This is a genomic window from Ferrimonas sediminum (assembly GCF_900100175.1).
Lineage (GTDB): Bacteria > Pseudomonadota > Gammaproteobacteria > Enterobacterales > Shewanellaceae > Ferrimonas > Ferrimonas sediminum.
In genome coordinates this window covers 1-57,671 of sequence record NZ_FNEM01000010.1, presented here as the reverse complement: position 1 = coordinate 57,671, position 57,671 = coordinate 1, and the positions used below count along the sequence as shown (strand labels likewise).

Annotated in this window: 43 protein-coding genes and 1 pseudogene (1 of these 44 running past the window's edge); 15 read left to right on the top strand and 29 right to left on the bottom strand. The window is 55.0% G+C overall.

Annotated features, from left to right (window positions below; all coding sequences use genetic code 11):
* Nucleotides 1-1,365: the 3' portion of an exoribonuclease II gene (locus BLT77_RS12295; RefSeq protein ID WP_090365584.1), read on the top strand. It extends 585 nt beyond the left edge of the window; 1,365 of the gene's 1,950 nt are visible here — the last part of the coding sequence; its start codon lies off the left edge, out of view; it ends in the stop codon at nt 1,363-1,365.
* Nucleotides 1,366-1,726: 361 nt separating this feature from the next.
* Complete coding sequence (locus BLT77_RS12290; protein ID WP_090365581.1) at nt 1,727-1,861, top strand: DUF3149 domain-containing protein; 135 nt, start codon at nt 1,727-1,729, stop codon at nt 1,859-1,861.
* An 87-nt stretch (nt 1,862-1,948) separates the two neighbouring features.
* On the opposite strand, the gene BLT77_RS12285 is transcribed toward BLT77_RS12290, so the two are convergent.
* The 3 genes from BLT77_RS12285 to BLT77_RS12275 all read right to left on the bottom strand — a co-directional run bounded on the left by BLT77_RS12285 (nt 1,949) and on the right by BLT77_RS12275 (nt 7,547).
* Nucleotides 1,949-2,368: a YbaN family protein gene (locus BLT77_RS12285; protein WP_090365578.1), complete on the bottom strand. Its 420-nt coding sequence runs from the start codon at nt 2,366-2,368 to the stop codon at nt 1,949-1,951.
* On the bottom strand, nt 2,365-6,036 hold the full coding sequence (locus BLT77_RS12280; protein ID WP_245709936.1) for a response regulator: 3,672 nt from the start codon (nt 6,034-6,036) through the stop codon (nt 2,365-2,367). The genes BLT77_RS12285 and BLT77_RS12280 overlap by 4 nt, the downstream gene beginning before the upstream one ends.
* 119 nt (nt 6,037-6,155) lie before the next feature.
* On the bottom strand, nt 6,156-7,547 hold the full coding sequence (locus BLT77_RS12275; protein ID WP_090365576.1) for a PhoH family protein: 1,392 nt from the start codon (nt 7,545-7,547) through the stop codon (nt 6,156-6,158).
* 191 nt (nt 7,548-7,738) lie between these two features.
* Between BLT77_RS12275 and rapA the strand changes: the two genes are divergently transcribed.
* On the top strand, nt 7,739-10,648 hold the full coding sequence (gene rapA, locus BLT77_RS12270; RefSeq protein ID WP_090365573.1) for an RNA polymerase-associated protein RapA: 2,910 nt from the start codon (nt 7,739-7,741) through the stop codon (nt 10,646-10,648).
* A gap of 58 nt (nt 10,649-10,706) precedes the next feature.
* Here rapA and BLT77_RS12265 read toward each other — a convergent pair whose 3' ends face one another.
* Nucleotides 10,707-10,979 carry a hypothetical protein gene (locus BLT77_RS12265; RefSeq protein WP_090365570.1) on the bottom strand — a complete coding sequence of 91 codons (273 nt, stop codon included), beginning with the start codon at nt 10,977-10,979 and terminating at the stop codon, nt 10,707-10,709.
* A gap of 253 nt (nt 10,980-11,232) precedes the next feature.
* On the opposite strand from BLT77_RS12265, the gene BLT77_RS12260 reads away from it, so the two are divergent.
* Nucleotides 11,233-11,829, top strand: a complete 597-nt coding sequence (locus BLT77_RS12260) for a DUF3530 family protein (protein WP_090365568.1) — start codon at nt 11,233-11,235, stop codon at nt 11,827-11,829.
* A 216-nt stretch (nt 11,830-12,045) separates the two neighbouring features.
* Nucleotides 12,046-13,389 carry a magnesium transporter gene (gene mgtE, locus BLT77_RS12255; RefSeq protein WP_090365565.1) on the top strand — a complete coding sequence of 448 codons (1,344 nt, stop codon included), beginning with the start codon at nt 12,046-12,048 and terminating at the stop codon, nt 13,387-13,389.
* Nucleotides 13,390-13,437: 48 nt separating this feature from the next.
* Here mgtE and BLT77_RS12250 read toward each other — a convergent pair whose 3' ends face one another.
* Nucleotides 13,438-15,270 (bottom strand): serine/threonine protein kinase, encoded by a 1,833-nt coding sequence (locus tag BLT77_RS12250; RefSeq protein WP_090365563.1) that lies wholly within the window; start codon nt 15,268-15,270, stop codon nt 13,438-13,440.
* Nucleotides 15,271-15,445: 175 nt separating this feature from the next.
* Between BLT77_RS12250 and BLT77_RS12245 the strand changes: the two genes are divergently transcribed.
* The gene (locus BLT77_RS12245) at nt 15,446-15,805 is read left to right on the top strand and encodes a hypothetical protein (RefSeq protein WP_090365560.1); all 360 of its coding nucleotides are present in this window, start codon (nt 15,446-15,448) and stop codon (nt 15,803-15,805) included.
* Between the two features lie 61 nt (nt 15,806-15,866).
* Nucleotides 15,867-16,520 carry a thiopurine S-methyltransferase gene (locus tag BLT77_RS12240; protein WP_090365558.1) on the top strand — a complete coding sequence of 218 codons (654 nt, stop codon included), beginning with the start codon at nt 15,867-15,869 and terminating at the stop codon, nt 16,518-16,520.
* A gap of 56 nt (nt 16,521-16,576) precedes the next feature.
* Here BLT77_RS12240 and BLT77_RS12235 read toward each other — a convergent pair whose 3' ends face one another.
* Nucleotides 16,577-17,479, bottom strand: coding sequence for a LysO family transporter (locus BLT77_RS12235; protein WP_090365555.1), 903 nt, complete (start codon nt 17,477-17,479; stop codon nt 16,577-16,579).
* 218 nt (nt 17,480-17,697) lie between these two features.
* Here BLT77_RS12235 and BLT77_RS12230 point away from each other — a divergent pair, with 218 nt between their 5' ends.
* Nucleotides 17,698-19,020: a DEAD/DEAH box helicase gene (locus BLT77_RS12230; protein ID WP_090365553.1), complete on the top strand. Its 1,323-nt coding sequence runs from the start codon at nt 17,698-17,700 to the stop codon at nt 19,018-19,020.
* Nucleotides 19,021-19,077: 57 nt separating this feature from the next.
* Here BLT77_RS12230 and BLT77_RS12225 read toward each other — a convergent pair whose 3' ends face one another.
* Both BLT77_RS12225 and BLT77_RS12220 read right to left on the bottom strand, forming a co-directional pair.
* Nucleotides 19,078-19,434 (bottom strand): ribonuclease E inhibitor RraB, encoded by a 357-nt coding sequence (locus BLT77_RS12225; RefSeq protein WP_090365551.1) that lies wholly within the window; start codon nt 19,432-19,434, stop codon nt 19,078-19,080.
* 104 nt (nt 19,435-19,538) lie between these two features.
* A pseudogene (locus BLT77_RS12220) lies at nt 19,539-19,748 on the bottom strand (RNA-binding S4 domain-containing protein); the annotation flags it as partial.
* 423 nt (nt 19,749-20,171) lie between these two features.
* On the opposite strand from BLT77_RS12220, the gene BLT77_RS12215 reads away from it, so the two are divergent.
* Nucleotides 20,172-21,425: a tyrosine-type recombinase/integrase gene (locus BLT77_RS12215; RefSeq protein ID WP_090365549.1), complete on the top strand. Its 1,254-nt coding sequence runs from the start codon at nt 20,172-20,174 to the stop codon at nt 21,423-21,425.
* 127 nt (nt 21,426-21,552) lie between these two features.
* Here BLT77_RS12215 and BLT77_RS12210 read toward each other — a convergent pair whose 3' ends face one another.
* From BLT77_RS12210 to prmA, 19 genes are all read right to left on the bottom strand, one after another.
* On the bottom strand, nt 21,553-23,313 hold the full coding sequence (locus BLT77_RS12210) for a DNA recombination protein RmuC (protein WP_245709935.1): 1,761 nt from the start codon (nt 23,311-23,313) through the stop codon (nt 21,553-21,555).
* 166 nt (nt 23,314-23,479) lie between these two features.
* Nucleotides 23,480-25,369, bottom strand: a complete 1,890-nt coding sequence (locus BLT77_RS12205) for an AAA family ATPase (RefSeq protein ID WP_090365548.1) — start codon at nt 25,367-25,369, stop codon at nt 23,480-23,482.
* Nucleotides 25,370-25,387: 18 nt separating this feature from the next.
* Nucleotides 25,388-26,263 (bottom strand): hypothetical protein, encoded by an 876-nt coding sequence (locus BLT77_RS12200; protein ID WP_090365547.1) that lies wholly within the window; start codon nt 26,261-26,263, stop codon nt 25,388-25,390.
* Nucleotides 26,263-28,023, bottom strand: a complete 1,761-nt coding sequence (locus BLT77_RS12195; RefSeq protein ID WP_090365546.1) for an AAA family ATPase — start codon at nt 28,021-28,023, stop codon at nt 26,263-26,265. Before BLT77_RS12195 ends, BLT77_RS12200 begins: the two co-directional genes overlap by 1 nt.
* Before the next feature lie 658 nt (nt 28,024-28,681).
* Entirely contained in the window at nt 28,682-32,152 is a 3,471-nt protein-coding gene (locus BLT77_RS12190) for an SNF2-related protein (RefSeq protein WP_090365545.1), read from the bottom strand.
* Nucleotides 32,153-32,159: 7 nt separating this feature from the next.
* A complete protein-coding gene (locus BLT77_RS12185; RefSeq protein WP_090365544.1) occupies nt 32,160-33,575 on the bottom strand; it encodes an EH signature domain-containing protein in 1,416 nt (471 codons plus the stop codon).
* Nucleotides 33,572-34,369, bottom strand: coding sequence for an OmpA/MotB family protein (locus tag BLT77_RS12180; RefSeq protein WP_090365543.1), 798 nt, complete (start codon nt 34,367-34,369; stop codon nt 33,572-33,574). The genes BLT77_RS12185 and BLT77_RS12180 overlap by 4 nt, the downstream gene beginning before the upstream one ends.
* Entirely contained in the window at nt 34,366-36,774 is a 2,409-nt protein-coding gene (zorA, locus tag BLT77_RS12175) for an anti-phage ZorAB system protein ZorA (protein WP_090365542.1), read from the bottom strand. The genes BLT77_RS12180 and zorA overlap by 4 nt, the downstream gene beginning before the upstream one ends.
* A 231-nt stretch (nt 36,775-37,005) precedes the next feature.
* Nucleotides 37,006-38,190 (bottom strand): restriction endonuclease subunit S, encoded by a 1,185-nt coding sequence (locus tag BLT77_RS12170; RefSeq protein WP_090365541.1) that lies wholly within the window; start codon nt 38,188-38,190, stop codon nt 37,006-37,008.
* The gene (locus BLT77_RS12165; protein WP_090365540.1) at nt 38,187-39,758 is read right to left on the bottom strand and encodes a type I restriction-modification system subunit M; all 1,572 of its coding nucleotides are present in this window, start codon (nt 39,756-39,758) and stop codon (nt 38,187-38,189) included. Before BLT77_RS12165 ends, BLT77_RS12170 begins: the two co-directional genes overlap by 4 nt.
* A 109-nt stretch (nt 39,759-39,867) precedes the next feature.
* Nucleotides 39,868-43,320 carry a DEAD/DEAH box helicase family protein gene (locus tag BLT77_RS12160; protein ID WP_245709934.1) on the bottom strand — a complete coding sequence of 1,151 codons (3,453 nt, stop codon included), beginning with the start codon at nt 43,318-43,320 and terminating at the stop codon, nt 39,868-39,870.
* 54 nt (nt 43,321-43,374) lie between these two features.
* Complete coding sequence (locus BLT77_RS12155; RefSeq protein WP_090365539.1) at nt 43,375-44,886, bottom strand: sigma-54 interaction domain-containing protein; 1,512 nt, start codon at nt 44,884-44,886, stop codon at nt 43,375-43,377.
* Between the two features lie 564 nt (nt 44,887-45,450).
* Nucleotides 45,451-45,735, bottom strand: a complete 285-nt coding sequence (locus BLT77_RS12150) for a hypothetical protein (protein ID WP_143026629.1) — start codon at nt 45,733-45,735, stop codon at nt 45,451-45,453.
* 177 nt (nt 45,736-45,912) lie between these two features.
* On the bottom strand, nt 45,913-46,668 hold the full coding sequence (locus BLT77_RS12145; protein WP_090365537.1) for a hypothetical protein: 756 nt from the start codon (nt 46,666-46,668) through the stop codon (nt 45,913-45,915).
* Between the two features lie 50 nt (nt 46,669-46,718).
* On the bottom strand, nt 46,719-46,940 hold the full coding sequence (locus BLT77_RS12140; protein WP_090365536.1) for a helix-turn-helix transcriptional regulator: 222 nt from the start codon (nt 46,938-46,940) through the stop codon (nt 46,719-46,721).
* A gap of 100 nt (nt 46,941-47,040) precedes the next feature.
* On the bottom strand, nt 47,041-47,706 hold the full coding sequence (locus BLT77_RS12135; protein WP_090365535.1) for a hypothetical protein: 666 nt from the start codon (nt 47,704-47,706) through the stop codon (nt 47,041-47,043).
* Nucleotides 47,707-47,885: 179 nt separating this feature from the next.
* On the bottom strand, nt 47,886-48,191 hold the full coding sequence (fis, locus tag BLT77_RS12130; protein WP_028109733.1) for a DNA-binding transcriptional regulator Fis: 306 nt from the start codon (nt 48,189-48,191) through the stop codon (nt 47,886-47,888).
* Between the two features lie 26 nt (nt 48,192-48,217).
* Nucleotides 48,218-49,177 carry a tRNA dihydrouridine synthase DusB gene (gene dusB, locus BLT77_RS12125; RefSeq protein ID WP_028112881.1) on the bottom strand — a complete coding sequence of 320 codons (960 nt, stop codon included), beginning with the start codon at nt 49,175-49,177 and terminating at the stop codon, nt 48,218-48,220.
* Nucleotides 49,178-49,373: 196 nt separating this feature from the next.
* Entirely contained in the window at nt 49,374-50,255 is an 882-nt protein-coding gene (gene prmA, locus BLT77_RS12120) for a 50S ribosomal protein L11 methyltransferase (protein ID WP_090365534.1), read from the bottom strand.
* A gap of 270 nt (nt 50,256-50,525) precedes the next feature.
* On the opposite strand from prmA, the gene BLT77_RS12115 reads away from it, so the two are divergent.
* Genes BLT77_RS12115 through BLT77_RS12105 form a run of 3 tightly spaced genes read left to right on the top strand, consistent with a single transcriptional unit; the run spans nt 50,526 to nt 53,920 of the window.
* Nucleotides 50,526-51,227 carry a fumarate reductase cytochrome b subunit gene (locus BLT77_RS12115; RefSeq protein ID WP_090365533.1) on the top strand — a complete coding sequence of 234 codons (702 nt, stop codon included), beginning with the start codon at nt 50,526-50,528 and terminating at the stop codon, nt 51,225-51,227.
* 12 nt (nt 51,228-51,239) lie between these two features.
* Nucleotides 51,240-53,192: a fumarate reductase flavoprotein subunit gene (locus BLT77_RS12110; RefSeq protein ID WP_090365532.1), complete on the top strand. Its 1,953-nt coding sequence runs from the start codon at nt 51,240-51,242 to the stop codon at nt 53,190-53,192.
* Nucleotides 53,189-53,920: a fumarate reductase iron-sulfur subunit gene (locus BLT77_RS12105; protein WP_090365531.1), complete on the top strand. Its 732-nt coding sequence runs from the start codon at nt 53,189-53,191 to the stop codon at nt 53,918-53,920. Before BLT77_RS12110 ends, BLT77_RS12105 begins: the two co-directional genes overlap by 4 nt.
* A gap of 48 nt (nt 53,921-53,968) precedes the next feature.
* On the opposite strand, the gene BLT77_RS12100 is transcribed toward BLT77_RS12105, so the two are convergent.
* A complete protein-coding gene (locus BLT77_RS12100) occupies nt 53,969-54,337 on the bottom strand; it encodes a MaoP family protein (RefSeq protein ID WP_090365530.1) in 369 nt (122 codons plus the stop codon).
* Between the two features lie 207 nt (nt 54,338-54,544).
* On the opposite strand from BLT77_RS12100, the gene BLT77_RS12095 reads away from it, so the two are divergent.
* The 3 genes from BLT77_RS12095 (at nt 54,545) to BLT77_RS12085 (ending at nt 56,277) form a co-directional block, all read left to right on the top strand.
* Nucleotides 54,545-54,886 carry a DUF3302 domain-containing protein gene (locus tag BLT77_RS12095; protein WP_035415772.1) on the top strand — a complete coding sequence of 114 codons (342 nt, stop codon included), beginning with the start codon at nt 54,545-54,547 and terminating at the stop codon, nt 54,884-54,886.
* Between the two features lies 1 nt (nt 54,887).
* A complete protein-coding gene (locus tag BLT77_RS12090; RefSeq protein ID WP_090365529.1) occupies nt 54,888-55,883 on the top strand; it encodes an HlyD family secretion protein in 996 nt (331 codons plus the stop codon).
* A 115-nt stretch (nt 55,884-55,998) separates the two neighbouring features.
* Nucleotides 55,999-56,277 carry a helix-turn-helix domain-containing protein gene (locus tag BLT77_RS12085; protein ID WP_090365528.1) on the top strand — a complete coding sequence of 93 codons (279 nt, stop codon included), beginning with the start codon at nt 55,999-56,001 and terminating at the stop codon, nt 56,275-56,277.
* Nucleotides 56,278-56,350: 73 nt separating this feature from the next.
* Here the strand turns inward: BLT77_RS12085 and udp are convergent, their stop codons facing one another.
* Entirely contained in the window at nt 56,351-57,115 is a 765-nt protein-coding gene (gene udp, locus BLT77_RS12080; RefSeq protein ID WP_090365527.1) for a uridine phosphorylase, read from the bottom strand.
* Nucleotides 57,116-57,671 lie beyond the last annotated feature (556 nt).

Genomic DNA, 57,671 nt, shown 5'->3' with positions numbered 1-57,671 from the left:
TTACCGTTTGTGACCATCGATGCCGAGTCCACCAAAGACATGGACGACGCCCTGTATGTGGAATCCCGTGAGCAGGGGGGCTGGTGGCTGCATGTGGCCATTGCCGATCCGACCGCGTACGTGGAGGCCGGTGATGAGGTGGATCTGGAAGCGCGCAAGCGAGGATTTACCCAATATCTGCCGGGCTTCAACGTACCGATGTTGCCACGCCAGCTGGCCGATGAGCTGTGCTCTCTGGTGGAGGGCCAGCAGCGCTATGCGGTAGTGGCGCGGATTCCGGTGGCCACCGACGGCAGTGCTGGTGAGGCCGATTTTTCACTGGCGACCATCGCCTCTCACGCCAAGCTGGCCTACGATAAGGTATCGGATCGTCTCGAGGGACTGGCGGATGCCTGGCAGCCACAGGATCCGGTGATTGCCGATCAAATCGACCTGCTGCACCAGTTGGCCCTGGCGCGCATCGCCTGGCGCGAGCAGCATGCCCTGGTGTTCCCGGATCGCCCCGACTACCGTTTCGAGGTGGATGAGCAGGGCAATGTGGTCACCATTCATGTGGAGCCAAGGCGAATCGCCAACCGCATTGTCGAAGAGACCATGATTCTGGCTAACTCGGCGGCGGCGGTATTGCTGGCGGAGCGGGTCGGTGGCGGGGTGTTTAACGTCCACGCCGGTCTGGACAGCGAGCGGGTGGACGCGGCCAGGCAGATGCTGGCGGACAACGGCCTGGAGTTCGACGGCGATCGGCTGCAGACTCTGGCCGGTTATTGCGAGCTGCGCCGAGCCCTGGACGCTCAGCCTGACGGTTATCTGGATGCTCGCCTGCGGCGCATGCAGGCGTTCTCCGAAATGGCGGCCACGCCGGGTGCCCACTTTGGCATGGGCCTGCAGGGCTATGCCACCTGGACCTCACCGATTCGTAAATACGGTGACATGGTCAACCACCGCTTGCTTAAGGCGGTGATCGAGGGACGTCAGGCTGAGTCTCTGCCGGATGCGGCGCTGATTGAACACCTGACGGCGATGCGTAAGCTGCATCGCCTGTGTGAGCGGGACGTTGGTGACTGGCTGTTTGCCCGCTACCTGGCGTCGAAGGCGGGCACCGATGAGGTGTTTGTTGGCGAGATCATCGACATCAACCGTGGTGGCGTGCGGTTGAGACTGCAGGAAAACGGTGCGGTGGTGTTCCTGCCGGCGCCGCTGCTGACCGACGATAAGTCCAGGCTGACCCTGGCCGGGGATCAGGGTCTGGCCCAGTTCGACGGTGAGCAGGTGTTCCGTTTGTCGCAGATCCTGGAGGTGGTGATTCACGAAGTGCGGGTGGCCAACCGCAACATCGTGGTGGCACCGCGACACAAGCTGGCGTAAGTCGAAAACCATTAAAAAAACGGGTCGCTGCGGCGATCCGTTTTTGTTGGTGACGATTAGAACGGTGCGCTTTGCGTTTCAGGTTGTCGAGCAACAGAAACGGCACCGTCGGCAACAGAGGCAGGACCATGCCAATGACAGCGGCCAGTACCGACAGGGCCCGGGGATCAACCACCAGCCGTTGAGGTGACGGGCTCAAGCGTCTGGCAGGCGCAGGGGTTTATCGCCTCACCAAGTCTGGTAACTTGATCGTTACCTTCGCTTATCACTCACGCAACACCTCTTGATCCGGATCATGGGGAGGTGGCTAGGCATGGAGTAGGGTAGAAGCCGTATTCATAAGTATTACAAGGAGTTCCCCATGTCTCATTGGTTTAACCTGATCATGGACAGCCCCATCGGCTGGATGTCGATGCTGGTGATACTGGCGACCTGCGGCATCGTCGGCTACATCGGCTGGATGTTTTGGAAGAAGTCGGGCCTACCCGATCAATAACCCATCATTGAGAACAATTCTCATCTTTATCTTGGCTTCAAGCGGGTCGATGACGACGTGGTGCGGAATGCGAGCAGGATCACGCCGTCAGTCGTGCAGGCGCGGCAACCTGGCCAGGTGAATGGACACCGCTAAGCCGACGCTGGCCAGCAAGAGTTTCACCGTGAGTACCGGTGCCAGATAGATGGCAATCCCCATGCCCAGCCAGATGCTGGCGATGCTGCCCCACAGTTGGCGCCGGGTCATCCCTTTCCGTTCCAGATAGTTGCGAATCACCGGCCCCAGTAGGCGGTGGTTGAACAGCCACGCCTGCATCCGCGCCGAAGAGCGGCTGAAGCAGGCCGCGGCCAGCAATAGGAAAGGCACCGTCGGCAGCAGCGGCAGAAACATGCCCGCCAATCCCAGGGCGGCACAGAGGCTACCGAGGCCGATCAGCAGGTAGCGGATCAACGGACGGCGTCGGTAGGTTTTGATTTTGGCTTGCGGCACTCGGGTCTCTCTGGTCATCGGGCGTCACCCTCATCAAGCCAGTGCTTCACGGTGGCGAACAGTTCCGGCAGGATGATGGGTTTGGTAATGTGGTCGTTCATGCCGGCGGCCAGGCTTTTTTCACGGTCGCCGCTCATGGCATGGGCGGTCATGGCGATGATCGGCAGCTGCTGTTCATCGGCAAACTCGCGAATGGTGCGACAGGCGGTCAGGCCGTCCATCACCGGCATCTGAATGTCCATCAGTACCAGGTCGAACTCCTGCTCCTTCACCAGCTCCACCGCAATCTGGCCGTTTTCCGCCACACTGACCTGGTAGCCGGCGCTCTTGAGCAGTTCGGTGGCCACTTGCTGGTTGATCAAGTTGTCCTCTACCAGCAGGATGTGGGCCTGCTGATCCGGGGTGTCCTGTTCCGGAGTGATGTCTGGCGCCGCCTCGATGTTGTCGTCAGAGAAGTTGCTGATCAGTACATCAAACAGCTTAGAGGCGTTGAAGGGTTTTTGCATCACCGCATGAATTTTACCCTGCTGCACCTGATCCGACAGTGAGCTGCCGGTAAAGGCGGTCATGATCAGGATGACCGGCCGCCGTTCCAGGGTGCCATCGGCCACCAGTCGGTCGATCTGGTTGACCACCTCGATACCGTCCATGTCCGGCATCATCCAGTCCAGCAGTACCAGCTCCGGTTTGGATTGCTTGATGGCGGTGATCGCTTCCTGACCGTTCTGGGCCAGATCGACGTGGAACTGGAAGTCTCGCAGATAGGTCGAGTAGATCTGCAGTGCGGTGCTGTTGTCGTCCACCACCAGCGCGGTGAGCTGATTGCCGTGGGGGGAGATCAGCTGGGTCTTTTGCGGCGGCTGCTCCACCCGTTTGGCGTCGATGGTAAAGCTGAAGGTGGAGCCTTCGCCGGGAACACTGTGCACGGTCAGGTCGCCGCCCATCAGGTTGACCAGGTGCTTACTGATCGACAGCCCCAGACCGGTGCCGCCGAAGCGGCGGGTGGTGGAGCCATCGGCCTGGTTGAAGGCATCAAACAGGAACTTCTGCTTGGCCTCATCGATGCCGATGCCAGTGTCGCGAACCCAGAACTTGAGGCGAATGCGGCCGTTATGCTCCTTGAGATCCTCACAGCCCAGCTCCACTTCGCCGTGGTCGGTAAACTTGACGGCGTTGGACAGCAGGTTGATCAGCACCTGCCCCAGACGCAGGGGATCGCCGATCAGGTGCAGGTTGGCGCTGACCGAGGAGTACAGCTGCAGATCGACCTCTTTCTCCTGGGCCTTAAGGGAGTTCAGGCTGACGGCGTGCTCCAGTACCTTGTCGAGGCTGAAGCGGGTCTGCTCCAGCTCCAGCTTGCCGGCTTCAATCTTGGAGAAATCGAGGATGTCGTTGATGATCCGCAGCAGCGATTCGGCACTGTAGCGGGCCTTCTCCAGATAGTCTTTCTGTTTGGCGGTCAGTTCGGTGCGCAGGGCCAGGTGCATCATGCCGATGATGGCGTTCATCGGTGTGCGAATCTCATGGCTCATGTTGGCCAGGAACTCACTCTTGGTGACGTTGGCCAGTTCGGCATCCTGCTTGGCCTCCAACAGGATCACCTCGTTGTCTTTCTGCTGGGTGATGTCCTTGTGGGTGCCGAGCAAGCGAATCGGTTCGCCTTCGTCGTCGCGCTCCACCAGACGACCCCGGGAAAGAATCCAGCGGTAGTGGCCATCTTTGCCCTTCATGCGGAACTCGATGTTGAACGGGGTGCTGGAGTCATCCAGATAGGCGTCGATGTAGCTCTCCACCCGCTGGCGGTCGTCCGGGTGCATCAACCGGTAGTAGGTTTCTATCAGCAGTGGGAACTCACCGGACTCGTAGCCCAGCATGGTGTAGTAGGCCGGATTGCAGATCAGCTGGTTGGCATCCAGGTACCAGTCCCAGACACCGTCCTCCACCGAGTCCATGGCCAGGTGGTAGCGCTCCTCCGACTGCTTCAGCTTCTCCTGCTGTTCCGACTCGCGGGTGATGTCACGCCACACCCCGATCAGCCCCAGTAGTTCGCCGCGGCCGTTGTAGAACGGCAGTTTCAGGGTGTCGTACAACACCGCCCGGCCGTTGTATTCGTTCTTTTCCCGGTAGCGAAGCGGTACCCGGTCGCGCAGTACCTGGGCGTCTTCCTCTGCCAGTTGACGACCCTTTTCGCCGTCGAGGATGTCGGTGACCGACAGTCCGAGCAGTTCGCTCTCCTGGTGACCGAACAGGGTCTCGGCGGAGCGGTTGCAGCCGAGGAAGCGACCCTCCACGTCTTTGAACATGATCGCTTCCGGCATGGCATCGATGAGGGAGCGCATCAACGAGAAGTCGCGCTCGCGCCGTTCATTGGCTTCGCGCAGGCGGGCGGTGCGCTTGGCCACCAGTTTATCCAGGCGCCGGTTCTGGGCCGCCAGGTGCTGGGTGTATTGCTGATTCTCTTCAAAGGTGCGGGAGATCAGCTGGAACCAAGGCTCCCAGCCTTCGAGGATCCGTTTCGGCGGCGGCGTCGGCTGGTTGGCGCAGTCCTCCAGGTGGTTGAGCAGCTTGGAAGCCGGGCTGACGAAGGCGCGACGGGTCAGCCAGTGGACCACGGTTACCAGCAGTGACAGGGCGATGATCACCATCAGGAAGGTGGATTCCAGTTTCTCCCAGGCGTCGGCCACCACCTCTTGTTCCGGTTGCAGGTACAGCAGCGACCAAGGGGCGTTGGTGAGTTTGATGGCGCGCACGTAGTAGCCGTTGATCAGCTTGGCGTCGGTGTCGTCCAGCAGCCGATCCAGTGGCACATTGTGCAGCTGTGCCGGAATGCGCTGGCTCAGGTGGTAGGTGCGCGGCAGTTCATCCAGGTGCATGTCCGGGTAGGACAGCACGTTGTTGGCCCGATCCAGCAGCAGCACCGTCCCCGGCAGATCGAAGTAGCGTTCAATCTGTTCGGTCAGAGTCGACAGCCTCAGCTCCATGTAGATGGCGGCCAGGAAGGTGTCACCCACGTACACCGGGATACCGACGGTGGTGGCCAGCTTGTCCTCGGCGTTGCGATGGGCGTCGGACCAGAACACCTTACGCTCCGGGTTGTTCTCCGGTTTGGCCATATCAAACAGCGGGCTTTGCAGCATCTGCGGTTCAAACTGGTGCTCAGGCCCTGGCCAGGGGTAGATGGACATCATCTGCTGAGTCGACAGGTAGTAGATGCTGGCGCTCTTGGGGGCCATCTGTTTGGTGACCGGCAGGCTAAGGGACATCTGGTACAGGGTATCAAGCTCGCGGTAGAACAGTTCCGAGCGGCCCTCGAGTTGCCCTTTACCGGAGATGAAACCCTTTTCGGCGAAGGTGTTGCGGGCGTTGCGGTAGTCCGGGCGTAGCGAGAAACGGTCGCCTTCGCTGACAAACTGGTGCTGTACCTGCAGCTGTGGCATGGAGGCGGCGTCACTGTTGCGCATGTGGATGGCCGTGAACTCCTGCAGCGCCTGTACCGCTCGAATGCTGGCGTCCAGCAGCAACTCCACCTGATGGGAGTGCTGGGTGACCTGTTCCACTTTTTCTATCAACAGTTGCTGTTTCTGCTTGGTGAACACCATGGCGGCCACCACCAGAGACAGAATCACCACTCCGAGGTAGGTATAGAAAACCGCTTTGTTGTAGTTGTTGAGAATGGGTGTCTTCACAGTGTGCAACTCATGCCCGGCGCCAGAATCGAGCGGTCAGTGTACCAAAGCTTTGGTCCAGTTGGGATTCTGTGGTGAGATTTGCGCCTGTCCCGTTCAGGGACAGACGCGAGTCGGGGTCAGAGTTCGTTTTCGGCGAACTTGGCCAGACGGGAGCGAACCACGCCGTTGAGGTAGACGTTGGCGCTGCCCTCGAAGTTTTTAAAGCGTTCCACCACGTAGGTCAGGCCGGAGGTGACGGCGGTCAGGTAGTTGGAATCGATCTGCGCCAGGTTACCGGAGCAGACCAGCTTGGTGCCTTCGCCCATGCGGGTAATGATGGTTTTCAGTTGCGAAGGCGTCAGGTTCTGGCACTCGTCCAGCAACACAAAGGCGTTCTGAATCGAGCGGCCGCGCATAAAGTTCATGGACTTAAACTGGATGTTGGCCTTGTCCATGATGTATTGCAGGCTGCCGGCGGGACTTTCATCCTGCTTGTGCAGTACCTCCAGGGTGTCTGTGACGGCAGCCAGCCAGGGGGTCATCTTCTCCTCTTCGGTGCCGGGCAGGAAACCGATGGATTCGGCGATCTCCGGCGTGTTGCGCGTGACGATGACTTTGTCGTAACGCCGCTGCTCCACCACCTGTTCCAGGGCAGCAGCCAGAGACAGCAGGGTTTTGCCGGATCCCGCCGGGCCGGTGAGGATCACCATATCGATGTTGGGGTCCAGCAGCGCCTGCATTGCCATGCCCTGATAGACATTCTTGGGGTTGATGCCCCAGGCGTGGTAGCCCATCAGCCGTTCCTGTCCCAGATCCCGCAGCAGCACCTGCTGGTCATTGACCTCCTTGACCTGACCGCAGAACAGTTTGCTGTCGTCGATAAGGTACTGGTTGATGTACAGCGACTCCTCCGGTAATTCGTTGCGGGCCAGGGTGTGGTAGACCTCGCGGCCTCGCTGTTCGCTGCTGACCTCCTTGATGTAATCCCATAAGTTGCCTTCCAGCTCGGCAAAGCCCTTGGCCAGAAACTGGATGTCGTCCACCAGTTGGTCGGTGCGGTAATCCTCCACCTTTTTCAGTCCCGCGCCCTTGGCCTTGAGGCGCATGTTGATGTCTTTGGTGACCAGCACAATCTCATCGTCACTCTGCTGCTGCAGGTACAGCGCCGAGTTGATGATCAGGTTGTCGTTGTTGTCACCGGGCAGGGCCACCGGATTGGCAAACTGAATCTGGTGATCCGGGAAAATCGACAGGGTGCCCAACTCGTCGTCGGGGGCATTGGGGTGGTTGAGTAATACCCCCTGCAGAATCTCCTCCGGTGAGGCGTCCACCAGGCAGTCTTCGAGGGTACGGATGGCAACGCGAGCGTCGCGGCTGATGTCTTTTCGGCGGTCTTTTATCTGGTCGAGTTCTTCAAGGACGGTCATGGGGATGACCACATCGTGCTCCTGAAAGGAGTAGATGGCGAGAGGTTCGTGCAGTAACACGTTGGTATCCAGCACAAAGCGTTTTTTCTTATCCCTAACCATGGCACCTCCACTATGCTTTATGGATTTAAGGCAAGGTTCTATAGCGATTAAGCGTTGCGCGTGCTTCAGTTCTACCATGGCAGAAGGCGACGCCTTTGGCTAGCACAAATTGAGGGTGAATCACCGCCGCAGTTCCGGTAACATACGCCACCTTTTCAGCCTTCTAACCCATATTAGGAGTCGTTTAGTCGATGTCATTTTCTCTCGGACAACGTTGGATCAGCGATGCTGAATCCGACTTGGGACTGGGTACCGTAGTCGCCGTCGAAGGGCGGATGGTATCCGTTCTGTTTCCCGCCACCGGAGACAACCGGATGTTTGCGCGGGAAGATGCCCCGCTGACTCGAGTGATTTTCAACCAGGGAGACACCATCACCAGCCACGAGGGCTGGACCCTGGAAGTGGACGCGATACACGAACAGGATGGATTGGTCAGTTACGAAGGCGTCCGCAGCGACACCAATGAGGTGGGTCTGCTACGGGAAACCATGCTCGACCACCAGATTCGTTTCAACAAGCCGCAGGATCGCCTGTTTGCCGGTCAGATCGACCGCATGGAGTACTTTGTTACCCGCTACCTGTGTCAGCGTCAGCGCTTCGGCATGCTGAAAAATCCGCTGCGCGCCCTGCAGGGCCCTCGGGCCGGCCTGATACCCCACCAGCTGTTTATCGCCAACGAGGTGGGCAACCGCCACGCGCCGCGGGTGTTGCTGGCGGACGAAGTGGGTCTGGGTAAGACCATTGAAGCCGGCCACATCATTCATCAGCAACTGCTGTCCGGCAAGGCGGAGCGGATTCTGATTCTGGTGCCGGAAACCCTGCAGCACCAGTGGCTGGTAGAGATGCTGCGCCGCTTCAACCTGCGCTTCTCGTTGTTCGATGAGGAGCGCTGCATCGAAGCGCTGGCCGACTGCGATAACCCGTTTGAAACCGAACAGCTGGTGATCTGCTCCCTGGATCTGCTGCGTAAGAAGAAGCGGCTGGATCAGGCCAAGGATGCCCCTTGGGATCTGCTGGTGGTGGATGAAGCCCATCATCTGGAGTGGAGTGAATCGGCCCCGAGCCGCGCCTATCAGGTGGTGGAGACACTGGCGCAGGAGATTGCCGGAGTGCTGTTGCTGACGGCAACCCCGGATCAGCTGGGCCACCAGAGCCACTTCGCCCGTCTGCGTCTGCTGGATCCGGATCGTTTCTACGATTACGACGCCTTCCTCGAGGAGGAGACCAGTTACCAGCAGGTGGCCACCGCTGCCGATGCCCTGCTGGCACAGCGGCCGCTGACCGACGCCGAACAGCAGGCGCTGGTGGCGCTGCTGTCGGAAAGCGACATCAGCGATGCCCTGGGTCGGATTCAGTCCGGCGACGAGGCCCAGCGGCAGCTGGCCTGTCAGGAGCTGGTGAGGGAACTGCTGGATCGTCACGGCACCAGCCGGGTGCTGTTCCGTAACACCCGCAGCGGCGTCAGCGGTTTCTGTGGCCGTGAGCTGCACACCTACCCGATGCCTCTGCCCAAACAGTACGCTACTGCCATGCGGGTCAACAGCATGCTTGGCGGTACTCAGAGCACCGACATCAAGCTGATGAACCAGCTGTATCCGGAAAAACTGTACCAGGAGTTTGAAGGCGAGAGCGGCAACGCCAGCTGGTGGCAGTTCGACCCCCGGGTCGACTGGATGATGGAGTTCCTGAAAGCTAACCGCAGTAAAAAAGTACTGGTGATCGCCTCCAAGGCGCACACCGCTTTGCAGCTGGAAGAGGCGCTGCGCACCCGTGAGGGGATTCTGGCGTCGGTGTTCCACGAAGGGATGTCGATCCTGGAGCGGGACAAGGCGGCGGCGTTTTTCGCCCAACAGGAGGGCGGTGCCCAGGTGCTGATCTGTTCCGAGATCGGTTCCGAAGGCCGTAACTTCCAGTTTGCCCACCACCTGGTGATGTTTGACCTGCCGCTGAACCCGGATCTGCTGGAGCAGCGCATCGGTCGTCTGGATCGCATCGGCCAGACCCAGACTGTGCAGATTCACGTGCCGCTGCTGGAGGGCACGGCGCAGCAGCCGCTGTTGCGTTGGTATCACGAAGGGATGAACGCCTTTACCCACACCTGTCCGTCCGGCCACCTGATCCACAGCGAGTTTGCCGATCAGGTTCGCAGTGAGCTGGCGGGCGAAACCGAAGCCGGTGCCCTGGAGCAGTTGATCGAGGCCACCGCGGCCCGCAATGCCGAACACCAGGCCAAGGCGGAAGCCGGCCGGGACAAGCTGCTGGAGCTTAACTCCAACGGTGGCCAGCAAGCGGCGCAGTTGGTGACGGCCCTGGAGCAGGCCGACGACGACACCGACTTCATCAGCTTTATGCTGAAGCTGTGGGACGTGATCGGGGTGTCTCAGGAGGACAAGGGTGAAAACGCGGTGGTGCTCAAGCCTACCGAACACATGTTGTTCCCCAGCTACCCGGGCCTGTCGGAAGAGGGCGCCTCGGTGACCTTTGATCGTGACACCGCCCTGTCGCGGGAAGACTTCCAGTTCCTGACGTCGGCCCACCCGCTGGTGGCCTCCGGCATCGACCTGGTGACCAGTGGCGACACCGGCAGTACCTCGGTGGCGCTGTTGAAGAACAAGGCGTTGCCGGCCGGTACCCTGTTCCTGGAGATGATCTTCAAGGTCGAAGCCATCGCCCCGTCAGAGGTGCAGATCGGTCGCTTCCTGCCGCCGACTCCGGTGCGGGTGTTGATGGACAAGAGCGGCAAGGATCTGGCGCCGAACGTTACCTTCGACAGCTTCAACCGTCAGCTGATGCCGGTGAACCGCCATACTGCCAGCAAGCTGGTGAACGCTAGCCAGCCGGTGCTGCACCCGTTGCTCAAGCAGGGGGATGACTACGCCCAGGCGCAGATGAGTGAACTGGTGGCCCAGGCCCAGAGTGACATGGAACAGCAACTGGGGGCCGAACTGACCCGTCTGGAAGCGCTGAAAGCGGTGAACCCCAACATTCGCTCCTCGGAGCTTGATGCGGTGCGCGAGCAGATCAGTATGGTGACCGCCCACCTGCAGCGGGCGCAGTTGGATCTGGATGCGGTGAGGATGATCGTGGTGACGCCGGAATAGGCGTTTCAGTCCAGCAAAAAGGCGACCTTCGGGTCGCCTTTTTTATTCAGAATTCGGCTCAGTCCTGACGGGGTTTGACCACTTCCCCTTCGATGATCACGCCGGAAGCGTGGTCGACGTCGGTGTCCCGGGCACTCTGGGTGCGCCCCGGGCGACGGTAGCGCCAGGCGGTGTTCATGGCCCAGAACGCCAGGCTGCTCAGCAGCACCAGCGGCAGCATCAACAGCAGCAGCGGCACCATCAACAGCAGCAGAATCAGACCGGCACCTGAGGGTTTAATGATCCGGAATCGATGCTGCCATCCTGCTATGCCACTGGAAAACTGATTCATAATTGGCCCTTAAGTTACCTTGTCGGTGTGAATGTGGTGCCGCTAATGTCACGGGCGTCAATATTCATTCTATCTCTACTTAGGGCTTTGACAAGGGCAGAGCGATTAAGTTTGCAACACTTTACCCTGAGGTGGCGATTCGGTCAGCCCGGGTTCAGCGACGCCGTGATGGTGGAAAATTGGCGTCGGTGACTTGGGTCAACGCCCGGGGCAGTGATACATTGTCGCCACCGATGATGCCGATGCCCTGGATATGATTGCCCGTTTACTGTTGCCCCTGTTGTTGTTTTGTGGCCTGGCTCAGGCCAGTGAGCCCAATCTTTATCCCAGCAATCTGGCGGGGGTAAGAGCCGAAGTGCTGTTGGTGGAGCCCCAGCGGGGCAGCCCCTATTCCGGTCTGTCCCAGGCGCTGATCGCCCGGTTGCCGGATCTCGGATGGCAGGTTCGGGTGGTACCGTCGTTGCCGGAAGAGCCCGGTGAGGTGCTGGGTGGCGACACCGTCTGGCTGGCTCAGGGTGAGGTGGTGGGCATCCTGGCGGCGAAACTGGCGGACGGCAAGCTGGAGCCACCGCTGGCGTTGGTCAGCGTCGGCGGCTTTCAGTGGCCAGAGCAGGATACCCCCGCTCTGGCGGCACGGCTGGTGATGCAGCCGTCACCGGTGCTGGATGTCATCTCTGACTGGGATCATCCGTTGTCCAAAGCCGGGCAGAAGCAGCGAGCCGTCGAAGCCAGCCGCAGCAACAAAAGAAACTACCGCCAGTGGCGCAACTACCTGGATTACCAGCAGGTGAATGACCATCAGGAGCTGATTACCCGCATCCATGGCTGGCTGAGTCGACAATTGCGGTAACCGGACCTCTATTGTCTTGATGTGGCAGATGAATGCGCCTACAATCGGCGCGCCTAATTATTTGAGTAAATCAAAAATGGACCCAAGCCCGAGTAGTCCCAGTTGGGACGAAACGAAAACCATAACTTACAATCTGTTTGACGGCCGCGAAGTCCACTTCTCATAGGGATACTCTCCCTCCCTGCCTGCTTCGTAGCCAGCCTTTGGAGACGAAGCATGCAAAAAGACACCCTTTTTGCCACCTTAGAGCACGCCATGGTTGCCGGCGACAAGCAGTCCGCCCGGGCGACGCTGGAGCTGGCCCACGCCGCGGATATTGCGGCGGCGATCTGCGAATTTACCGCCGAGCAGGCGGCCCAGTTCCTGTCGATGCTGTCGCTGCCGGATCACGCCAACCTGTTTGGCTATCTGGAGCCGCTGGCACAGGCGGAGATCGCCCGCACCATGAGCCGCAACGATCTGGCGGCCCTGTTTTCCCAGATGGAAGCGGACGAACGGGCGGATCTGTTTAACCGCCTGTCCGAAGAAGATCAACACACCCTGTTGCCCGGGCTGGCCCAGGCGGAGCGGGAAGACGTTCGTCGTCTGGCCAGTTACCCGGAAGAGACCGCCGGCGCCCTGATGACCTCGGACTACGCCACCCTTAAGGGTCACTGGCCGGTGCGTAAGGCGCTGAAGCGGCTGCGGCTGGAAGCGCCGGACAAAGAAACCATCTACCAGACTTACGTCATCGATGCCGACCGCAAATTGTTGGGCACGGTGTCGCTGCGGGAGCTGATTCTGGCCAACCCGGATCGCCTCATTGACGATCTGATGCGGACTGGTGTGGTGCACGCCCGGGTCGATGAAGATCAGGAAGAGGTGACCCAGAAGATTCGCCACTACGATCTGCTGGCCCTGCCGGTACTGGACGGTGATGATCGGCTGGTGGGCATTGTGACTTACGATGACGCCATGGATGCGGCGGTGGAAGAAGCCACCGAGGATGCGCAGAAGAGTGCATCGGTGGCCAAGCTGGACGCCCCCATGAACCAGGTCACCGGCTGGGAGCTGTATCGTAAGCGGGTGTTCTGGCTGGTGCTGTTGGTGTTCGGCAGCCTGCTGTCCGGGGCCGGCATCGCCTATTTCGAAGACACCATCGCCAAGTACGTGGCGCTGGTGTTCTTTATGCCGCTGCTGGTGGGGAGTGGCGGTAACGCCGGCTCTCAGTCGGCGGCCCTGATGGTGAGGGCTCTGGCCACCGGTGAGGTGGACATGAAGGACTGGGCCAAGGTGCTGGGGCGGGAGTTCCTGGTGGCCGGCGCTCTGGGCCTGACCATGGCGGTGGCGGTATTTGCCCTCGGCTGGTTCCGCGGCGGCGCCGAGATCGCGCTGGTGGTGGCCTTTGCCATGGTGTCGGTGGTGATGGCCGGCTCCATCATCGGTCTGTGTCTGCCGTTCATTCTCAGCCGGGTGAAGCTGGATCCGGCCACCGCCTCCGGACCGCTGGTAACGACCATTGTCGATGCCACCGGGGTGCTGATCTATTTCAGCTTTGCCACCATGATTCTCGATCTCTGAGGCGCACAGTTACCGCGACAGAAAAAACGCGCCCTCGGGCGCGTTTTTTTATGGCTTGGGCTGTCGCAGGCGCGCCAGGCTGGTGCGCGGCGGGGTCAGGTAGCGCGCCGGATGGCGCGGCCGGGGCACGAAGTGGCGGGTGTTCTTGTAGGGCAGCTTCATAAAGCCGGAGATCCCCTGTTCCTGAATCTGGTTGACCTGAGACAGAATCCGCTGCAGGCACTGACTGAACTCCTGGTGGCGCTGAGTATCCAGCAGCTTCAGGTAGCTGTGCAGCTTCAGGTGGGTGGGCAGCACCTCGAAGATGATGCAGCCGGTATGGTGAATGTCATTGAGGCGCCCCAGTTCGGCCATGATGCCGGCGGGCAGGGACAGGTTTTCGTCTGGGTCGCGACCATCTTCGAAGTAGCTGTGCAGTCGGGTTTTGTCCTCCAATTCCGGCACCTCGGCCACCTCAAAGGGGATCGCCTGCTCCGGCGCCGGCTGAAACGGCAGTGCCTCGTTGTCGCGCTCGATGTGCAGGGTATCACGGGCGTTAAAGAAGCAGGCTTTGAACACCCCGTGGTGGGGAATCGACTGTGCCAGCCGCACCAGGTTGTTGACCGCATGGGCAAAGGGCGCCCTCAGGGTAGGGTCAAACAGGTTGAGGCTGGAATCGATGGCCACGCCGCCGCCGTGCCAATGCAGCGCCAGCCCGCCCAGGATCGGGAACTCGCCGAGGCGTCCCACCGCCGTCACAAACGCCTTTTCGCAGTCGCCCATCCCCACCAGGTAATCGCGGTAGTAGCGATCGATCTGCAGATCGCCGCTGGGGGCGCGACTGTCCGGGCTTTGATGTTGCTGTAGAAACGATTTGCGCGAGCTGTAGGCGACGGTATCGATGGCGTGGCCGAACTGGTGCACCCACACCGGCAGTTGCGGGTTAATGGCGGACTCGGTCTGCGACGGCGGCTGCCAGGCCGGCCCTTTGGTCAGGCGGTCGATGAAATGGTCGCCGCCCTGACGCTGGCGAATCGGATCGTCGCTGAGCATGGCATCCAGGGTGTCGGCCAGTGCCTTGGGCAGCCCCAGGCTTGCGGCGGGCAGCACACTGCTGCCAAAACGTGCCGGCAGTCCAGAAGCCAGTGAATAGAGGGTGCCCGCCACCCCCTGTTCGTCGAATCGGGGCGAGCTGCTGCTGCCTGCCAGCTGCTCGGCGCCGATGAAGTAGAGATCGCCCATGCGGGCGTTGCTGCGCAGCGGCTCGCCGCCCACCCCCAGGCCGGTCTGAGCGATGGGCTCGCCGCTGGCGTCCTGCTGGGCGAATACCGCCGAGCCCCAGTCGATCAGCGACAAGTGATGGTTGCTGGGATCAAACACCAGGTTGGAGGGCTTGATGTCGCCGTGGACGATGGGGCGGGGCAGATCCTGCCTGAGGTAGCGCAGCAGTTGCGCCAGCTGCTGGGCGATGGGGGCCAGCCAGCTCAGTGGCAGCGGCCCGCAGCGCAGGGCCAGTTGGGCCAGGTCCCGCCCCGGGGCCAGGGTCATCACCATGATCCCCTGCAGCTTCAGCTGCTGATAGCGAATCAGCTTGGGAATGTTGGGGTGGTCAACCTGCTCCAGCATCCAGGCCTCCTCTTCCAACCGCGCCTGCAGATGGGCGGGCAGGGTGATGCGGGAGAACTTAAACACTTGCTCCTGGCCATTGGGGTGACGTCCGGCAAATACGAAGCCGTACACCCCCTTGCCGACGAAGCGGATGTGGCGGTAGCCGAGTCGGGCCAGCTGCTTTTCACACAGGCGTAACCACTGCTTCAGTTTTTGGGCATCGTGGTGGCCAAGAAGATAAATCGACTGTTCTTCGGCGATGTAGAATTGCTGTAATGGCGCCGTGTCTACCATGGAACTCCTTGTTTTACCGACCATCGTGACGACCCGTCCGATTAAGTTGCACTTTTTGTCCCTGTACAGCTTTGTAACCGCCACATAGAAGCGTTCACTTCTTTGATCGAAATCAATGGATTCGAATTCGATTGTGTGATGATTGGATCCGTATTGTAACACGGGAGGGCTAGAGATGGCCGACGTTGCAGCCGGGCCCAAAGTCGCCGAGCTGATTGAATTGTTAAAATATCCGCGCAACAAAATGCGGGATAATATGGACGTGCGTTTTTGTCCTCACGCGGTGTTTTATAACCCGGTGGATGAGCGTTGCATCTACTGTCACCAGGGTATGGAATGCAAATGGCTGAACCATAACGACGAGCTGGTGGCCAATGAAACCAAACCCCTGAAAGCGTTTCGCCGTGAGCTGACTCTGGCCTGTGACTACGTCGAAGCCCAGTTGACCCCGGCACACCTGTCTCGCCGAGCCTGCAGTTGCGACAACTGCAAGTGGCTGGAGAAGGTTCGTGTTGTCTTGGATCAGGAGTGGTAGTGTACAACCGCTGACGGAGCCGTTAAGGTGCCAAGCTTATTTTTAGCAGGATTGGCACACAATGGACGCAGCATTCTGGCACGATAAGTGGGATCGTCAGCTTATCGGCTTTCATCAGGACGACATAAATCCCTTTCTAAAACGCCACTGGCCCGCGATCTCGCATTCGCTGGGCCGAGTTTTGGTGCCTCTGTGCGGCAAATCGCTGGACATGGTGTGGCTGGCGTCGCTGGGCGACGACATCGTCGGCAGTGAGCTCAGCGAAGCGGCGGTGCGCAGTTTCTTTGACGAGCAGCAGCTCGAACCGGTCTGCGAGGCGGGTGGTGAACTGACCCGCTTCTGCGATGGCCCGTTCGAACTGTGGCAGGGCGATCTGTTTGCCCTGACGCCTCAGCAACTTCAACCGGTGACCGCCTTCTATGACCGCGCCGCCCTCATCGCCCTGCCGGAGCCGATGCGGCTGCGTTACTGGCAGCACCTGGCCAGCCTGCTGCCCGCCGGCACCCCCGGGTTGCTGATAACCCTGGATTACCCGCAGCAGCAGTTGTCCGGCCCGCCGTTCAGCGTGACCGAGTCCTGGGTGCGACAACACAGCGAAGGCTTGTTTGAGGTGGAGCTGCTGGAGCGCAGCGACGTGCTGGCGGACAACCCCAGATTCGTGAAAAAGCAGGTGGCGAGTCTGGATGAGCTGGTGTTTAAACTGACCCGACTGTAAGCCGGGTCACGGTGTGTTGTTGCCGATTTTTTCAGGCCCTCCAAGGGCTGTCGTGGTTACGCCAGCGACAGCAGGAAGGGGATCAGCACCGGGCTGGCCAGGCTCAGCAGGAAGCCGGACACAATGGCCACTGGCACCACCGGGGCACCGCCGGTCTGCTGCAGTACCGGCAGGGTGAAGTCCATGGCCGTGGCGCCGCCGTAGCCGATGGCGGACGCCGGCGAGCGGCGCATCAGCATCGGAATAATCACAATGGCGATCAGCTCGCGGCTGAGGTCGAACAGGAAGGCCACCGAGCCCATTACCGGCCCCAGGCCGTCGGTGATCAGGATGCCGCTGAGGGAGTACCAGCCAAAGCCCGCCGCCAGGGTGATGCCGTGAATCACCGGCAGCCCGGCGATCAGGGCGGTCAGGGCGCCGGCCAGCAGTGAGGTGACGGCGACAATGGCGGCGATGGCCAGTCCCCTGGGGTTGAGCAGAATCGCCCGTAGCCCCAGGTTGGACGCCCGCAGCTGAATCCCGATCAGCCCCAACAGCAGCATCAGCGCGGCGTTGGCGCCAGACTCAATGGCCTGATGGCCGACGGGTAGCACCAGCCCCAACGCCACCCCGCCAACCACCACGGCCGCCAGTTTCAACGATTCCAACATCATCTTGCCCAGTGGCTGATGGCCGTTGTTCAGGGTCAGAGCCATGGGCCAGCGTCGATCCACCAGCGGCAACAGCGCCAGGTTCAGTACCAGGCTCAAACCGATCAGCAGCGCCACTAACTGCAGGATGCTGCTCAGCTCGCCGGCCAGGTTGTCCACCTGGGCCAGTGACAGCCCCATCAACGCCAGAATCAGATAGACGATGGCGCTCAGCAGCTTGTCGATGCCGGTCAGCAGGGCCGGGCGGGTTACCGGAATCAGGTAACCGGCAAACAGGGGGAGAAGAATAACCAGGGATTCTAGGGACATGGCGCTGTTGGTTGTGAATACGAAGGCAGGCAGAGTAGCAGCCAGACCCGGACTCGACAACCATAGCGGCCACAGTCATAACCGTCGCCCATGGCGCCCATAGCCGCGGCTTCTGTCCGGTCACGGAGTTGGCGCCACAATGGCGGCGTCGATGGCCTACTTCCCCCCGGGTTTGGTGTATACTGGGCGCTTTATGACATCCCGCAGGAGACACCCCTTTGCAATTTAAAGAACTGGGCTTGGATAAGCGCTTAGTGGAACGTATGGATCATCAGGGTTTTCAAGGCGCCACTGAGATTCAGCAACAAGCCATTCCGGTGGTGATCGCCGGAAAAGATCTGCTGGCCTCCTCCAAAACCGGGTCCGGTAAAACGCTGGCCTATCTGTTGCCGGCGATGCAAAGGGTGATCAAGCAAAAAGCGTTTAGTAAGCGTGACCCGAGGGTGGTGGTGCTGGCCCCGACCCGGGAGCTGGCCAAACAGGTCTACGGTCAGCTGCGCGGCCTGACCGCCGGCAGTAACCTCAAAGGAGTGCTGATCCTCGGCGGTGAAGACTTCAACCTGCAGAGCAAGGCGCTGGCCAAAGACCCGCAGTTTGTGATTGCCACCCCGGGACGATTGGCGGACCACCTGGAGCACGGCCACCTGGAGCTCAAGGGGCTGGAAATGCTGATCCTGGACGAAGCGGATCGCATGCTGGATCTGGGTTTTTCCAAGCAGCTGACCGCCATCCACAAGGCCGCCGACCATCGTCGCCGGCAGACGCTGATGTTCTCCGCCACTATGGACAACGCCGTGGTTAACGAGTTTGGCGCCGATCTGCTGTCGGCCCCGGCCCGGGTACGCATCGATGCCGAGCAGCAGATGCACGACAACATCAGCCATACCTTCCTGTTGTCGGATCACCTGGATCATAAGCAGGCGCAGCTGATGACCCTGCTCAAACAGAGAGACTACAAGCAGGCGATGCTGTTTACCGCCACCCGGGGCGATACCGAACGCCTGGCCAGCTGGCTGGCAGAGCAGGGCTTTTCGACCCTGGCCCTGTCCGGTGATCTCAGCCAGGCGGCGCGCAACCGCATTATGGACGAGTTTGCCGCCGGTAAGGCGCAGCTGCTGATCACCACCGACGTGGCCAGCCGTGGCCTGGACATCAGCCAGGTGCAGTTGGTGATCAACTTCGATCTGCCTAAGCACTCGGAAGAGTACATTCACCGGGTCGGCCGCACCGGCCGCGCCGGAGCCAGCGGCGCCGCGGTGTCTCTGGTGGGGCCGAAAGACTGGGCGGCGGCCATGGCGCTGCAGAGCTTCCTCGGTCACAGCCTCAGCTTTGACGCCCTGGAAGGACTGGAGGCCAAGTTTACCGGTCTGAAGCCGAAAAAAGCCCCGGCCAAGGCCGGCGACAAGGCGGCCAAGACCAAGGCCAAACCGGCCCGTGCCCGTAAATCGGCGGCGCCGAAGAAGGTTAAGAAGACCGCCTTTGTGCTCAAAGACGTCGGTGATGTGCCGTTCGGCAAGAAGAAGGCGCCTCAGGGCGACTAAGGCGATTGCCAAGACAGAAAAAAACGCGCTCTAGGGCGCGTTTTTTATGGGCCGGTCTTAATCGAGACCGTCGTCGCTGTCGTCGTCTTCCGGCTCCAGCATGCCCCAGCCGTCCACCTTGCCTTTGTACTGCTTGCACAGCGCCTGCAGGGTGGTCTCGATGGCGTTGATGGGGCCATGCTCAGGCACCATCTCCTTGATCAGCCGCAGCTCCCAGTCACCACTCTGTTCGTTGTGGTTCAGGAACAGGCCACAGCCCTCAAACTCTTTTTGGACCCGCTCGGCGGCACGTTGGCCCTTGGCTTCGTCGGCAAACAGCACGTAGAAGTCCAGCATGTAGGGCTGGCTGAGATCGATGCCTTCGTCTTGCATCAGTTGCAGCAGTTCGCCGGTGGGGTCATTGGGAAAAGACATGGATACCTACTCGATGGTTAAAACTGGATAGAGGGGCGAGGTTTCTTCCTGGCCACCTTGGGTTTGTCGTTATTAGCGGGGCGGGCTTCGGTACTGGTGGCGCCGATGGTGACCTGTTCACCATTGAAGGCCACCACGTCACCTTGAACCAGCTTGCAGCGTTTGCGGGTTTCCACCTGGCCGTTGACCTCCACCAGGCCTTCGCCGATCACCAGCTTGGCGTCGCTTCCGGAGCCAACCCAGGCCTGAATCTTGAGGACTTTGTACAGTTCGATAAAGTCGCAGCCGGGCATCAGTGGCAGTTGTTCGCTCATTGTGGCGTGTCCTCGCAGTGTAATGGCCTCATTATAACGGCAAACACCGCTGAACGGGGAGCGGCAGCGACAAGAAAAAAGTCCGGCTCGGTGCGGTGGCCTGAACCTTGGGGCAACGCCCGGGGTTGGGATGGGCGAGCGCCTTTCCGTTTCGGCAGAATGCCGCTGATGGCGGACACAAAAAAGCCCGCCGCGGTTTCCCGGGCGGGCTTTTGAAAAATTCACTCAGAGCAACGCTCTTAGTTCATGCCGTAGACTGTATTTTGTTGTTTTCATACTAATCTGTTTGTTCTTGCTTGCTCCTTCAAGGTGTTGTTTATAAACGGTTATTTGTGGTTTCTTGTTTCTGTTTATATTGGCTTGAGTTTGGACTTATGGCACACTCGGGGTACATATGAGGGTACATGGATTTGGTGTCTGAACATGGGAAAACTGTACGATAAGAGCCTCAAGGCTGTGCATAAGAAACGCCATGCACAGGTGATCACCCTGACCGATGGTGGTGGATTAGCGGCACGGGTTTCTAAGCTGGGCAAAGTGCGCTGGCAGTTCCGGTACAAGATCAATGGCAAGAACAAACGAATTGACTTCGGGGATTACCCGGACCTTTCTTTGGTCAGTGCTAGGGATGAAGCGGACAAGTGCCGCACCTGGCTTGCTGAAGGATACGATCCGAAGCACAAGCGGTTGTTGCAACGGGCACAAACATTAACGCCGGTGACGGTCGAGGATGCATTGGGGTATTGGCTTCGAGAGTACGCTGAGCCCAACCGTGTACATGCCGATAAACATCGCGCCCAGTTTAAGCGTCACATCTATCCTGAAATTGGCGCACTGCCATTGACCGAGTGCACCACCCAGATCTGGCTGGAGTGCTTTGACAAGATTCGTAAGGGCGACAAGAAAAGTGATCGCCGGCCTGCGCCAGTTGCGGCGGGTTACATTATGCAAAACGCCAAGCAGGCGCTGCGCTATTGTCGTGTGCGGCACTATGCGGTTAGCAGGGCCCTGGATGACCTGACGGTTGCGGATGTTGGTCAGCGTCAGGGCAAGCGCGACCGCGTTCTGAATGAAACTGAGTTGCGCCAGCTATGGGGTTCGGCTGAACAAGACGAATTCGGCACTTATCTCTCGGTGATGCTGAAGGTGTTGATCATCTTTGGTGCACGCTCCCATGAGGTGCGTTTGTCCGAGTGGTCTGAGTGGGATTTGAAAAACAAGCTTTGGACTGTACCGAAAGCCCATAGCAAAACCGACTTGCAGATCATTCGCCCCATCCCAGAACAGTTGATCCCCTGGTTACGGGAGCTCAGGATTCAAACTTTACACAGTGGTTATATGCTGGGAGAGCTGAAACGGCCCGAAGCAGTTAGCCAGGCTGGCCGGTTGTTGTGGCAAAAGTTAAAGCATGCCGAAAAGTGGACGCTGCATGACCTGCGTCGCACCTTAGCGACGAATTTAAACAATATGGGGGTGATGCCCCACGTTGTGGAGCAGCTGTTGGGGCACAGTCTGGGAGGGGTGATGGCCATATACAATCGTAGCCAGTACCTTTCAGAAAAAGAGACAGCATTGGAGCTGTGGTTTGACTTTTTAATGCAGTCACAAAATCTGGAGTCTAAGCCTTCAGGATCAGCCTCTGCAGATAGTAGCAAAGTTCTACAATTCAATATTTAGAGGGCTCCAATTTAAGACGGATTTTTTGATAATAGTATTTTTCAACATGGTATTCCTTCCATGCTTACGTTACTGCACTATTTGAGTTGGGCCGAAGCGATTGCTAAGGCCCATTCAGCTCAGCTAATTAAGTTGTTTCGGCTTCTATCTCAAGTTCACTCAATTCGGCGGATAAGAGCTCTAGTTCCGCCTTCTCAACTAAAGGAGCTGGTAACTCTTTTTGTACAGATACACCGAGCTCTTTGAATTCAGAGGCTCGTTTGATCAAGTTACCTCGGCCGGTGTGCAAGCGTTTCATTGCCTCACCAAAGGAGCTTTTGGCTTTGTCCAGCTGCTTATCAACTTCTCCCATGGATTCAAGGAAGAGGCGAAGCTGGTTATAAAACTTGGCAGCCCTCTCTGCCAGTTCGGCGGTGTGTTTGTTCTGATCCTCAAAGCGCCACAGCTGGCGGACAATGTTGAGGCTGGTCAACAAGGTTGTGGGGGTGGCTACCAGGACATTCTTTTCTAGTGCACGTTGGAATAAGGTGTCGTCAGATTTAAGGGCTTCCACATACGCAGACTCGATAGGGATGAACATGATCACCACCTCCGGTGAATTTAGACCGGGGATGTTGAAATAGCTCTTATTTGACAGTTCATTGATGCGATCGCCCACAGCAGAAGTGTGTTGGGCCAGTGCGGCGGTGCGCTGCAATTCATCATCAGCATTGACGTATTCGGTATAGGCGTTTAGCGAGGTTTTGGCATCGATGATTAGGTGTTTGCCCTGGGGTAGATAGACAACTGCATCGGGACGTAATCGACCTTCTTCGGTGTTGAAGCTGTCTTCACGTTTATAGTCCGACCCTAGGCGTAGGCCTGAGTTGTCGAGTACATTCTCTAACATCAGTTCGCCCCAGTTACCTTGCACCTTTTTCTGCCCTCGCAGGGCGGTGGTGAGCTTACCGGCCTGTTCGGTGATAGCTTGATTCAGCTTTTGCAGGTTTTCCAGCTCGGTACGAAGCTTAGTGCGCTGCTCAGTTTCTTGAGTATGGATGTTTTCAACCTTCTCCTTGAAGCCTTTAAGTTCGGCCTGAATTGGAGAGAGGATGTTGGTCATGCTTTCCTTATTGAGCTCACCGAAAGCTCTGCCTTTCTTGTCGAGGATCTCGTTGGCCAAAGTCTCAAACTGCTTTGTCAGTTCCGCCTTGTTCTCCTGCAACAACTTCAGCTGCTCGTCGAAATGTTCCTGCTTTTTCTCAAGCGAAGTAGTGAATTCTTGATTCTTAGTTTTAAGGTTCGTGTTTTCGGCTTGAAGAGTCTCAGCTTTCTCAGTAGCGGTGGCAGCATCTGCCTTCAGCTCAGTTTCTCTTCGTTCCCAAGCTAGCTTGAGCGCGCCAAAAGTCTCTGCTTTTTCGGATAGGGCAGTTTGGGCTTCTTTAAGCTTGGCAGCCAAATCACTGTTACGGGACTGGAACTCCTCTTTAGATTGTTTGGTTTGCTCCAGCTCGGTTTTAGAGGTGTCCCGGGCTTTTTCGGAAGCAGCAAGATCTGCTTGTGCTTTGCTGTTTGTAGCTAAGAGTGACTTTTCCTTATCTGCAGAGATTTCAAGTTTCTGACAAATCTCTGAATGGTCTAGCTCCAGCCTTTCAATGCGTTTCTCTAAGGCGCCTTTTTCGGTTTCCAGTTTTCCGGCCCTGATTTTTTCATCCGTTAAACTTTGTTCCATCGAGTCGATAGTGTCTGCAGAAACCAAAGCATCTCGTTTAGACTTATCGAGCTCGATCTTGAGTAGTTCAAGTTCCGCTTCTGTTTTAATGGCTCGTCGGCTGGCCAACCAGAAGGCAAGGCCTCCAGTAAGCGCCGAGGCGAGTAATGTGATTATTGCGATAACGGCAGGATTCATAACAGCTCCTTGTTTTTGACTTAAGGTGTATTGGTTTTAAAAAGTAGTGGTTTGCTCGGACTTCCTTGCTGCCTCGCTTTGAGTACTGAGCTTTGTGTGAGCCCGGAATCTGATCTTGTCTCTCAATGTTCTCGCGCAAGAAAAGAGGTCGCCATAAGAACAGGTTTTAAAGTAGCGTCATATAGTCGGCAATGCTCAGAGTCTTGGACTCAAAGTCTGGCCACGACTTACCAAACTCTTCCAGAGCTGGTGATGCGCATACGACCGTTAAACAGCTGCCATCAGGGTGACGTTTCACTCGAGTGAGACCGGTGTACAAGAGCGCTAGGCTTTTAGCATCTGTATGATTGCCAAGGTAGATGACCAAAGCTCGGGATTCCCACCCCTTGAAACTGTGTAGCGTTGTTGCCTTTATGCGAGCGTCACCCATATAGAAGCCGACTTTCTGCCTGCGTTGTTCTTTATCGTTTGGGTCATAAGTGTGAACGACCTTAATCCCTTTGCTACCGAGGCTCTTAACGACTTCATATCCAGTTTTACGGTTGTCACTGAGAAATGTGAGGTCCGCAAAAGCGAGTGTTCCGGGCGACCCAGAAGTAGTCAGCCTGAGCAGCTCTTCACTACAGACTTCGTTGGCCATATCCTCATTTACCTGCAACCAACGGAGCTCGCAGGGCTCAAGCCCTAAATCTCCTTGGGGGGAATTAGGCAATGAGAGGCTTTCTTGCGGCAAAAAAGATCGGGCGAAGTTCGACGCATGTTTTTGTACGACTTTGGGCAATCGGTAGCTAATGCCAAGTTCAACCCAATTACCTCGAAATCCTGCTCCCTTCATGGCTTCATTAGTCCATCGTTCGGCGGTTTCATAAATGTCCTGGGTAGCATCTGCAACAAGAAGCATCTCTCCATCGGGCTTACATACTTTGCGAAGTATTGCCCACCATTCAGGTAGAAAGTCTTGTCCTTCGTCAACAAGTACAGCATCGTATCTTTGAACAGAGTCTTCCGTATCCATGTCGATGATGCGGCCAGTCAAAGCGGGAAGGCCAATTCGAAGCGCGTTCTCGTCGTGTTGTTGGGTAAAGAGGGCTTTGTAATCCTGTTCAAAGCCTTCAGTTATGCAAACACGCTTACACCAGGCATGAAAATTTAGCCAGGTAATATCGGAGCGCGTTTTTCCGCCTGATTGAGGCCAGCGAACGGCAATGTCCATTAGATAATGAATCAGGGTGATGTTGAAGGTTACAACAAGTACTTGCTTGCCTTGACCTAGCAGTTCTGCAGCGCGGGTAGCAAGGACAAGTGATTTCCCGGAACCAGCAGCACCTTTGATTCGTCGATAACCTGATTTAGTTCGGCTGGTTACTAGATTTCTTTGTACTCTGTCGATTTCTACTGGTTGGCGTTGTTTAGCTGCAACATCAGGTTCAACTAGCCAATTTCTCATATCTAGGTATGCATCTTGAGTCATCCTCTTGTCATAGCCATTCAATGCTTTAGGGAAAACAGTCGTGATGTCATCACCATCAAGTGCTTCTTTTCCGACGATGGGATGAAGATTAGCGAATTGGTACGCTTGACTACGATATTGTGTGCTTGGACCAAACAGCTCCCTAATCGGGTCCATATTGGCAAAAGGAAATATGATTCCTGCAGTTATAAGCCCAAAGCCGGCCCTTTGCTTCAATCGAGGACAATAAATTTCATATATTTCTTTCTTATATTGAAGAATTTTCTCTACAGGGTTGTTTGATTGAAGTGAGAAGGTTTTACCATCTTTTTTTCCTAGTAGTACGGGCGCGCTGTGCTCTCGAGGGCGAACCTCATAAGAGAGAGCGTCTAGATCCCAGTCTTTCACTTCAAAAACAGCGATGCCCATATTGGGATTCAGCAATACAAAGTCTGGGCGTAGACCATTAAGATGGGGCTGGATATAGATTTCCCATTGGGGCGGAAGGTGACGGTCAAAGAATTCGAGGACAACCCTTTCTCCCGGAGTTAAGGGTTGGCGAAGCTTATCTAACTGTGACCTGGGTGGTGAGATAATTCGCTTCATTACAAACCTCTAGAATACTTAAAACAAGACGGTGCGATGGGCTTTAGAGTTTTTGAGTGCCTCGTCCAAAAAGGCGAGTGTTTCTTCGGCCTCACTCTGACTACAGATATTTAGGCTGACTTTGTCAGACTGGGCCCCTAGTGTGGTGGCGCAAGAGAATCCATGGCCTGCCTTGATACCACCCACGTCAGCTAGAATATATCGGTCATGGAAAAACTTATCGGCTACCACAACAAAATCAAATCTTGGGGTATATGAAAACTTGCTAGAGTATTCTTGTTGGAATACCTTTTTAGGTTCTTTTGTTTGAATTGCGGTCACCAATGTGACCTTTTTTATTGAGCGCACCTTGTTCGCTAGTGATAGCATTTCATAAAGAACATCGTTGCTGGAGAGGGAAAAATACTGGTCTATTATTACTATCTCTGATGATATTTTTAGTAATGGCGATATAATTGCGGCAATATCATCCGTACTACGTGCAACTCTGATAGTTGGTGGGATAACCCATGAACTATCTCCACTGACGGTTTGCTCGAACGTTAAAGCTCCATCTAGTCGCTCTGAAATAATCACATCAAATCTTGATATTTTTGATTGCTCTTCTAACCAGGTCAGCCAAGTTTCAGATGTTACACCAGTTCTATATTTAGGCAGGATAAATAATGGGTGGTTACGAGACATTTTTATTTTGCTTAAAAGGTGTTTTACCGCGTGCTTTTCTTTTGTTCGCAGAGACTCAGAGTTTTTCACGGCCTTGTGTGCTGCTGTTGCCCATTGCTTTGAGTTTGCCACGATATAACGACCTTTCTCATAGCCAAATTCTGACCTAAGCACGCCGCAGTAATGGAGTTCAGATAAACACTCGGGATCAAATGCGACTTCTTTATACATTAAAAAAGCTCCTCGTCACGTTCTTCAAAGAAGCCTTGTGGCCAGTCACATTCAAAGTCACCATCGTCGGTTACCTTCTGATGAGTGATATTGGCTCCGTTATCGCCAGGTTGAATGTAAACAATAGAGATATTATGTGTTGTTACTGGTTGGAAACCTGCTGGAAGAGTGCCTTCATAGGTTTCACGTATGCGTCTAAGTAGTCGCAATACAATATGTTCACTATGAGTTTCAATGATGAGGTTGGCTTTATCGTTCGCTTGGGTAAGGAGGTCACCTATTGCCACCTGAACCCTTGGATGAACGTGTAGCTCTGGTTGCTCGCATGAGATAAAGCCCTTGTTGGCAGTAATCGTGGCAACTACCAACGGAAGCAGTTGTGAAACACCAACGCCGATATCTGAAGCGGTAACCTCAATATTGTTCTGGGTATCCCAAAGGGTAGGCCTTTTATTCTTCTCAATAGACTGACCGACATACAAGCCAGAGTGAAAACATGGAGTTTCACGAAGTGCTTCCAAAATTTCCGGACTTATCACTTTTTGTTCTGTATCCGGGTTATCGTCTAAGTTTTCCCTTGAGACTGTCAACTCCACTTCACTGCCGACTGCGTCATGCAGGGCAATCATATCCTCTACAGTTTGTGTTTTAGTAGATGCTTTGATATATCGAGCTTCAGATTGCTCAATTTTATAAACCACTTGATAGCCCAAGTTCAATCGACTCTTAACACTTATCCAGTCATTAATGCTATCTACTTCAACTATCGAGGCGTTGTGCAGTCGATCCCACGCCGCTTCTCCTGTGTACCAATTGTGCATTGCCGGATATGGGTTTGGCTGATAGGTAGAGTCTGGAATTTTTCGAAGTGGTCCGATGCTTAGACTGTTGTTTAATAGCTGCCTCAGTTCATCTAAAGGTCGAATAAAACACTCTGAGAGAATCTCCGTTATTATTATTGCATCTTCAAGATTCTCAGCACCCTCAGACGCTGTGGTAGTTAGAGGTCGTCCCAATGCAAAAAGTCCGCCAGTTTTTCTTTTGTGGCTGGAGGAACCAAAAAGTGGATGGATAAAGTGTTGACCTTCGATTTCTATATCTACAGGGTTTCCTGCATGCCAAGAGAGTTCGCATAATGCTTCTTGCAGTGGTGTTAAGTAGCTGGACTCCATGAGGTCTGGTGTATTGCGGTATTGGCCATCAGCATCAGGTTGGTTTATAGAAGCTAGTGCTGGGTGAGCATAGTTTATTTTTGATAACCGAGTAGAGTGTAAGCTGCCATCAAAACAGCTTTCTCCAAGGTACTTACCAGCAACCCAATAGCTCACTCTTGTCACTAAAGCAGTATTGTCTGTGAAAGACCAGCCTATCTCGAACTCTAATGATCTGGTTTTTTTAGATATAATGTCTGTATCTATATACAGAGGATGTTCAGTACCGTAGTTATCAAGGTGCTCTAGGTAACCTTTCAGAGAGAACTGATCTGGTTCATACTCAACTTTTATTACTATATTTTTTCTCAGGTCTCTTCCGTTCACTAAGTGCTTGAAGCCACCAACGAATTTGTTCCCCAGTGCTTCAATGCGTTGAGGGTTACACTGACCCTTCTCAAGGATTTGCTGCAGATAGAAGAGCGCCATTAACACGGTACTTTTTCCAACCGAGTTGGGGCCGAACAGCAGCGTAACCGGCGCGAGCTCGATAGTTTGCGTTTCTTTAAACGAGCGGAAGTTGGTTAGGGATAGCTTTGTTATTCTCATGGTATTTATTTCGACTCCTGTTCAGTATTCGCGTTCTTTGGTGTCGAGTTAGTCAAGTATAAATCCTGGTCAATACAAAAAATGTGATGGCAGAAAGCTTTAATATGATTATTTTTTCTTCCAAAAGCTGGATTCGTACACTCTACTGGTATGGCCCGTATAGATGATGGGTTTTGCGTTGGTTGCTGGCCAGCTTGATGATGGCCTGAACAAAGCACGTCATCGCTATGGGGGAGAATCGATTTAGCTTTGGTTAGCGAAGAGCCAGCGTAAGTGGGAAGCCTGTTATCGTGAGATGAAAACAGGTTTGATTCCTTTCGCAGGTAAGATGCGAAGTCATTGGTGCCAACGGCGGAGGTGTTTGATGAATTTAGTGACATTGCCGTTACTCCCTGTAGTGGCTGCTCACTCTGTTATGGCATGTAATGTGCCAAAGTTTTATCCTTTTAAATCAACACTATACTAGGATTGTGTCTTATTGATCTGCAAACTAATTTACTTACTGCAAGCTTTTTTACATGCCGGAGCTCAGTTCAAGTGCTGTGTAAATGAGATCTCTGTTCGAAAAATGGTGTGGTGCAGTTGCCTCTTGAAAGTATCGTTGCTCAGTCAACAGCTATTTTCAGCCTGCACTGATTCAAAGTTGCATTGTTGGCCCCTAGGGTGTGACATTCAGCCTTACCTGGCTTAGGCGCTTCATCACTCGCTCATAGCTAATTTGATGCTTATCCAATAACTCATCAAGATGACCGGCTGTCAGAACGTCGACTTTGGATAGTTTCGCAGCTTTTCTCCCGCCAGCCCTTAGCGCCGATGCATTAGTCGCAAAGTGAAGCGATGAAACGGGCTTGCCAAGTAGGTTCTGGTAATATTCTTTAGCACCTGAAACTTCTTGGATAGCCTTGTGGCCATCGTAGTGGGCTTTGGTAGTGTGTTTCACCTGTAAGAGAACCAGAGAGTCGCCTATATCTAATACACCATCTGCACCATGGTCGGCACCGTTTGTGGTCAGCCATACACGCTGCGCACCAAGCTCCAGTGCCAACAGTTCGACACATAGGGCTTCGAAATGCACCCAAGGCATCTTAACCAGATCATCTCGTTGTAACGCTCGCGTACGCACTTCGGTCATCAGATCCATGCCTGCAGGAATAGGCACTACCTGCTCTGGCGTCACTACAGCATCCTTCAACTGAGTCTTCTTGGTCAAAAGCTTGTGCAAGTTGACATCGAAGGATTCGAACTCAGGATGATGGGCAAGAGGCACATATATGTTGACGTCCTTTTGCTGGCCTATCCGATAAACCCTATCCGTTGCCTGTGCCTCTTTGGCGGGGTTCCAGTGGCGTTCGAAATGGATGACGTTGTTAGCGCCAATCACAGTCAAACCCACGCCTGCAGCCACCGGTGACATGATGATGATATTAAAACCGTCACGTGCCTCGAAATCAGTAATCATTGATTTCCGTGTCGGTGTACCATCGAGTTTGGCGACGGCCTTGGCATCGCCATTGATCACCGCCAGCGGGCCCAAAGCGTACAATCGGCCCAACGCCACGCTCAGGAATGCCTGGAGGCGTTTATTTACTGCAAAGATGATGCATTTTTCATCGCGCAGCCGGATCTCATCCAGAGTGTTCACCAAGCTAGCCATCTTTGACGACTCACTGATCAACGCACTTACGGCTTTCGCGGAGGTTGGAACATCCAGTCGCCCTTGATCCACCAACCTGGGGTGAAGTGATACATCTCTCAGCCGCTGCAGGCAACCCAGGACCACGTTCTGTTCACTCTGCTCCTGTGTAGACAGCGTGGCGTCATAGACCGCCAATTGTTGGCCGGCCAGAATGGATGCCAAAGAGTCTTTATAAGTCCAGACTTCGTCATCGGTACCTACGAAGACTCGCTTCTCAGGCAATCCTTTTAAGTTGTCTTCCTTAAGTCGGCGCAGCATCAATGCTCCAACTGTTTCACGTAAAGCACGCCCTACACGCTCGCGGGTTTGTTCAATCTCGTCGCTGGCGCATTGCAAAATTGGAGAAACATAACGGTTGCGAAAATCCTGGTAGCTGCTCAGATAGCCAGGACAGGCGGTATCCATCAAACACCAGAAATCAGCCAGGCTATTTTCAACTGGGGTGCCCGTGGTCACTAGATTAAAATCCGATTTCAAGCCCTTAGCCGCCCGTGTTTGCAAGGCATTGGGGTTCTTGATGTTTTGCGCCTCATCAAATACCACCATCGCCCAATCAATGCTGCACAAAGAAAATTGATAGTCGCGTAAAGTCTGGTAAGTGGTGATGACCAGACGTCGGGGCATATCGAGACGCTCTATAGTGTGCCGCTTGCCAACCTTCAAAGAAAAACGGATTCCTGTTTCACCGCCTTCACCCTCAATCGGCTGAGATTTAGTCTCTACACCACCCTCGCGGAATCTAGGCAGATCCGCGCCCGATTGAAGCAACACCACATCATCGAAGGGAGAATCGTTGAAGGTTTTCTCGACCTCGTCCCGCCAGTTCTCCAGCAGGCTTAGCGGTGCTACGATCAAACAGGGTTTTTCGGTTTCACTCCGTTGTTTTGCGATTTTGTATAGCTGGTCGATACAGGCAAGTGCCATCAGAGTCTTACCTAATCCCATATCATCAGCGAGTAGCGCGCCACCCTTGTGTTTTGGGTTCTCAGCCAGTCCTACCGCCCAACGGATACCGATTTCCTGGTGCGGGAAAGGCATCCTGGCGTAGTTGTCCCAGGTCAAATGGTCTGCGGGGTAGAGCACCTCATCGATGGCCCGTTTTACGGTGGGAGACTCCTGTTCTAACTCCTCGTCGTTTAGGTCGACATCGACAACAATGACTTCCGGGTGTTCTGCCTCTTCCGGCTCGGCTGTTTGACTAGGTGCCTCGTCAGACTCATTGTCAAAGCCTGCATGCTCTACTTTACGCTTGGCTTTCTCCAGCGCCGTATCCACCAGGGAGCCATCAGTGATATCAAATAGCTTGCCCTCGAACTCGAATTCGTGTGCACCAAGCTGTCGGGCATCCTCAATGCCTTGGGTCAGCCTGACCAGCGAATCTTCGTCCTCGATCATTCGTACAACACTGCTGATGGGCTGTACCGTTTGCGCAGCTGCTGACTTACCAAACCAGTCGATACCTGATTCGTCGGTATCGCCAAAGTAGCGGTGTTTAAACACCGTCGCGCCATGAACCCGGGCAGAGAAGCCCACATCCAGGTTCACCAGTGATGCATCTAGAAAGGCAGAAGGTTTTTCCAGAAAGGTTTTCAAATTGGCTTTTGAAATGACTCGGTGGTTGATGATCTCTTGTGTTGCTTTCAGGCGGTCCTCATCCAACAGCACTATCTCATTACCCACTCGAAGAGAGGCAACGGTTGCATCGGGACGAAGCTGACCCAAGCGGGCCTGAATCATGTCCGCGTCTGCATCGGTGCCTAGAGATGGGGTCAGGATTCCGTTCCCTCGAGCTGTAACATCCAGTTGCACCCCAACCGAATCGGGAACCCGAATCTGCAGCTTATCTGTGTCAAAGTGCGCCAGCTCGATGTTCACACCTGTTCGTTTGGCTTGCTGTAGGGCATAGATCAACTGCAGGTTGTCGGCTTCAGATTTGGGTGAGCAGTTATGCGACTCCAAGGCCTGAAATACGCTGAGGTGAGGTACATCTAACAGGTATTTCTGTGTTCCGCCGAATGTAAGGAAGGTGCCATTCCACTTCCAATTGGTGGTCTTGCGGATCTGCTCTGGCGTCTGCCAGGCAACATATAGGGTTACCTGAAAAGTAGGGCTGTGCAGCTGGCCTTTGATCTCGGCGGAGAATTGGCCTTGCCAGTGTTTAGGCAGTTCCAGCAGTTCTCGCCCTTCTTCATCCAGTCGACCAAGCACTTCGGCTGGTACCACAAAGCCATTGGGAACCCGCTCTGCGTCGCCCTGTTCAACTAACATGCTGAGGTACACGTGCTGATGCTGTACCCAAGGCTCTGCTTTTAGCTGGGTAATGGCTCTTGTGACGGTGTCCGGAACTATAAAGGCGACCTCGTCATACGCTGCATTCCACCGGTAGCTTTGTTGTCCTTTCTGGATGAGTTTTTTTACCAACTGTTTCAGCATCGTCTAATTAATACCCTAATCTGCGGATGTGGCTTTTCGCATCTTTTTTGCTCATTACCTGCTCCGCTGAAACGCTGATCCCAAAATACCGCATTGCTTCGAGGGCGTTGGTGATCCAGGTGTTCGGTGTGTGAGTAATGGCAATATGGTCTCTACTCACAATGCCTTGAGTCAGCTCGAAATATGAAGGCTGTGAGGTAGAGTAAGTGCGCAAAATAGTATTGGGTGCCAGATTCTGGTGTAGCCACAACTTACAGTTATGGCTTCCTTCAACCAAATGTATATCGCCTAAATCGAGATAAATAATGGACTTGTCTTGATCGCGAACTGTATCGAACTTTGGCAAATCATCCTTGTGAATGTGTCGCCTTACATATCGTGCAGCTCCTCGCGATAGGTACAATCGACTGCCTTTTACAAACCCGTTATCAAACAACCCTTCGAGGAAGCGTTTTCGGGCGGGGAACATGCGTTGCATGTCCTCATCGTAACTGGCTTTTCCGTGCTCTTCGATTACGCGGAGGAAGATCTTGAGATCCATCCGAGAATACCAACCTCGAGCTTTTTCTATCAGTTCTCTTCCTAATGGTTTCCACCACTTTCGATAGATGGGGGAAGTGTCAGGAAGCCGTGGGTCGCCGCCAATGGAATTTATCACCGCCCGCCAGCTGTCTCCAAGTTCTTCTGTTGCTGGTAAACGGTCAATTAGAATTCGCATAACCTCGACACCTAGAGGTACTTCAGGGGTATAAGCCGAGTTAAATACTTCGGGAAGCACTAGTTGTCCAAGCAAGGTTGATTCCTCGTTCGGTTTCAGCTTCTTAAGGCTTTCAAGATAGAAAATATTTTGCGCAGCAGAATAAAGACGCCCACCTATGATCTTTTCAAGATCACGTCGCTTAACGTGTTCTTTCAAGCTTATGCCCAAGTCGCTGGCATCGTTTGCCAGCGACTTGGGCGCGTTTTCGACCAAGGCGACTAGCCAATGTTGATATTCAGGGCGCTTTGCAATAGCGCGAATGAGCCATTGGCGAACTCCCTGCTGGTTGGACATCTCATCAAAGCTACCGCAATACCAGTCGAACAGATTTTCCATAAACTGCCGGCTGGGTATAGGTCTGAAGTGATTGATGCGCGTTAATGCCTCATCGCTTAATGGTACTCGGCGAAACGGGGCACCACCCACGCCAATACCATACGCCCTAACGCGTAAAACGTTGGTCAGCAGAGAAGCCAGGGATTGCTGATTAGCAATGCCGGAATACATATCTTCATAGGCCTGATGGAAGGCTGGGCTGGTTGCTCCGGCCTTGCGCGTAACTTCTTTCAGCTTCTGCTGTTCTGAAGGCAGTACCTTAAACAAAGGGTCATTGGATACCCGTAATTCGAAGTGCAATGATGGGAGCAGATCCAAGAGACTCATCGTGCCAGCTCCAGCACATTTTCCAGGTCTAGATCCGAAGGGCGTCGAATGGTGAAGCGAATGTCAATTCGTCGGTTTTGAGCTTTCTGCTGGGCAGTATCCTCGACTTCGTTCACTCGGCGTGAATCGGCGTAGCCACTGACCGAAAATAACTTCTGACCATCGTGATTGATCATCTCTTGGTAAGCCGGTGCCAGTTCAAGCTCCTGGTTCCAATGAGACCAAAGTGAAATGGCCCTGAAGGCAGAGAGTCCCCAGTTCCCAGTGCCGAGAAGACCATTGAAGTTCATGCTATCGGTGTGCCCTTCGATGAATACAGTGTCCAGGTATTCATATCCAGGCTTGCAATCGTGCTCCTGTTGAACCGACACCTCTGCGGTGGTGCAATCCACTGAGCCGCTACGTTGCTTAAGGATAGCGCCGTGAATGGCCAAGCCAATCTTGTTCACAGTGTCCTGAGTATTCTGATCATCTGGGATCTCATATCGGCCAGAGGCAAAAGCCAGGCTATCTGGAATACGGAGGATGCTTTTATTCTCGTTCACCTCGATGTGAATGTCCTGGCGCTTCAGTTCATCGACGATGTCATCCAGGATATTGCGTCGTACCTGCTCGGCGGTACGTAACTCCTCTAGCGCCTCGTCAACCTGTTGCCGGGTTTGGGTCAGTTCCAGAATCAAGGCTAGTGCCGCGAGAATAAAAATCACCAGCAGCCCCGACATCAGATCAGAGAACGACATCCAATAGGGGTTGTCCTCGTCAACGGTTACCGTGCGTCGTGAACTGAATCTCATGCGACACCCTGAACCTTGGTCTCGATCTCATCAACAGCACCGGCCAAGGCCTCGATGGCACTGGTCATCTGGGTGGTGTATGCCGAGGTTTGTTTGTTCCAATGATCCATCCGTTCACCGGTCTGGGTTTGTACTTCCTTGGCGTATTCACGTAGCAGCCCGTTGAGTCGAGTTATTAACTCTTCAACGTTGCCTTGCAAGCCTTCAAGGTAGTCATCTTGATGTTCTCGCATATCGGCAAAGATCTGATCTGCCGTCGACAAAGTGTTGTCGATGGCACTGCGAGTTTCACCCAAACGCAGATGTTGAGTGGTTATGTCATCACGTAGGGACTCAATCTTCTCAGCGGAGAGCTGATTTTGCGACGCCAGATCTCGAGTCGCATCCACTGCCTGGGTGATGGTGCCAGACAGACCATTGGCCGCATCTCGCATGCTACTGCCAAAGACGTTGATATCTTGCGATACCTTCTGCATATGTTCACTGGCTGTCAAGGTCTTGGTGGCGGCCTGCACGTTGGCATTGGCGGATTGCTCGATGCCGCTTTGCAGCGTTCTGCCCTGGTTAAGCAAGCTGGATACCGCTTCCACTTGCTGGCGTAGCAGAGTATTCACCTGGGCCAGCAGGGCTTCGGTGCTGTCGCGCAGGTTCTTGTTCTGCTCCTGCAGCTCGGCATGTTGCTGAGTCTGGGCCGTACGCAGGTCGCCCACCATGTTGCTGACAGAATCGGTGAGATCTTTCGCCGCCTTGCTGGTCGCGGCGCGGATCTGCTCAGAGCTGTCATTACTGCTCTGTGCCAGCTGCTGCACGCTTTGGTTAAACTGCTGCTGGTTTTTCGCCTGTTGGTCGCTTAAACCGGAGACGACGGATTGCACCTGGGTAGACATCGCCTTGTGGGCCGCCTCGGTGCGTTCCGTAAGCTGGGTAACATGCGAGTTGCTGTGCTCGGTTAGTTGCTGGAACTGTGTCGTCAGGGTGTTGCCCAGCTCAGCCTGCTTGTTGCCAATGTTCTCGGCGACGGTTTGCATCTGTTCGTTCATCGCCTGTTGGGCTGACTCGGTGCGTTCCGCAAGCTGGGTAACATGAGAGTTGCTGTGATTGGTTAGCTGTTGGAACTGTGCCGTCAGTGTACTGCCCAGCTCAGCCTGCTTGTCGCCAATGTTCTCGGCGATGGTTTGCATCTGTTCGGTCATCGCCTGTTGGGTCGCCTCTGAACGTTCCGCCAACTTCGCTACGTGCTGGTTGCTGTGCTGTGCCATCTGTTCGATCTGAGTCGCCATAGTGCTACCCAGTTGGTTCTGGCGCTGGGCAGATTCAGTTTCTTGCTGTTCCAGTCGGTTCATAAAGGCGCTTAAGGTGGTGCCGAGCTGCTCCAGGGTTCCCAGCATCTGCTGTGAAGCTTGGTCCATGGCATCGCGCTGACGGTTGCCCTCCTTACCCATGCTCTCCATAAACTGGCCCAGCATGTTGTCCAGTGCCGAGGAACTGGTATCGGTGCCAACATCCACCAGCTTGTCGATGGCTGGCTTCATGATGTTTTCCAGGCTTTGTTCCAAACCGGTTTGGATAGACTCGGTGACGCCATCCAGAGCTAACTGCATCTTATCGCCGATCTTATCCGCCAGTCCCTGTAGCGCTTCACGGGACTCACTGCCGTCATTGGCGATCTTCACCAATTGGTATTCTGGTGTGATACGCGGGAACAGCTGATCCACCCGGGTCTGCAGCTTCAGCAGTTTGGTGCGAACGTGCCAATCACACTTCTTCTCGAAGAAGTTGAACAGCAGACTGAGGAACACTCCCCACACCGAAGTGGTAAAGGCCACGGCGGCGCCGCTGATCATATGACCAATGCTGGCACGCAGCTCATCGACAGAAGCGTTTTGAGCCAAGTCCAGGCTGGAGAGGCCCATCTGCAAACCAACAAAGGTCCCGAGTACCCCAATGGCGGTCAGGAAGCCCGGCACTGCCACGGCGATACGGCTTTCTGATGCTCCCCGAGACAGGCTGGTGGTATTAAAGAAATGCTCGGCATCGTAGGTGTTGTGATAGTGGCTGGTATCACCGTCGTTAATCTCCACTAGAGTCTCGGTGAATTCGCGCCACAGGTGACGGTGGGCTTCGGACTCCCTTGCCATGTTGTTGATGTCGTGAAGGCGTTCATGGAGATTATCGAAGGACACATCACCTAGCAGGGTTTTGTGATAAAAACCTATGCGACGACTGGCTTTAAAATACGCCCAAGAGCTGAGGCATAGGCCAATGCCAAATACCAACAGCAATGCTAAGACAAAGAAGGCTGACAAGGTTGCGGTATCATTGGGCAAGTACTGCCCGTTGGCCACCATAGTATTCAGGCTGGTGAAGTCTGGAACCAAGTTGGAAAAGTCGAATGCTGGCTGCATGATGGTATTCGCAGTAATGTGTTAATGAATAATATTCTTCAATCTGTCGTCGGTTGAAAAACACGTTAAGCCTGTCAAAGTAGTTCAAAAAGGCAAGCCAAGGAAAGGTGGTTGACCCAAAAGTCACAACAACTCTAGCAAAGTTTTTGCCAATGTTTGTGTTTTTTAACAGTCGCTTAAGAGTGCGGTGCTGTATGGTCACATCCTTGTGATTGCTGATGGCCGGCTTCCTTAGAGCTGGCCGGAGAAGGCTTTTTGGCTAAGGCTGGAAAACAGTTCGTTTAACTGTTCTTCGCCTGTCGTCATTTTCTTTGTGCGCTGGACCACTTCATCCACAATATCTGCAAATTTGTCCTGGAGTGCCTTTGGCGGAATGCAGATTTTGATGTTCTGCATTTCCTGCGCATTGATATTTGCCATTCCGACAATGCTCTTGCACATGTTCAGTAATGTTTGTTTACCATGTTTGGAGTTCAAGTAACTGGATATATATTCAGTATTACCTAGCTCATTGGTTCGAACCCGAATTAAGTAGCCTGCGATAGCCATAGGTTCATCTTCCCTATATACCGCAGTTTTTCCTACTAAGTCTTTGCTGTTGGTACGATTAAATAGCAGGTCGCCTTTTCGAACTAGGTACTTTTGCTGCTCTTTCTCATTTAGGTCGATGTACTTGAGAGAAGAAAAGTCCCAGTGCCCTTTATAAGTGATGTTGCCCATCCTTAAAATCGGGAACTCTTTCAGCTCAACGGAGGCTTTTCCAGATGAACCGTAATTGGCTGATTCAACGAGATCGCGAATCGTGCCTATAGGGAATCCCTTCGGGTTGGTGACTGGGTCACCAAACATCTCCAGGAAGACGCTGCGGAGGAAGTCGTCGGCGAGTTGGATGGCTTGCTTGCGTTTGCGGCGGATGTCATCGGCTTTACCGAGGATGGTGGCGATGCGCTTTTGTTCCTCCAGCGGTGGGAGGGGGATTTTCAAATCTTTAAAGAACGAGGTCGGAACACGCTTTTGACCTGCACTGCCAGTCATGTTCCGTTCACCAACAGACCTTAGTTGAATATTCCAAATTAAATAGAAAAGATACTTACCATCCAGTTCATCTGAGTTTGGCCTTAGGACATGAAACTCAGTTGAGCCAAACCCAACTTGAGTTTCCAATCTATCGAGGAATGCAGCTTTTCCGTTTTCAAAGCACGGTGTAATTTTCGCCACAATGACATCATTGCGCTCAAAGTAAGTGAAGCCTTTCTTGGTTTCGGCAAGGATTCTTCGTTCCTGATTAAGAATTTTTCCTTCTTCAGAAACCGAGGCCATTGCTAAGAAACTTACTTCCTGGCTCTCATTAACCCATTTTGGTAAACGGGGGTTCAATGTAGCTACTTCAGCCAACTTCACCAACGGCCAACTCATAGCATTCCCTCCAGCACCTTCAGTTCAGTCTGGATCTCATCTTCCAGCGCCATCAGCTGCTTCAGCAGAACCTTCGGGTCTTCATACTGCTCCTCTTCGTACACCGTTTCTTTATAACGGTTGATGGAGAGATCGTACTTGTTAGCCTTGATGTCAGATGCGTCCACCAGGAAGGCTTTCTGGGTTTTATCGGCCCAGGCTTCCAAAGAATCGTTATTGATCACCGCCTGTTGGTAGGCTTTGAACTGCTTAATTAGGTCCGGCAGATCGTTGTCTTTGGTTGGGGTACGCTTGTCATCCAGAGAGTAGCCGTCGGCCTGTACATCGTAGAACCATACCTTGTCGGTGTTGCCGCCTTTGGTGAAAAACAAAATGGCGGTGGATACCCCAGCGTAGGGTTTAAATACCCCGCTTGGCAGGGAGATCACCGCTTCCAGTTGGTTGTCTTCCAGCAAGTGCTTACGCAGGGTCTGGTGGGCTTTGGAGGAGCCAAATAGTACACCATCGGGGACGATGGTGGCAGAGCGGCCGCCGGTTTTGAGCATGCGCTGAATCAGAGCGACAAACAGCAGCTCGGTCTTCTTGGTTTTCACCACCCGCAGTAGGGTGGGGTCGACGTCTTCCTCGTCCAAGCTACCCTTGAAGGGCGGGTTAGCCAGGATCACATCGAAGCCTTCGCGGGCCTCGCTGCGGCGACGTTCGATAAAGCTCTGGCTCAGGGTATCCTGGTAGTGGATATCCGGCTCCTTGATGCCGTGCATCACCAAGTTCATGGCGGCGACGCGGAGCATGGTGGCATCGAAGTCAAAGCCGTGGAACATATCGGTGTCGATGTGGTGACGGTCTTCGATGAGATCGCCACTATAGAGCGTGTTTACCAGCGGTTGACCGCTGGCGCCCAGCAGAGGTTTGCCGTCTTCAAACAGTGGCTCGTGTTCGATGCCTTCCGGGGAGGAGTATTTCTCCAGCAGGTACTCGTAGGTGGTGGCGAGGAAGCCACCGGTGCCGCAGGCCGGGTCACAGACGCGGTGACGCTGGTCGACATCAATCATTTCCACCATGGTACGGATGATATGACGCGGGGTGCGGAACTGACCGTTGATGCCGGCGGTAGTGAGTTTGGACAGCAGGTATTCGTAGAGATCACCTTTTACGTCCTTATTCTCTAGAGGCAGTTCGCTGATCAGATCCACCGCACTTTGAAGCAAATTGGGCTTTTGGATCATCAGCTGGGCGCCTTTCATAAAGTCGGCAAACTGTGTGCCTTCACCGGCCAGCTCGGCAAAGTGGGGGAAGAGTTCGTCCTTAACCAGGCGGTAGATCTCATCGCTGCCTTGGTGGCGGAAGTTCTCCCAACGCAGGTGCTGCTCGCATTTTTCGAAGCGGTGGTTAAAGGCTTTACCGGTACGGGCGGCGCGTTTTTCGTCGGAGCGCTCATTCATGTCCAGCATACGGGCGTACATTAGGAAGGTGATCTGCTCCACCACGGTCAACGGATTGGTGATGCCGCCGGTCCAGAACTCGGTCCAGAGTTTGTCGATTTTACTTCTCAGTTGTCCGGTGATCATATTGTTTAAATAGGTATCTCTGTGGCGGCCATGCAGCACTTGGGCATGGTCTGGTTAAAAGGAGTTAGCTGCTATTGTACGGCCAACAACGAGCTTTTTCTGGAACTTCTTAGGTGATTTTGCTGCTTACCTTAACCAGCTCCTGTCTTTGGCCGGTAGGCAGGCTGAAGCGCTTTACAAACTGTACGATGATGTCTGCTTGCTGGCCGTTAAACAGACCATCCAGTCCATCGTCGTGGATCTGGGTGTAGGGCGCGTCATAGAGCTGATCCAGTTCGATGGAGCCAAAGCGGATCAGGTGGTTTTTCAGCAGGCCGATAAAGCGTTGCTGTTTACTGTTCAGGTGGGTGTGCACCTGCTGAACAAAGGTGGTGAATTCCGCTTCGATGGCCTTAGTGTCCATACCGACGATGGTGCGCAGCAGGGCATCCAGCGGCGCGGCGGAATCGGGGTAGAACTCCTTCAGGGTATTCAAATCCACATTGGGGTTTTGGGTATGCGCCAAGGCAATCAGGCTTTGCAGTTCGGGCTCGCTAACGGCGCGGCCAGCGCGGATGGCCTGAATCACCGGGTCACGCTCAAATAACGGGGAGAGTGTTTTCTCTACCTCCTGCTTGTAGATCTGGTAATCCACGGTGCGGATATCGGTTTTTACCTCGTTAACCTGGTATTCGGCGTGGTCTTCGCGCACATCGATGATGGGGGTCACCGGAGCCATTGGTGTGCTGCCTTTGTCCCGCAGGTGAATCACACCGCGCAGATTGGTACGCACCTGTTCCAGGTCGTTGTGGTCGGCATCGGCCCAGAAGTTGTCCTGTTGTACCTGTTTGATGGTGTCGGCCTTGGTGCGCACCTCGTTCAGGTGCATGGAGAGGCTGGTAACTTTATCCATGATGGGACCTAAAGCAATGTCCAGCTTGCTGGGCTGGGTCAGCTTCAGGTACTGGGCTTCGGTCATCTGCAGGTCAAAACGCAGGGCCTCGCTTTCACCGCGGATGGCGCGCCACTGCATCAGCGGAGCCATCTCCATCAGCAGCAGTTGAGCGGTATCCGGGGTCATGTGGTGCAGGCGCTTCTCCTCGCTGAGTTGCTGTTTCAGTTGCCACTTCTCACGTACTGCAATGGTGTTGTCATTCAGTGCGTCGATGTCAGCTTTGATCAGCGGCACTATGGCACTGAACTGGTCCATTTCAGCTCGCTTCAGGGCTTCCTGCGCCAGTTTTACCCGTGCTTCGAACAGGTTTTGTGTAAGTGCTTTGCCCTGGCTTCCTTCGTCATCGGGGTGGTCCTCTTTGAAGTACTCAAAGTTGTTCCAGTGGTCGAAGATCAGGAAGTGGGTTTTATGGTTGCCCGGGCCATAGAGGTCTTCACACAGGCGGGTGCCCCGTCCGACCATCTGCCAGAACTTTACTTTGGATTTGATCGGTTTGGCAAACACCAGGTTGACGCACTCCGGTACGTCAATGCCGGTATCCAGCATATCGACGGAAACCGCGACGGTGATTTCACCCTGTTTGCCTTCCGTGCTCTTGAAATCGTCGATCAGTTCATCTGCGCGTTCGTACTTGGAGTGTATCACCCGGCAAAAATTGCTGTCGTGCTGCGGGTACAGCTCGTAGAACAGATCTGCCAGAAGCTCTGCATGCTGGATACTGCGGGCAAAGACGATGGATTTACCCGGCAACTGGCCGTCGACATCCCGTAGCCCTTTCTCCATCAGGTTGCGCAGGATGGCGCGATTGGTGTCTTTATTGAAGATGGCTTTGTCGACCTGGGAGGCATCGAAGTCAAGGGTATTGGGATCAATGCCCTGATCTTCCAGTTCACCGATCTGCTCGTCGGTCAGCTCTGTGGCCTTGATGCCATCACGCAGGAACTTGGTGGTGTGAGACACCACCTTAAAGGGCACTAGATTGCCTTCGTCGATGGCCTGCTCCAGCGGATAGTTGGCGGTGGGCATTTTGTAGTCACAGCCAAACAGCTGGCTGGTGGAGCGCGAAATCATCTCCACCGGGGTAGCCGTCAGGCCCACCTGCAGGGCATCAAAATACTTAAACAGTTCTCCGTACTTGTTGTAGATGGAGCGGTGGGATTCGTCAGCAATGATGAGATCAAAATGGCCCACGTCGAAGTTCTCGAAATCCTTCATCATGCCCGGATAGGTGGCGATAACAATGCGAGCTTTGGCTGCATCAGACTTTTTACTCTTGCCTTTCTCGTACAGGGTTTCGCTGGTGAACTCGGCAAAGGCGTTTTTGGCTTGTTTGCGCAGCTCTTTGCGGTCACACAGGAACAGCACTCTTTTGGCCCACCCCGCCGAAATCAGGCGTTTGGCTAGCGCAATGGAAACACGGGTTTTGCCGGTACCGGTGGCCTGCACAATCAGCGCCTTGCGATGTTTGTCACTGAACCGCTCACAGACGCGGGTGATGGATTCAATTTGATACATCCGGCCCGCCACATCGGTATCGATGGGGGTTTTGTTTAGGTCATGACGCTGGCTGCGCTGGCGGACCAGGTGCTGCAGACTGTCCTTGGAGTAATAGCCAAACAGCTTGCGCGGCGCATAGCCCTGGGTGTCGTCCCAGATCCAGATGTCATAGCCATTGGTGTAGAAGATAACTGGGCGCTGGCCATAGCGCTGCTCCAGAGCGTCGGCATACAGCTTTGCCTGTTGTTGTCCCTCACGAGCATTGCGGCGGGCACGCTTGGCTTCAATGACAGCCAAAGGTTGGCCATTGTCATCCCATAGGACGTAATCGCAGTAACCCTTGCCAGTGGTGGTGGGCTGACCGTCTACCTCGTACTCCTTACTGACCTGCTCGTTATTGGTCTCATCTGTTGCAACATCCCAGCCTTCGCTGCGTAGCTCGGCATCAATTAGGCGACGACGGGTTTCCTCCTCATTGAGGTCAAAGGTGGTCTTGAAGGTATCGGTATTGTCTTTCAGACGCGCCAAGCCGGCCTGGTCGACTTGCTGCTGCAGTTTAGCGGCTTTACGTTGGGCTTCTAGCTGTGCTTCTTCAGCCACTTCTAGCTCTTTAAGAGCCTGTTTCAGGCGGGTTTCGTTTTCCGCCAGTTTCTGCTGCAGCGCTTTGTTCTTACGTTTGAATTCCGCCTTGCCTTCATCCAGGCGGGGGGCATTTTCCGGCGATTGGTATTGTGGACACTGTTCCAGCTTGCCGCCTCCGTGGGCGATAAACAGCCAGCAGCCGATAAAGTATGATTCTTTGAGTAGCCACAACGCATCGTGTTGATCGAAGTGGCCTTCGTGTGCCGCCTTGTTGCCGCCCCGGCGCACGGCATGAAATTTGTCCAAGATGGCGCGGTCTACTGCAGACGTGAATTCAGCGTTGCAGAGCTTGTCGTAGATATTGGCGTTGGGCTCAGCGGAAATGCGCAGCTCATTAAATAGATAGCCAACGATCTTTTCCACGTAGCACCGAAGTTTGACCATGGCACTTTGAGGGTCGCTGACGGCGTAGGTTTCGGCAAATGCACCGAGTTCAGCCAGTTCGGGCCAATTGGGCTTCAGGTGTTCGAAGTTCATGGAGGTCTTCACGCTCGCTAAATCCTTATCTATGCCAGCTCTGCAGCAATGACTATGCCAGAGTCTTTATTCGGCGTCCGTTGTCTGGGTCAGGCCTAGGGCTTTCATCCAGTTACCCAGGGTTTGATGGTTGGGCAGCCCCAGCAGCTTAGCGGCCTGAGACTTGTTGCCTGCGGTCTGTGCCAAGGCCTTCTCTATCGCAGCCTTTTTAATTTTATCAATGGTTTGCTGGATATCCTGGGGCAGTGATAGGTTGCTTATTAGCTTGGGGGAGTGGGATTGGTTCGGCCCCTTGAGCTGTGCGGCTTGAAGATCTTCCGCGTTGATCTCTGCGTCCTGAGACCATAGGGCTGCCCGGTGCAAGGTGGTCCAAAGCTCCCGAATATTGCCTGGCCAGAGCTGCAACTTTGCAAAATTAATTGCGTTACTGGAAAAGTGTTTACGTTCAAGTTGGGGGTGAGTAGCGAGATGGTGGTTGATTTCATCCAGCAGTACTTGAGTTAGCTCCGGAATGTCGTCCTGGCGCTCGCGCAGAGGGGGGATTTCGATAATCCCGACAGCCAAGCGATAAAAGAGGTCTTCACGAAATGTGTCGTTGTTGACCATTTCAAACAGATCGCGATGAGTGGCGGCGATGATACGCACGTCCACAGGTTCACAGTGGGTGGCGCCAACCTTAGTGATCTCCCTTTGTTGCAGTGCCCGGAGCAGCTTTACCTGCACGGATAAAGGCAGCTCTCCCACTTCGTCTAGAAACAGCGTGCCGCCCTCAGCTTGAGCGAACAGTCCGTGGTGCTCCTTGTCTGCGCCAGTGAACGCCCCCTTCACATGGCCAAAGAGGATGGAATCCACCAGAGTTTCTGGCAGGGCACCGCAGTTAACGGCACGAAAGGGCTTACCGGCCCGCAGGCTGGCGGCATGGATGGCTTGTGCCATCAGTTCTTTGCCTGTGCCTGTTTCGCCCAGTACCAATACGGAGGCATCGGTAGGTGCCAGGCGCTGCGCTCGCTCTACCACTTGGCGCATGCCCAATGAGTTGGCTGTGATTTTTTCGAAGGCTCTTGCCAGCTTGGGCATTCCGGCTGCTGAGGTTTGTAGTGCCTGCATTGACGAACGCTGATACTCAGATGCAAAGTCGACAGGGATCTCTACCTCCTCGATGCCGCTCTTTTCGGACGACTGTACAAAGCGGCAGGAACCGATACTTTTGCCCAGCAAGACGGCCAGAGTGATCATCGCCGGTGTGCCGGAGGTTAGGCTAAAGGTAATGTCATCATCTTGCTCCAGTGCCCTATGAAGTTGCCGTTGAGTGGCCTTGGCGATACTAGGATAGTGGATTGGGCTGCTCAGCCGAACGTGCTGAATGGTGACATCTTGAAAAGGCCGTTGCGCTATAGCCAGTTTTCGTTTCAGCCAGTCGAGATAGCTGTCCCACTCCTCTTCCCAGCTGTTGCCCAAAATGATGATCCGATCGAAGCTAGTCGGACTTTTCAGGGCTATGGAAGCTAACGCCGCAGCATTGTCCTTATGCATCTGATCGATGTCGGTTTTTCCTAGCCAGGATAGAAGCGTTGCCATGGGTCGATTCTGTTGAAGTGTGGTGACAGCCAGTATTGCACACACTGCTGGATAATGGGCAGCGTAGCGGTGCTTTTATTGATTTAAATCAGCGCCATATGCCATTGGTGCTGGAGGGTGAATGTGTGTCAACGATGGAGTTGTTTAGGATGATTTTGGCTTTTTTATGACCTATGGTTTCGAGGGGTCCTATAGGTGATCAGTTTGATCCGATTTTTGACTCATATGCCCTTAGTGGTGCTTTTCGCTTTCAACGGTTGGGTTTGAGGTGCAGCGTTTTCGTCTTTCTGTCACTGAGTCGCTGCTGAGTAACCCCTTCCTTGGCAGAGTCTATAAAGGCGATGGTTTTCTTGACCTTCAACATTGTTTGGGTTTGTTTTATTGCGGTGGATTCTTTACCAACGATTTTAAAGGTGGATGCGCTGGCCTAAGTTCATGGGCTTTTCTTACCTATGATGGGGCGGGATTCTTTACCAGTGGTTGTAGAGCGCAGAATGGCTTCACTAGGCAAACAAAAGCCCGGTATTGAAGCCGGGCTTATTATGAAGCGTTGCGCTTGGGCGACTAGCCGTTGGCAGGGGCGCCCAAGGGGTCCCCGAATTGATGCAGGAACTTAGGGTTGGCCATCATCATGTTGCTGACGTTCACTAACTCAGACACCAGAATGGTGTCACTCCCCGAGGTATACCAGTGGCCGTACTGAACAAAGAGCATGGCAGTACCGGCGAGGAGGTCCTGCACGCCCTTGGCCACCAGGTGTTCCTTAACGGCAGGAACGGCACTGAAGGTGGCCTCAAATGGCGGTAACGAGGTGAACAGTTTTAGTGTCTGTGGAGTGATGTGCATCATCTCCAGATCTTGTGCTCCCCTGTACTTTTTGTTTGGCTGGAGGGCGTCTCCTTGGCCTCGATTTCGTTCGACGCGAGCGAACTTCCTCTTAGCTTTGGCTCGCAGCTTCCTTTTTGCTTTGTTACCCATGAGTATTTCTCCTTTTCGGGATGGTTATTACCCCTATCTCCGGGGCGGTTATCGATTTAGGTTGCGAACCCGGTAGGGCTCCGGTCGTTCAACGTCGGTGTCCAGGGGCTGCCAGCTCAGGGCATAGTGCAGTGGGGCAGACCCGGCACGGGACAGGGGGCAACAGGTCAGCCGTAACCAATCGGCATTCAGCAGCTCATCACGCGCTTTTTTCAATGCAGGTTTGGTCCAGCCTCGTGGTCCAAAGTGGGCGTGGGTCAGCAGCAGCTCGCCGTTGTTGTGGCCGTTGTACTGAGCCGCCACCTCCCACAGCAGAGCTTGGGCAGGCTTACCCAGAGCCAAGTACTCGGGGTGGCTCAGCACGATTTTGAGAACCTGGGTGAACTTGCTCTTCTTGCCTTTGTCCCCAGGCAGCTGCAGCCGAGACTGGCTCCGCAGCTTGGCAGGCAGTTTCACTGGTTCAGCATCGATGGGCTGCCAGGCCAGTGCATAGAGGCAGGGGGCCTTGCGGCTGGTCTGCGGACGGGTCTTCCGGATCAGGCCGGAAGATTCAAGATCCGCAATCGCCTTACGCAGTTGGTCCCGCTTCCAGCCCAGTTTCGCCATCGGGTTCTCAGCCAGGTGCAGGTCGCCATTGTTGCGCCCGTTATACTGGCCGCCCAGCTGGCACAGCAGGGCCCGAGCCACAGGCCGCAACGAGGTGTATTCCAAACTGTTCAGGATGAAGTGGGGCAACTTGAAGAAGCTCAATGTCGCTGGGCCACGCCCGCTCGGATATTGTTTTTTGACTTTGATATAGGTCATGCTCAGTTCCCTGAAAAGCGTTGCTAGGAAGGCACCCTTGGGAAGTTCGGTTAGGCAACCGGGTTGGGCCAGGTTTCGGGAGACTTGCACCACTCAAGGACGTCCCCCAGGCGCCACACAACTGAGCGGTTGCCTAACTGACGGCGGTTGGGGAAGCGTCCGCGCTTTTCAAGCTGGTAGCGCTGGGAACGGCTGAGGCTGGTGAGCTCGAGGCACTCCGGCTCGCGGATGAGGCGATCCGGGTGGACGAGAAAGGGGCTGAGGTTGGTCATGTTCGACTCCAACGATATTGGCTTGTTTTCGTTGGAGCCATTGAATCAATACGAGGATGGGCCGTATTGGAAAATAAACGACGGAAAATTTTCCAATACTTTACCGCTTGATTGTGCGGTTGAGGGGGAGCTCCTGTTTGTATTGATCTTCGACCTCATCGATAGAGGGAAACTGCTGAGAAAAATCTTCTGTGGCAGACAGTTTTACGCTTTCTGGCATGCCGGACAGGCCTGCTTTCACCAAGGTGAGCTGTTGGCCAATAGACTCTCGTCGCCTGGAGAACTCCTGAGCCAACGCCTTAGCGCTGTATTGCCAATTGTTGCGCCGGCAATGCGCTTTGAACTGCTGGCATACCTGTGCGCAGGCCTCAAGAATGGTACAGCCGTGTTCTTCGACCAGATCCCAGACGGCGAACAACATCACTTCGACATCCAGGTCTTTAGTCGCCTGCTTGCGTAACCCCGTCTTTAAGGTCATGCCACCGACCTCCTTCCCTTCGATCAGTTGTGTGGTGACCCGGCGCAAGTTGATTTGAAGTGGCCGTGGTAGATACAGCGAAAACTGACCGGCAAGGCGGTCAGCTTCCAATAGGTACCCAGGGTTGCTGGTGGTCTCAAACAACTGGTTCAGTGTGTACAGGTGGGGCACAACGCAGAGCTCTACAGCTTCCAGCAATTCTTCAGGTAGGTGGTCGTAAAACAGAAGGGGATCGTCAGGCAGCAGCTCAGAGCCCTGAGCCAGTTCGGTATCTAAATCGTTGTACATGGTGTTCCTTTGCCATGGCCGGAATGGAAGCACCACTGTATCGAAGGTCTAGTGGGGGGAGTATTGGATGAGTCGCAGTTTAACAAATCATCGGGGGTACATATGGGGGTACATAAAACGAAAAAACCCTCAGCTCAAAGAGCTAAGGGTTTGATATTTATAACTTTAGAGCAACGCTCTTAGTTCATGCCGTACTTTTTCAGCTTCTTGCGCAGGGTACCACGGTTGATGCCCATGATGTTGGCTGCGCGAGTCTGGTTACCGCGGGTGTACTGCATAATGATGTCCAGCAGAGGCTGCTCTACTTCGCACAGTACCATCTCGTACACTTCTGAGGCTTCTTGGCCGTCCAGCTGCGCAAAGTAATTGCTTACGGCGCGTTTAACGGAGTCGCGTAACAGTTGAGGCTTAACGGTACCGTTAGGAGTCTCGATTTGGCCTACTGTCAGTTGTGCTTCTGGATGGGAGTTCTGCTGATCAAACATACTGCCTTGCTCTTCAAATAAATTTGTTAAACCTGGTCAAAAAAACGCGTCAACGCTTCGACTTGCGCTGTGGCACTTTCTAAACGATTAAAATCGCTTCGCACGGCGTCCTGCTGCTGATGCGACAGATACCACCCCACGTGTTTACGGGCGATGCGAAGACCACGCTCGTCGCCGTAAAACCCGTGCAGGGTATCCAGATGCTCTAGCATGATGCCCCGCACCTCTTCCTGATTGGGGGCCGCTAACTGGGTACCGGTGCGAAGAAAGTGGTCAATCTCTCGAAACAGCCATGGCCGCCCCTGAGCCGCACGACCAATCATGATCGCATCGGCGTTGGTGTCGGTCAGGACCTGACGCGCTTTCTCCGGACTGTCGATATCCCCATTGGCGATTACCGGTATCGACACCGACTGCTTAATGGCAGCAATGGTGTCGTATTCCGCGTGACCCTTGTACATGCACTGTCGAGTGCGACCGTGCACGGCCAGGGCCGCGATACCGTGCTGCTCAGCCAATTGAGCGATATCAACGCCATTTCGATGTTCTGGATCCCAGCCGGTGCGGATCTTCAGAGTAACCGGTACGTCTACGGCCCCTACGACCGCATCCAGTATTCGGCTGACTCTGTCGGGTTCCCGCATCAACGCGGACCCAGCCATCTTCTTATTCACTTTTTTTGCCGGGCAGCCCATGTTGATATCAATGATCTGGGCACCGCGTTCGACATTCAAACGGGCGGCCTGAGCCATTAACTCTGGTTCTGCACCGGCGATTTGCACTGAACGAATTCCATCTTCACCGCTGTGGTCCATCCGCGACCGCGATTTGTCCGTATCCCAGACCCTGGGATTCGACGACAACATCTCAGACACGGCTAACCCTGCACCTAATCGGCGACACAGCGTTCGGAAAGGAAGATCAGTAACACCTGCCATAGGCGCCACGATCAGCTGGTTGTCCAGTTGATAGGGTCCAATGCGCATGATTAAAAATCTCCTCGTACGTTCACGAGGGAGCGCATGTTACTCCTTTTTGGCAGTGGTGGGAAGGTTAATAAATGTACGAGAAGTGATTTTTTTGCTTGACATTGATCTAGGATCATCAATGTTAGTAGGCTGGCTAAGGTAAGTGGGTGCTCACATACTTCGCCAGCCTTATTTTCTGGTCGTTTTTTAGGCGTTATTTTTTCACACCGCTGATTCGGCACCAATCTTCCATAAAGGCGGTGTCATCCAGTTCGAACCACTGACTGTAAATTTTGCGAAGGTCGTCATTCTGCTCCTGCAGCAAACCGGACAGGGCCAGCTTGCCACCGGGCTTCACCAGCGAGGCGATCACCGGCGCCAACTCCCGCAGTGGGCCGGCCAGAATGTTGGCGATCAGCACGTCGGCCTGCACCTCTTGAGGCTGGTCCTTGGGCAGGTACAGCGACAGACGGTCATTGACGCCGTTGCGGCTGGCGTTGTCGTTACTGGCGGTCAGGGCCTGGGGGTCGATGTCGATGCCAACGCAGTGTTTGGCGCCCAGTTTCAGGGCCGCCACCGCCAGAATGCCGGAGCCACAGCCAAAGTCGACCACCTGCTTGTCGGCCATCTCCAGGCCATCGAGCCATTCCAGACACAGGGCGGTGGTGGGGTGAGTGCCGGTACCAAAGGCCAGGCCGGGATCCAGCAGTACGTTGACCGCCTCCGGCTCCGGAGCTTCGTGCCAGCTCGGGCAGATCCACAGCCGCTTGCCAAACTGCATCGGCTTGAAGTTATCCATCCACTCCCGCTCCCAGTCTTTGTCTTCAAGGGCCTCCACTTTGTGGATGAAGCCCTTGCCCAGTTCTGGCTGCTGCTCCAGCAGGGCGACAATCTGCTTCATGTCGGTAATGGCGTCGTACAGGCCAATCACATCGGTGTCACCCCAGAGGCGGGTTTCACCTGGCATCGGCTCAAACACCGGAGTGTCCTGGGCATCGACAAAGGTCACTGAGACGGCACCGGTTTCGCTCAGGTGGTCGCCAATGGTTTCGGCCTGCTCGCCGCTGGTGTTAATGCGGATTTGAATCCAAGGCATAGTGTGCTCGGTATCTAAGCTATGAGAATGGGGCTTATTGTATGCGACAACGGCTTCGGCTGCACCCGGCGAGCGGTCTAACCCCCTGGTCAAAAGCCGAATCGCCGAGCTTTTGTTCAAATTCAGGGCTTTTGTGATTGATTTCACATGAGTGGAATTCGCCTTGGTGATCTTGATCAATAGATGGCACTTTACTCCTTAACGAGTGCGGTTTCGGACTTTATGTTTGTTGCTCCTCGTACTGACCCTACAACAATAATAGGTTTGACTATGACCCCTAAAGGAGTAAGCGGTCGCACTGCGGCGCGATTGGATCGCTGGCAAGGGCTATCCGGCGCGGCACTGGCTGCCTTCCTGCTGTTCCACCTGCATTTCGAGTCCAGCATTCTGTTCGGTAAAGAGGCCTTTTACCGGGTAGTGCGCATTCTCGAGGCGGGATTTCTCGATCCGGCTGGCCACGGCTTTCCGGCCCTGACCGTACTGGTGGCACTGACCCTGTTTGTGCTGCTGCTGGTTCACGCCATCATCGCCTTGCGACGTTTTCCTCAGAAATACCTGCAATGGAAGGCGTTGAAACAGCAAGCGGTTTCCTTTCCACATGCGGACACCCGCTTGTGGTTGGTGCAGCTGATCACCGGTTTTTCGCTGTTCTTCCTGGTGCCGGTGCATCTGCTGGGGATCATGCTGGATCCTGCTGCCATCGGCCCCAACCAATCGGCCTACCGTATCGTCGAGCAAGGCTTCGGCTGGCTCTATCTGCTGCTGATGCCAGCGGTGGTGCTGCACGCAGTCATCGGTGTTTACCGGCTGGTACTGAAATGGTTTGGTGACAAGGTCAGCCGCGGTGTCAGTCAGAAACTGGCCCTGGCCGTCGGCCTGTGGTTGCTGGTGATCGGCACCGCCAGCCTGGTGACCTGGCTGTTTGTCGGCCAGTCGCTGACTCTTCCCGTTATCCCCTACAGCCCCAACTAAGGAACAATAAGAATGAAAACGATCTATACCGATGCCCTGGTCATTGGTGGTGGGCTGGCCGGACTGCGGGTGGCCATTGCCTGTAAAGAGCGGGGTCTGGATACCCTGGTGTTGTCGCTGATTCCGGCCAAGCGCTCGCACTCCGTGGCGGCGCAGGGCGGCATGCAGGCCAGTCTGGCCAACAGCGTCAAAGGGGAGGGGGACAACGAAGACGTTCATTTCCACGATACCGTCAAGGGCTCCGACTGGGGCTGTGACCAGAACGTGGCCCGGATGTTTGCTCAGGTGGCGCCCAAGGCCGTGCGTCAGGCGGCTGCCTGGGGCGTGCCCTGGAGTCGGGTGAATAAGGGCGATCGTACCGCCATCGTTAACGCCGAAGAGGTGACCATTACCGAGCCGGCCGAAGCCCACGGGCTGATCACCGCCCGTGATTTTGGCGGCACCAAGAAGTGGCGTACCTGCTACACCGCCGACGGCACCGGCCACTCCATGCTGTACGCCATGGACAACAAGGCGATCAGCCTGGGGATTCCGGTGCACGAGCGCAAAGAGGCCATCGCCCTGATTGAAGACGGCGAGCGCTGCCATGGCGCCGTGGTCCGGGATCTGATTACCGGCGAACTGGTGGCCTACCTGGCCCGTACCACCACCATCGCCACCGGCGGCTATGGCCGACTGTGGTCGGTGTCCACCAATGCCATTATCTGTGAAGGCACCGGCCAGGGCATCGCCCTGGAAACCGGCAAGGTGGCCCTGGGTAACCCGGAAGCGATTCAGTTTCACCCCACCGCCATCGTGCCCGTCGGCATCCTGACCACCGAAGGGTGCCGTGGGGACGGGGGCTTGCTGCGCGACAAAGACGGCTATCGCTTTATGCCGGACTACGAGCCGGAGAAGAAGGAGTTGGCGTCACGGGATGTGGTGTCCCGACGCATGACCGAGCACATGCGCAAAGGCAAAGGGGTAGACAGCCCCTATGGCCCGCACCTGTGGCTGGACATCACCCTGCTGGGGCGCGAGCACATCGAAAAGAACCTGCGCGAGGTGCAGGAGATCTGTCAGTACTTCCTCGGCATCGATCCCGCCGAAGAGTGGATTCCGGTGCGTCCGACCCAACACTACTCCATGGGGGGCATTCGTACCAATGAGCAGGGCGAAGCGCCCCACCTCAAGGGACTGTTTTCGGTGGGTGAGGCTGCCTGCTGGGACATGCACGGCTTTAACCGCCTCGGCGGTAACTCGCTGGCAGAGACCGTGGTAGCGGGCATGATCGTCGGCGAGTACGTGGCCGACGCTTGTCAGAGCTACCCGATGGGAAGCCATGCTCTGGGTGAGCAGGCGGTGCTCAGCCAGAGTCAACAGATCGACGAGTTGCTGGCCGGTGAAGAGGGCGAAAGCCCGTTTGCCCTGCGCGAGCACATGGAAGCGATCATGATGGACAAGGTGGGGATCTTCCGCAGCGGTGATGAACTGGCCAAGGCGGTGTCTGAGCTGCGCGAATTGGTGCGCCGATCCGACAACCTGGTGGTGATGAATAAGAAGCGTCACGCCAACCCGGAGCTGGTGGCAGCCATTCGCATCAAGAAGATGCTCAAGGTGGCTCTGTCGGTGGCACTGGCCGCCGAGGCCCGCACCGAATCCCGTGGCGCCCACTCCCGTGAGGATTATCCGCAACGCAACGATCGCGACTGGTTGAAGCGGTCGCTGGTATTCTGGGGTGACGACAACCAGCCACGGCTGGAGTACGAAGATCTGGATGTGATGGCGATGGAGCTGCCGCCGGGTTACCGGGGATACGGTGAAAACAACGCCATTGCCCACCCGGATACCGAAAAACGCGAGGCCGAAGTGGCAGCCATTGCCGCTCGTATCGAAGACCGGCATCAGCGTCAACAACAAACCATGGACTACCAGCTGCCCGAGAAATTTATGCCGAAGAACCAGCGCCGAGGAGAGCTATCATGAGCCGGATTCTGACTTTCCGCATCTTCCGTTTCGACCCTCAGATGCCTGCTGAAAAACCGATGACCCAGGAGTATCAGCTGCAGGAAGCGCCGGGGATGACGGTATTCATCGCCCTCAATCAGTTGCGTGAGCAGCAGGACCCGTCATTGCAGTTCGACTTTGTCTGTCGTGCCGGCATCTGCGGCAGCTGTGCCATGGTGATCAATGGTATGCCGACTCTGGCGTGCCGCACCCTCACCAGCAATTACAAAGATGGCGTCATCACCCTGATGCCGTTACCAGGCTTTGAGTTGATTGGTGACCTGTCGGTGAACACCGGTAAGTTCATGCGCCAGTTGTCTGAGCGGTTGCAGGCCTGGCTGGTTCCCAGCGACGCCAATGAGGACATGCACCGGTTGGAGCGTCCCATGGATCCGGCACTGGCCGATGCCATCTACGAGTCTGAGCGCTGCATCGAATGCGGCTGCTGTGTGTCGGCCTGTGCCACGGCGCAGATGCGTGACACCTTCGTCGGCGCCGTCGGCTTTAATAAGGTGGCCCGCTTTGCCCTGGACGACCGCGATGCCCGAAGTGCCGACGATTACTACCACATCATCGGTGACGAAGATGGGGTGTTTGGCTGCATGACCTTGCTGGGCTGCCAGGATACCTGCCCCAAGGATCTCGATCACCAGGGGCAGATCGCTTACCTGCGGCGCCAGTTGAGCCGCAGCCAGCGCATTCTGTAACACCGCCGAAACGGTCAAAAAAGCCAGCAACGATGCTGGCTTTTCTTTTTAGTCTAATTCGATGATGTCGTCGTCCTCAGCGGACACGCTCTCCTCGTCATCCTCGTCGCCCTGCACCGGTGCCTTGGAGCTCATGGTAAACAGCTTGCGGCGCTGGCTCTTGGCAATGTATTTGGTCCAGGCGTGTTCCAGTTTGTTGTCGGCAGGGCGCTCGCCTTTGGCGACCGCCACGAACTGCTGTTCCTGCGGACTGGAGGGGAGCTGAGTGCCCTCAGCCAGGGCGCGTAGGCGCTGGCCGTAGTGTTCCAGCAGTGCGGCCTCATTCAGAGTGAAATGGCCAGAGCGGGCGAATCCCCGGGGAAAGTGTTTGTCATCGAAGAAGCGACCGGCAGCCTGAAATCCTTCAATTTGGTTCATGACATTCTCTCTCGTTGTTCAGTCAAACTACGCCCGTTGTTGTAGGGCAAGTAATCGGTAGATTTGATGGCATTTTCAAGACACTTTTATTACTGCGACAGGGGGCATTTGGCAAGGGCATAGCGCACATTTGAATAGTCATATTTGTGCTGTATGTATTCCGGATTGTGTTATGTTTAAAAAACGTTAACTCACCGTAGGTGCCTTATGTTTTTGGACTATTTTGCTCTCGGTTTGTTGTTTTTTGTGGGGTTGGTGTTGTTCTACGGGGTCATCGTGATCCACGACATCCCTTATGAGATCTCCAAAAAGCGCAATCACCCCCATCAGGACGCCATTCACGTCGCCGGTTGGATCAGCCTGTTCACCCTGCATACCATCTGGCCGTTCCTGTGGATCTGGGCCACCCTGTACCGCGAAGAGCGTGGCTGGGGCTTTAAGGCATTGGCGGAGAGCGAAGCCGCGCTGGAAGTGAAAGTTGCTGAGCTGGAACAGCAGCTAAGCAGCCTGCAGGCGCAGGTAGCCGACATGAACAACAAGGAGCAATGATATGGACCTGTTATTGATCCTGACCTACACCGCACTGTGTGTGGCGATCTTTAAGATATTCAATATTCCCCTGAATAAGTGGAGTGTGCCCACCGCGGTGCTGGGCGGGGTGGTACTGATTGGCACCCTGCTGTTACTGATGAACTACAACCACCCATTTACGCCATTGGCGCGGCATGTATTTGTGACCACCCCCATCGTACCCTCGGTGCGAGGGCCGGTGGTCGAAGTGCCGGTGCAGCCGAACGTGCTGTTGAAACAGGGCGACGTGCTGTTCCGCATTGACGATACCCGCTACCAGGAGGTGGTGGGCGAGAAGACCGCCACCGTAAGGGCGGCCACCGCCGATCGGGATCGTACCAAGGGCGAATACCTCCGTTATAAAGAGGGCTACGACAAAGGCGGCGCCTTTACCCGCTCCGAGCTGGACATTCGTGAGCAACTCTACCTGGCCGCCGAAGCCAAACTGAAAGCCCGCCAGGCGGAGCTGACCAAGGCAGAGTACGATCTCAGCGAGACCGTGGTCCGGGCCCCGACCGACGGCTACGTTACCCAGGTGGCATTACGTCCGGGAATGATGGCGGTGCCGTTGCCTCTGCGGCCGGTGATGGTGTTCATCAACCGGCAGGATTCAGCGTTCGTTGGTGCCTTTAACCAGAAATCCCTGCTCAAGATTCGCAAAGGCTTTGAGGCCGAGGTGATGTTCGAGGCGGTGCCAGGAAGGGTGTTCAAGGCGGAAGTGAGGCAGGTGATGCCAAATATCGGTGAGGGTCAGTTCCAGGCCCAGGGAACCCTGTTCACCACCGAGCGTTTTCGGCTCAAAGGCCGGGCCTTTGTTGAAGTGAAGGTCAATGAGGATCTGAGCCGCTTCGATCTGCCTGATGGCGCCAACGCCGAGATCGCGGTGTACTCCGATACCTTTACCCATGTGTCTATCATCCGCCGGGTATTGCTGCGGATGAAGAGTTGGCAGAACTATCTGTTCTTCGAGCATTAAAGTGTGGCGGCCCAGTCACTCTGGGCCGACGCTGATTGTTGGTTTCACAGAAATTTGATAGACCATACCCTGGGTGTTGCCGCCGGGATGGCAACCGTAATAAGGAAAGCGCACCATGTTGAATCCAACCTTCAGTCGCCGTTTGCTGCTGCTGCATGAGATCGACCAACACGACAAGGCCAGTGTGCCGGAGTTAATGAAAAGTCTGGGTTGGCCGCGGCGAACCCTGCAAGACATCATCAAGGCGCTGCCGGGGCTGGGAGTGCAGATTGAGTTTGTCGAAGATGGCGTTCGCCACAATGACGGCCACTACCGCATCACCGACTGGGGGCCCATCAACCCTAAGTGGGTTAAAGCGCAGCTGAGCGAGCTACAGCAGGCGATTCAGGCCTAGCCGACAGATTTCAGGAATAAAAAAAGCTTCGACCCCAGGGCCGAAGCTTTTTTGTTTGCTCAGCCGCCAAGGCTTAGCTTTCGGCAACCATGCGACGGGCCGCATCGACGACGATGGCAACCGCCGCAGACTCGGTCTTCTTCATGGTGGCTTCGTCTGGGATCTCTTGCTGGGTGCGGTTGACGATCACACCGGCAACGCAACCTGCGTACAGCTTCTGGCTGGCGCACATGGTCAGCAGGGTGGCGGATTCCATCTCATAGTTGAGAACGCCCATATCCTGCCACTCTTTCATGGAGCCCTGGAAGCGCTTGGTAACGCGACCGGAAACGGTGTCGTAACGCTCCTGGCCCGGGTAGAAGGTGTCGGACGACGCGGTCACACCAACGTGAGGTTCGTGACCCAGTTCGTTAGCGGCATTCACCAGGGCGGTGGTGCAGGCGAAGTCGGCTACGGCCGGGAACTCCAGTGGAGCGAAGTGTTGGCTGGCACCGTCCAGACGAACTGAACCACTGGTAACGATAACGTCACCTACATTCACGTAATCCTGAATGGCGCCGGTGGTGCCCACACGCAGGAAGGTGTTTACGCCCAGCTGAGCCAGTTCTTCCACGGCAATAGAAGTAGAGGGACCGCCAATACCGGTGGAGCAAACGACCACAGGTTTACCTTCAAGGAAGCCCAGGTAGCTGGTGAACTCGCGGGTGGCGGCCAGGAAGGTGGGGTTCTCCATCAGTTCGGCAATGCGCTTCACGCGCTCTGGATCGCCTGGAACGATGGCCACTTTGGCACCCTGCAGCATCTCTTTGTCTAAACCAAGGTGGAATACTTTACTCATGGTCGTTTCCTTAATTGATAAAAATGGCTTGGCATTTATTAAATGTGAAACTGATTTTCGTAATTAAACAACATTCAGCCCACATCTTTGTAGACCTATGTAGCATAAATAGCCGATTTCGACGCGCTTGCCTGTGATCTAAGCACAAAAAAGGTAAGTTTTATGCCTTCAGGCTAAAAAAAAAGCAGTTAAACTTATTTCACTAAATTGCCCTTGCGTTCCGCTGGGGGCTCCCTATAATGCGCTTCCTGTCGACGGGGCACAGCGGCTTACTGAGTAAGGCACTGAGCAACAATTCGACACTCGGAAAAGCCTTTGAAAATAACGCTTGACGGGGATTGAGGAAAGCGTAAGATACGCAGCCTCAGCAACGGGAACCACGGTTCACTTTGCAACGTTCTTTAACAATTAGTCAGACAATCTGTGTGGGCACTCGCGCAGGATTGATATCTCAAATATCAATGTTGCACTGAGTGACTATAACAAGTTAATTCAGTAATTCATTGAGTCGATTCTTCGGAATCAAAAAACTTTTTAATTGAAGAGTTTGATCATG

Coding starts and splice junctions, on each gene's coding strand:
- BLT77_RS12290 (WP_090365581.1), top strand. CDS start 1,727: ATGTCTCATTGGTTTAACCTGATCATGGACAGCCCCATCGGCTGGATG.
- BLT77_RS12285 (WP_090365578.1), bottom strand. CDS start 2,368: ATGACCAGAGAGACCCGAGTGCCGCAAGCCAAAATCAAAACCTACCGA.
- BLT77_RS12275 (WP_090365576.1), bottom strand. CDS start 7,547: ATGGTTAGGGATAAGAAAAAACGCTTTGTGCTGGATACCAACGTGTTA.
- rapA (WP_090365573.1), top strand. CDS start 7,739: ATGTCATTTTCTCTCGGACAACGTTGGATCAGCGATGCTGAATCCGAC.
- BLT77_RS12265 (WP_090365570.1), bottom strand. CDS start 10,979: ATGAATCAGTTTTCCAGTGGCATAGCAGGATGGCAGCATCGATTCCGG.
- BLT77_RS12260 (WP_090365568.1), top strand. CDS start 11,233: ATGATTGCCCGTTTACTGTTGCCCCTGTTGTTGTTTTGTGGCCTGGCT.
- mgtE (WP_090365565.1), top strand. CDS start 12,046: ATGCAAAAAGACACCCTTTTTGCCACCTTAGAGCACGCCATGGTTGCC.
- BLT77_RS12250 (WP_090365563.1), bottom strand. CDS start 15,270: ATGGTAGACACGGCGCCATTACAGCAATTCTACATCGCCGAAGAACAG.
- BLT77_RS12245 (WP_090365560.1), top strand. CDS start 15,446: ATGGCCGACGTTGCAGCCGGGCCCAAAGTCGCCGAGCTGATTGAATTG.
- BLT77_RS12240 (WP_090365558.1), top strand. CDS start 15,867: ATGGACGCAGCATTCTGGCACGATAAGTGGGATCGTCAGCTTATCGGC.
- BLT77_RS12235 (WP_090365555.1), bottom strand. CDS start 17,479: ATGTCCCTAGAATCCCTGGTTATTCTTCTCCCCCTGTTTGCCGGTTAC.
- BLT77_RS12225 (WP_090365551.1), bottom strand. CDS start 19,434: ATGTCTTTTCCCAATGACCCCACCGGCGAACTGCTGCAACTGATGCAA.
- BLT77_RS12215 (WP_090365549.1), top strand. CDS start 20,172: ATGGGAAAACTGTACGATAAGAGCCTCAAGGCTGTGCATAAGAAACGC.
- BLT77_RS12210 (WP_245709935.1), bottom strand. CDS start 23,313: ATGAATCCTGCCGTTATCGCAATAATCACATTACTCGCCTCGGCGCTT.
- BLT77_RS12205 (WP_090365548.1), bottom strand. CDS start 25,369: ATGAAGCGAATTATCTCACCACCCAGGTCACAGTTAGATAAGCTTCGC.
- BLT77_RS12200 (WP_090365547.1), bottom strand. CDS start 26,263: ATGTATAAAGAAGTCGCATTTGATCCCGAGTGTTTATCTGAACTCCAT.
- BLT77_RS12195 (WP_090365546.1), bottom strand. CDS start 28,023: ATGAGAATAACAAAGCTATCCCTAACCAACTTCCGCTCGTTTAAAGAA.
- BLT77_RS12190 (WP_090365545.1), bottom strand. CDS start 32,152: ATGCTGAAACAGTTGGTAAAAAAACTCATCCAGAAAGGACAACAAAGC.
- BLT77_RS12185 (WP_090365544.1), bottom strand. CDS start 33,575: ATGAGTCTCTTGGATCTGCTCCCATCATTGCACTTCGAATTACGGGTA.
- BLT77_RS12180 (WP_090365543.1), bottom strand. CDS start 34,369: ATGAGATTCAGTTCACGACGCACGGTAACCGTTGACGAGGACAACCCC.
- zorA (WP_090365542.1), bottom strand. CDS start 36,774: ATGCAGCCAGCATTCGACTTTTCCAACTTGGTTCCAGACTTCACCAGC.
- BLT77_RS12170 (WP_090365541.1), bottom strand. CDS start 38,190: ATGAGTTGGCCGTTGGTGAAGTTGGCTGAAGTAGCTACATTGAACCCC.
- BLT77_RS12165 (WP_090365540.1), bottom strand. CDS start 39,758: ATGATCACCGGACAACTGAGAAGTAAAATCGACAAACTCTGGACCGAG.
- BLT77_RS12155 (WP_090365539.1), bottom strand. CDS start 44,886: ATGGCAACGCTTCTATCCTGGCTAGGAAAAACCGACATCGATCAGATG.
- BLT77_RS12150 (WP_143026629.1), bottom strand. CDS start 45,735: ATGATGCACATCACTCCACAGACACTAAAACTGTTCACCTCGTTACCG.
- BLT77_RS12145 (WP_090365537.1), bottom strand. CDS start 46,668: ATGACCTATATCAAAGTCAAAAAACAATATCCGAGCGGGCGTGGCCCA.
- BLT77_RS12140 (WP_090365536.1), bottom strand. CDS start 46,940: ATGACCAACCTCAGCCCCTTTCTCGTCCACCCGGATCGCCTCATCCGC.
- BLT77_RS12135 (WP_090365535.1), bottom strand. CDS start 47,706: ATGTACAACGATTTAGATACCGAACTGGCTCAGGGCTCTGAGCTGCTG.
- fis (WP_028109733.1), bottom strand. CDS start 48,191: ATGTTTGATCAGCAGAACTCCCATCCAGAAGCACAACTGACAGTAGGC.
- dusB (WP_028112881.1), bottom strand. CDS start 49,177: ATGCGCATTGGACCCTATCAACTGGACAACCAGCTGATCGTGGCGCCT.
- prmA (WP_090365534.1), bottom strand. CDS start 50,255: ATGCCTTGGATTCAAATCCGCATTAACACCAGCGGCGAGCAGGCCGAA.
- BLT77_RS12115 (WP_090365533.1), top strand. CDS start 50,526: ATGACCCCTAAAGGAGTAAGCGGTCGCACTGCGGCGCGATTGGATCGC.
- BLT77_RS12110 (WP_090365532.1), top strand. CDS start 51,240: ATGAAAACGATCTATACCGATGCCCTGGTCATTGGTGGTGGGCTGGCC.
- BLT77_RS12105 (WP_090365531.1), top strand. CDS start 53,189: ATGAGCCGGATTCTGACTTTCCGCATCTTCCGTTTCGACCCTCAGATG.
- BLT77_RS12100 (WP_090365530.1), bottom strand. CDS start 54,337: ATGAACCAAATTGAAGGATTTCAGGCTGCCGGTCGCTTCTTCGATGAC.
- BLT77_RS12095 (WP_035415772.1), top strand. CDS start 54,545: ATGTTTTTGGACTATTTTGCTCTCGGTTTGTTGTTTTTTGTGGGGTTG.
- BLT77_RS12090 (WP_090365529.1), top strand. CDS start 54,888: ATGGACCTGTTATTGATCCTGACCTACACCGCACTGTGTGTGGCGATC.
- BLT77_RS12085 (WP_090365528.1), top strand. CDS start 55,999: ATGTTGAATCCAACCTTCAGTCGCCGTTTGCTGCTGCTGCATGAGATC.
- udp (WP_090365527.1), bottom strand. CDS start 57,115: ATGAGTAAAGTATTCCACCTTGGTTTAGACAAAGAGATGCTGCAGGGT.